Annotated in this window: 46 protein-coding genes and 5 pseudogenes (2 of these 51 only partly in view); 12 read left to right on the top strand and 39 right to left on the bottom strand. The window is 64.8% G+C overall.

Annotated elements, in window-relative coordinates:
* On the bottom strand, positions 1–650 hold the 5' portion of the coding sequence (locus NCR38_RS26190) for a zinc-dependent alcohol dehydrogenase family protein (protein WP_061116292.1). Its footprint begins 391 nt before the window's first position; the window shows 650 of its 1041 coding nt (coding positions 1–650); its start codon is at positions 648–650; its stop codon lies off the left edge, out of view.
* A gap of 162 nt (positions 651–812) precedes the next feature.
* On the opposite strand from NCR38_RS26190, the gene NCR38_RS26185 reads away from it, so the two are divergent.
* Positions 813–1007 carry a hypothetical protein gene (locus tag NCR38_RS26185; RefSeq protein ID WP_061116518.1) on the top strand — a complete coding sequence of 65 codons (195 nt, stop codon included), beginning with the start codon at positions 813–815 and terminating at the stop codon, positions 1005–1007.
* A gap of 26 nt (positions 1008–1033) precedes the next feature.
* Here NCR38_RS26185 and NCR38_RS26180 read toward each other — a convergent pair whose 3' ends face one another.
* The 7 genes from NCR38_RS26180 to catA form a co-directional block, all read right to left on the bottom strand.
* Positions 1034–2380 (bottom strand): MFS transporter, encoded by a 1347-nt coding sequence (locus tag NCR38_RS26180; protein WP_061116291.1) that lies wholly within the window; start codon positions 2378–2380, stop codon positions 1034–1036.
* A gap of 232 nt (positions 2381–2612) precedes the next feature.
* Positions 2613–3008 (bottom strand): RidA family protein, encoded by a 396-nt coding sequence (locus NCR38_RS26175; RefSeq protein WP_061116517.1) that lies wholly within the window; start codon positions 3006–3008, stop codon positions 2613–2615.
* Positions 3009–3028: 20 nt separating this feature from the next.
* Positions 3029–3805, bottom strand: a complete 777-nt coding sequence (benD, locus tag NCR38_RS26170) for a benzoate diol dehydrogenase BenD (protein ID WP_061116290.1) — start codon at positions 3803–3805, stop codon at positions 3029–3031.
* The gene (gene benC, locus NCR38_RS26165) at positions 3802–4830 is read right to left on the bottom strand and encodes a benzoate 1,2-dioxygenase electron transfer component BenC (RefSeq protein WP_061116289.1); all 1029 of its coding nucleotides are present in this window, start codon (positions 4828–4830) and stop codon (positions 3802–3804) included. The genes benD and benC overlap by 4 nt, the downstream gene beginning before the upstream one ends.
* A 35-nt stretch (positions 4831–4865) precedes the next feature.
* On the bottom strand, positions 4866–5354 hold the full coding sequence (gene benB / locus NCR38_RS26160) for a benzoate 1,2-dioxygenase small subunit (protein WP_061116288.1): 489 nt from the start codon (positions 5352–5354) through the stop codon (positions 4866–4868).
* Positions 5351–6709 (bottom strand): Rieske 2Fe-2S domain-containing protein, encoded by a 1359-nt coding sequence (locus tag NCR38_RS26155; RefSeq protein ID WP_061116287.1) that lies wholly within the window; start codon positions 6707–6709, stop codon positions 5351–5353. Before NCR38_RS26155 ends, benB begins: the two co-directional genes overlap by 4 nt.
* Positions 6710–6824: 115 nt before the next feature.
* Entirely contained in the window at positions 6825–7760 is a 936-nt protein-coding gene (gene catA, locus NCR38_RS26150) for a catechol 1,2-dioxygenase (RefSeq protein WP_061116286.1), read from the bottom strand.
* A 177-nt stretch (positions 7761–7937) separates the two neighbouring features.
* Here catA and NCR38_RS26145 point away from each other — a divergent pair, with 177 nt between their 5' ends.
* The 4 genes from NCR38_RS26145 to NCR38_RS26130 all read left to right on the top strand — a co-directional run bounded on the left by NCR38_RS26145 (position 7938) and on the right by NCR38_RS26130 (position 11629).
* Positions 7938–8861: a LysR family transcriptional regulator gene (locus NCR38_RS26145; RefSeq protein WP_061116285.1), complete on the top strand. Its 924-nt coding sequence runs from the start codon at positions 7938–7940 to the stop codon at positions 8859–8861.
* 105 nt (positions 8862–8966) lie between these two features.
* Positions 8967–10094: a muconate/chloromuconate family cycloisomerase gene (locus NCR38_RS26140; protein ID WP_250477800.1), complete on the top strand. Its 1128-nt coding sequence runs from the start codon at positions 8967–8969 to the stop codon at positions 10092–10094.
* Between the two features lie 33 nt (positions 10095–10127).
* Positions 10128–10406 (top strand): muconolactone Delta-isomerase, encoded by a 279-nt coding sequence (gene catC, locus NCR38_RS26135; RefSeq protein ID WP_061116283.1) that lies wholly within the window; start codon positions 10128–10130, stop codon positions 10404–10406.
* A 17-nt stretch (positions 10407–10423) separates the two neighbouring features.
* The gene (locus NCR38_RS26130) at positions 10424–11629 is read left to right on the top strand and encodes a benzoate/H(+) symporter BenE family transporter (RefSeq protein WP_061116282.1); all 1206 of its coding nucleotides are present in this window, start codon (positions 10424–10426) and stop codon (positions 11627–11629) included.
* Between the two features lie 166 nt (positions 11630–11795).
* Here NCR38_RS26130 and NCR38_RS26125 read toward each other — a convergent pair whose 3' ends face one another.
* Positions 11796–13169, bottom strand: a complete 1374-nt coding sequence (locus tag NCR38_RS26125) for an amino acid permease (RefSeq protein ID WP_061116281.1) — start codon at positions 13167–13169, stop codon at positions 11796–11798.
* A gap of 178 nt (positions 13170–13347) precedes the next feature.
* Between NCR38_RS26125 and NCR38_RS26120 the strand changes: the two genes are divergently transcribed.
* Positions 13348–13821: an Lrp/AsnC family transcriptional regulator gene (locus tag NCR38_RS26120; protein WP_061116280.1), complete on the top strand. Its 474-nt coding sequence runs from the start codon at positions 13348–13350 to the stop codon at positions 13819–13821.
* 39 nt (positions 13822–13860) lie between these two features.
* Here the strand turns inward: NCR38_RS26120 and NCR38_RS26115 are convergent.
* The 4 genes and pseudogenes from NCR38_RS26115 to NCR38_RS26100 all read right to left on the bottom strand — a co-directional run.
* Positions 13861–14691 (bottom strand): annotated as a pseudogene (locus tag NCR38_RS26115) (ATP-binding cassette domain-containing protein); the annotation flags it as partial.
* Positions 14655–15437 carry an aliphatic sulfonate ABC transporter permease SsuC gene (gene ssuC / locus NCR38_RS26110; protein ID WP_061116278.1) on the bottom strand — a complete coding sequence of 261 codons (783 nt, stop codon included), beginning with the start codon at positions 15435–15437 and terminating at the stop codon, positions 14655–14657. The pseudogene NCR38_RS26115 and the gene ssuC, both read right to left, overlap by 37 nt.
* Positions 15434–16582 (bottom strand): FMNH2-dependent alkanesulfonate monooxygenase, encoded by a 1149-nt coding sequence (ssuD, locus tag NCR38_RS26105; RefSeq protein ID WP_061116277.1) that lies wholly within the window; start codon positions 16580–16582, stop codon positions 15434–15436. Before ssuD ends, ssuC begins: the two co-directional genes overlap by 4 nt.
* 156 nt (positions 16583–16738) lie before the next feature.
* Positions 16739–17725 (bottom strand): sulfonate ABC transporter substrate-binding protein, encoded by a 987-nt coding sequence (locus tag NCR38_RS26100; protein ID WP_086960749.1) that lies wholly within the window; start codon positions 17723–17725, stop codon positions 16739–16741.
* 213 nt (positions 17726–17938) lie between these two features.
* Between NCR38_RS26100 and NCR38_RS26095 the strand changes: the two genes are divergently transcribed.
* Positions 17939–18766, top strand: a complete 828-nt coding sequence (locus tag NCR38_RS26095) for a MetQ/NlpA family lipoprotein (RefSeq protein ID WP_061116276.1) — start codon at positions 17939–17941, stop codon at positions 18764–18766.
* Between the two features lie 145 nt (positions 18767–18911).
* On the opposite strand, the gene NCR38_RS26090 is transcribed toward NCR38_RS26095, so the two are convergent.
* The 6 genes from NCR38_RS26090 to NCR38_RS26065 form a co-directional block, all read right to left on the bottom strand.
* Positions 18912–19106, bottom strand: coding sequence for a hypothetical protein (locus NCR38_RS26090; protein WP_035505105.1), 195 nt, complete (start codon positions 19104–19106; stop codon positions 18912–18914).
* Between the two features lie 345 nt (positions 19107–19451).
* Positions 19452–21005 carry a DHA2 family efflux MFS transporter permease subunit gene (locus NCR38_RS26085; protein WP_061116275.1) on the bottom strand — a complete coding sequence of 518 codons (1554 nt, stop codon included), beginning with the start codon at positions 21003–21005 and terminating at the stop codon, positions 19452–19454.
* 58 nt (positions 21006–21063) lie between these two features.
* Complete coding sequence (locus NCR38_RS26080; RefSeq protein ID WP_061116274.1) at positions 21064–22257, bottom strand: HlyD family efflux transporter periplasmic adaptor subunit; 1194 nt, start codon at positions 22255–22257, stop codon at positions 21064–21066.
* A gap of 28 nt (positions 22258–22285) precedes the next feature.
* The gene (locus NCR38_RS26075) at positions 22286–23755 is read right to left on the bottom strand and encodes an efflux transporter outer membrane subunit (protein WP_061116273.1); all 1470 of its coding nucleotides are present in this window, start codon (positions 23753–23755) and stop codon (positions 22286–22288) included.
* A gap of 57 nt (positions 23756–23812) precedes the next feature.
* Positions 23813–24250, bottom strand: coding sequence for a MarR family winged helix-turn-helix transcriptional regulator (locus NCR38_RS26070; protein WP_061116272.1), 438 nt, complete (start codon positions 24248–24250; stop codon positions 23813–23815).
* 98 nt (positions 24251–24348) lie between these two features.
* Positions 24349–25161, bottom strand: a complete 813-nt coding sequence (locus NCR38_RS26065; protein ID WP_250477799.1) for an alpha/beta hydrolase — start codon at positions 25159–25161, stop codon at positions 24349–24351.
* Between the two features lie 423 nt (positions 25162–25584).
* Here NCR38_RS26065 and NCR38_RS26060 point away from each other — a divergent pair, with 423 nt between their 5' ends.
* Entirely contained in the window at positions 25585–28722 is a 3138-nt protein-coding gene (locus NCR38_RS26060) for an acetoacetate--CoA ligase (RefSeq protein ID WP_250477798.1), read from the top strand.
* 59 nt (positions 28723–28781) lie between these two features.
* Here NCR38_RS26060 and murJ read toward each other — a convergent pair whose 3' ends face one another.
* Positions 28782–30152: a murein biosynthesis integral membrane protein MurJ gene (gene murJ, locus NCR38_RS26055; protein WP_250477797.1), complete on the bottom strand. Its 1371-nt coding sequence runs from the start codon at positions 30150–30152 to the stop codon at positions 28782–28784.
* 260 nt (positions 30153–30412) lie between these two features.
* Between murJ and NCR38_RS26050 the strand changes: the two genes are divergently transcribed.
* Positions 30413–31462, top strand: coding sequence for a glycoside hydrolase family 55 protein (locus NCR38_RS26050; RefSeq protein WP_250477796.1), 1050 nt, complete (start codon positions 30413–30415; stop codon positions 31460–31462).
* 217 nt (positions 31463–31679) lie between these two features.
* Here NCR38_RS26050 and NCR38_RS26045 read toward each other — a convergent pair whose 3' ends face one another.
* The 11 genes and pseudogenes from NCR38_RS26045 to NCR38_RS25995 all read right to left on the bottom strand — a co-directional run.
* Positions 31680–32198 carry an OmpA family protein gene (locus NCR38_RS26045; protein WP_061116267.1) on the bottom strand — a complete coding sequence of 173 codons (519 nt, stop codon included), beginning with the start codon at positions 32196–32198 and terminating at the stop codon, positions 31680–31682.
* A 44-nt stretch (positions 32199–32242) separates the two neighbouring features.
* A complete protein-coding gene (tssJ, locus tag NCR38_RS26040; RefSeq protein ID WP_061116266.1) occupies positions 32243–32998 on the bottom strand; it encodes a type VI secretion system lipoprotein TssJ in 756 nt (251 codons plus the stop codon).
* A gap of 21 nt (positions 32999–33019) precedes the next feature.
* Positions 33020–33736 (bottom strand): hypothetical protein, encoded by a 717-nt coding sequence (locus NCR38_RS26035; protein WP_250477795.1) that lies wholly within the window; start codon positions 33734–33736, stop codon positions 33020–33022.
* On the bottom strand, positions 33733–34254 hold the full coding sequence (gene tssJ, locus NCR38_RS26030; protein WP_311394679.1) for a type VI secretion system lipoprotein TssJ: 522 nt from the start codon (positions 34252–34254) through the stop codon (positions 33733–33735). The genes NCR38_RS26035 and tssJ (NCR38_RS26030) overlap by 4 nt, the downstream gene beginning before the upstream one ends.
* A gap of 31 nt (positions 34255–34285) precedes the next feature.
* A complete protein-coding gene (gene tssG / locus NCR38_RS26025) occupies positions 34286–35383 on the bottom strand; it encodes a type VI secretion system baseplate subunit TssG (RefSeq protein ID WP_250477794.1) in 1098 nt (365 codons plus the stop codon).
* Positions 35380–37227, bottom strand: coding sequence for a type VI secretion system baseplate subunit TssF (gene tssF / locus NCR38_RS26020; protein WP_250477793.1), 1848 nt, complete (start codon positions 37225–37227; stop codon positions 35380–35382). Before tssF ends, tssG begins: the two co-directional genes overlap by 4 nt.
* 7 nt (positions 37228–37234) lie before the next feature.
* Positions 37235–38815, bottom strand: a complete 1581-nt coding sequence (tssA, locus tag NCR38_RS26015; RefSeq protein WP_061116262.1) for a type VI secretion system protein TssA — start codon at positions 38813–38815, stop codon at positions 37235–37237.
* A pseudogene (locus tag NCR38_RS26010) lies at positions 38812–40815 on the bottom strand (ImcF-related family protein); the annotation flags it as partial. The pseudogene NCR38_RS26010 and the gene tssA, both read right to left, overlap by 4 nt.
* Positions 40808–42004, bottom strand: a pseudogene (locus tag NCR38_RS26005) (type VI secretion system Vgr family protein); the annotation flags it as partial. The pseudogenes NCR38_RS26005 and NCR38_RS26010, both read right to left, overlap by 8 nt.
* A 256-nt stretch (positions 42005–42260) precedes the next feature.
* The gene (locus NCR38_RS26000) at positions 42261–42455 is read right to left on the bottom strand and encodes a hypothetical protein (protein ID WP_250477792.1); all 195 of its coding nucleotides are present in this window, start codon (positions 42453–42455) and stop codon (positions 42261–42263) included.
* 115 nt (positions 42456–42570) lie between these two features.
* Positions 42571–42867 (bottom strand): annotated as a pseudogene (locus tag NCR38_RS25995) (phosphopyruvate hydratase); the annotation flags it as partial.
* A gap of 377 nt (positions 42868–43244) precedes the next feature.
* Here NCR38_RS25995 and NCR38_RS25990 point away from each other — a divergent pair.
* From NCR38_RS25990 to NCR38_RS25980, 3 genes are all read left to right on the top strand, one after another.
* A complete protein-coding gene (locus NCR38_RS25990) occupies positions 43245–44282 on the top strand; it encodes an SGNH/GDSL hydrolase family protein (RefSeq protein ID WP_250477791.1) in 1038 nt (345 codons plus the stop codon).
* A gap of 184 nt (positions 44283–44466) precedes the next feature.
* Positions 44467–45093: a dihydrofolate reductase family protein gene (locus tag NCR38_RS25985; RefSeq protein WP_061116255.1), complete on the top strand. Its 627-nt coding sequence runs from the start codon at positions 44467–44469 to the stop codon at positions 45091–45093.
* Positions 45094–45215: 122 nt separating this feature from the next.
* Complete coding sequence (locus NCR38_RS25980; protein ID WP_061116254.1) at positions 45216–45998, top strand: DUF4239 domain-containing protein; 783 nt, start codon at positions 45216–45218, stop codon at positions 45996–45998.
* 188 nt (positions 45999–46186) lie between these two features.
* On the opposite strand, the pseudogene bcsR reads toward NCR38_RS25980, so the two are convergent.
* From bcsR to bcsZ, 8 genes and pseudogenes are all read right to left on the bottom strand, one after another.
* Positions 46187–46369: pseudogene (bcsR, locus tag NCR38_RS25975) on the bottom strand (BcsR/BcsP family cellulose biosynthesis protein); the annotation flags it as partial.
* On the bottom strand, positions 46366–47931 hold the full coding sequence (bcsG, locus tag NCR38_RS25970; RefSeq protein WP_061116253.1) for a cellulose biosynthesis protein BcsG: 1566 nt from the start codon (positions 47929–47931) through the stop codon (positions 46366–46368). The gene bcsG and the pseudogene bcsR, both read right to left, overlap by 4 nt.
* A gap of 57 nt (positions 47932–47988) precedes the next feature.
* The gene (gene bcsA, locus NCR38_RS25965) at positions 47989–50679 is read right to left on the bottom strand and encodes a UDP-forming cellulose synthase catalytic subunit (RefSeq protein ID WP_250477789.1); all 2691 of its coding nucleotides are present in this window, start codon (positions 50677–50679) and stop codon (positions 47989–47991) included.
* Positions 50676–51440: a cellulose biosynthesis protein BcsQ gene (bcsQ, locus tag NCR38_RS25960; RefSeq protein ID WP_061116252.1), complete on the bottom strand. Its 765-nt coding sequence runs from the start codon at positions 51438–51440 to the stop codon at positions 50676–50678. Before bcsQ ends, bcsA begins: the two co-directional genes overlap by 4 nt.
* Positions 51437–51658 (bottom strand): hypothetical protein, encoded by a 222-nt coding sequence (locus NCR38_RS25955; protein ID WP_061116251.1) that lies wholly within the window; start codon positions 51656–51658, stop codon positions 51437–51439. The genes bcsQ and NCR38_RS25955 overlap by 4 nt, the downstream gene beginning before the upstream one ends.
* Before the next feature lie 13 nt (positions 51659–51671).
* Positions 51672–53606, bottom strand: coding sequence for a cellulose biosynthesis protein BcsE (bcsE, locus tag NCR38_RS25950; RefSeq protein WP_250477788.1), 1935 nt, complete (start codon positions 53604–53606; stop codon positions 51672–51674).
* Positions 53607–53680: 74 nt separating this feature from the next.
* The gene (locus NCR38_RS25945; protein WP_409219310.1) at positions 53681–57649 is read right to left on the bottom strand and encodes a cellulose synthase subunit BcsC-related outer membrane protein; all 3969 of its coding nucleotides are present in this window, start codon (positions 57647–57649) and stop codon (positions 53681–53683) included.
* On the bottom strand, positions 57649–57671 hold the final stretch of the coding sequence (bcsZ, locus tag NCR38_RS25940) for a cellulose synthase complex periplasmic endoglucanase BcsZ (RefSeq protein WP_409219309.1). Its footprint extends 1204 nt past the window's final position; only the last 23 of its 1227 coding nucleotides appear in the window; its start codon lies beyond the right edge, outside the window; its stop codon occupies positions 57649–57651. The genes NCR38_RS25945 and bcsZ overlap by 1 nt, the downstream gene beginning before the upstream one ends.

The following is a 57671-nucleotide window of genomic DNA, read 5'->3' as shown; positions in this document are numbered from 1 at the left end:
TCGATGCACGCGCTCGCACCGAACGTGCGCGAGACTTCGAGCCGATGCGCGTCGCGGTCGATCATGATGATCTGCGCAGGCGCGTAAAACTGCGCCGTGAGCAAGGCGGCCAGACCGATCGGTCCCGCGCCGACGATCGCGACCGTGCTGCCCGGCTGCACGCGGCCGTTGAGCACGCCGCATTCGAAGCCCGTCGGAAGAATGTCCGACAACATGACGAGCGCGTCTTCCTCGACGCCCGCCGGAATCGGATAGAGACTCGTATCGGCATGCGGGATGCGCACGAATTCCGCCTGCGTGCCGTCGATCTTGTTACCGAGGATCCAGCCGCCTGTCGCGCAATGCGAATACATGCCGCGCCGGCACGCTTCGCATTTGCCGCACGAAGAAATGCACGAGATCAGCACGTGATCGCCCGGCTTGAATGCCGATACCGCCGCGCCCACCTCCTCGACGATGCCCACGCCTTCGTGCCCGAGCACGCGCCCGGGCTCGCAGGTGGGCACGTCGCCCTTGAGGATGTGCAGATCGGTGCCGCAGATGGTCGTGCGCGTCACGCGGACGATCGCATCGGTGGCCGCGGCAAGCGTCGGCTGGGGCCGCTCGTCGAGGGATTTGTTTCCGGGACCGTGATAGACGAGTGCCTTCATCTGCGAGCTCCCTGGCATGGCGCGAAGTGGATGAACGTTTCCGACTTTATCGCGGTGCCCGCAGCGGGAATTTGACTTGGGTCAATCGGCAGCGCATTGGCGCCGATGACCGCGCGCGCCGTGTACGATAGACGCGTCGACTATCGAATTTCAGGAGGCGCCATGAAAGCGGTGTGCCCGCTGCACGGGCCGACGACCATCATCCGCACCAACGCGTATGGCTTTCCGGTCTACGCATGCTGCTGCGACGACTTGCCCTATGTCACGCCGCCGGACGCGTGCACGCGAGCGCCGACGCAACGCGGCGCGCCTTCCGAGCCACAGAAGCCCCGGCAGCCGACATCCCGAAAGGAATGAGTGCGGGGCGTGCTCGGGCGAGTGCGTCAAACCGGATCGGCCTGTGGCGCGACGGCCGGGCCAGCGTCGCGCCTGGAACGACGTGAATCGATCAGGCAGACCGCCAGCATCGCGATGACGCCGGGAATGGCAATGGCGACGAAGTTCTGCTGGAGCGGCAGCGCCCTGCTGACGAGAAAGCCGATCACAATGGGCGCGAGAATCGCGCCGCTGCGTCCGATGCCCGACGCCCAGCCGATGCCTGTCGATCGAATGGCCATCGGATAGAACTGTCCGGCAAACGCATAGGTGACGATCTGCGTGCCGATGGTCGAAGCGCCCGCCAGCCCGACCAGGACAAACAGCACGCCTGTCGGAACCTTCACGCCCAGCAAGCTGATGGAGATGGCCGCGAGCGCGTACATCGCGATGAGGACGTGCTTGATGTTGAAGCGGTCAGCGAGCCATCCGCCGCCAATCGCCCCGATCATCGCACCGAAGTTCAGGACGAGAACGAACGTGAGGGCCGAGCCGAGGCTGTGTCCGGCGCCCGCCATGAGTTTCGTCAGCCACGAACTCAGCGCGTAGACCATGAACAGGCACATGAAAAACGCGATCCACAACATGACCGTGCTCAGTCCGCGGCCCTCGGCAAAGAGCCTTGCGATCGTCGAACCGGGCGCGGCTTCGCGGTCGGAAAGCGAAAAGGTGTCGTCTTGCTGCGGCACGTAGGCGGGATTGACGCGCGCAAGAATGCTCTTCAGGCTTTCCGCGCGATTGTTTCGCACCAGGAACGCGAGCGATTCGGGCATGTACTTGAGAATCACCGGAGCAAGAAGCGCGGGCACGCCTGCGGCAATGAACACCGACTGCCAGCCGTAGCGCTCGATCATGCCCTTGCCGACGAGCGCCGCAAGCATGCCGCCGACGGAGTATCCGCTGAACATCAACGTCACCATGGTGCTGCGGATCTTGCGCGGAGAATACTCCGTCATCTGCGCCACGACGTTCGGCATGACACCGCCGATGCCGAGTCCCGCAAGGAAGCGCGCAACACCGAAGATCACGGGGTCCCGGGTCAGTCCCGCGGCGGCCGTGAAGACGCTGAACAGCACGAGACAAATGACGATTGCGGGCACCCGGCCGATCCGGTCGGCGATCGTTCCGAGGAACACCGCGCCGAGCATCATGCCGAGCAAGGCGGAGCTCACCATGAATCCGGCGCTCGTCGGCTGAATGCCCATGTCGCTCATGATCGATGGAAGCGCAATGCCGACGACCGCGAGATCGTATCCATCGAAAATGATGATGAGCGCGCACCAGAAAAGCAGTAGCAAATGAAATTTCGTGAACCGGGCATCGTCGCATAACTTCTGAACGTCGATAGGACGCATGGTTGTCTCCATTAATGTAGGACTTGCTTTGATTTCCGCGATTTTCTTTCTGGATTGATTCGACGGCTCGATGCACGCGCACGCGCGCTTCCCTTGCCGCACTGAAAGCGCAGCAAAAAGCCGGGGCTCACCGATGAATACCCGCGTTGACGTTCTTATCTGATACCAGCGTCCGTTCCCGGTCTGGTTTCCCGCTATGCGGCCGGGAATTGCGCGGCGTTCAGTTTCCTGACTAAGGCAATACCGCGACTGCCTTGATTTCGACGACATAACCCGCCGCGCCGCCCAGCATGTGCGCGCCGATGGCGGTCCACGCAGGCAGCGGATGCGTGTTCAGATAGCGGTCGCGCACCTGCATGAACAAAGGCAGATCGCGCATGTCCGTGTGGAAGGTGGTCACGTCGACGACATCGCTCAATGACGCCCCCGCCGCTTCCAGCACCCGCTTCAGATTCTCGAATGCCTGCACGATCTGCGCCTCGCGGCCTTCGACCAATTGCATGGCCGCATCACGACCGATCTGCCCGGACACGTAAATCGTGTTGCCGGCCTTGATCGCGGGCGCGTAGCGAATCTTTTCATAGACCGCTTCCATTCCCGCCGGAACGATAGCTTTGTGTTCACTCATGGCATGTGTCTCCTGCAGACTCAACCGTTATCGCCGCCGGCGACCGGCAATACCGCGCCGGTGATATAACTCGCTTCGTCCGAAGCGAGGAAGAGAATCGGTGCGACCTGTTCTTCGAGCGTGCCGTAGCGCTTGAAGAAGGTCGATTCGGTGACCTGCTTCACCGCTTCGCCCATCCAGATTTTTTCCTGCTCGCTATCGCCGCTCGCGTTGCGCGGGACGCGTCGCACAGGCGCTTCGGTGCCGCCCGGCGCGGCCGCGACCACGCGAATATTGCGCTCGCCGTATTCCATCGCCAATGCCTGCGTCATCGCGTTGACACCCCCCTTCGCGGCCGAATAGGGCACGCGTCGAATGCCGCGCGTGGCATTCGAAGACACGTTCACAATGGTTCCGCGACCACGCTCGAGCAGATACGGCAACACCGCGTGACAGGCGTAGAGCGTAGGCATGAGCGAGCGTCGGATTTCGGCGTCGATCTGCGCGGGCTCGAACTCGGCATATGGACGCATGCGGATCGCGCCGCCGACGCCGTTCACGAGAATATCGATGCCGCCGAATTTGCGCGCCGCGAAAGCCATCGCCGAGGCTGCGCCTTCATAGGTCTCGAGATCCGCGACGAAGCCTGCCGTCTCCGCGCCCGGCGCTTCGGCGGACACTTCGGATACGAAGTCCGCGCGATCGACGAACAGCACCTTCGCGCCCTCGGCGGCCGCACGCAGCGCCACGCCGCGTCCGATGCCCTGCGCCGCGCCGGTGACGATCATCACCTTGCCGGCAAATCGTTGTGTGCTCATGCGGTCACCGGCGCGGCGTTGGGAGTGAACTTCTCGTAGTGGAAGCTGTTGGGCTTCACCCCGTTGTCGTCGAAGTGCTTGCGCACTGCATCGACCATCGGAGGCGGACCGCACAGGTATACATCGACATCGCCGTCATTCAGCGATTCTGCGGGCATATGCTGCGTCACCCAGCCCTTGCGCGGATGATTCGAGTCCGCATCGGCGACGACGGTGCTGAACGTGAAGTTCGGCAGCTTCGCCGTGTACGCCTCGATCGCGTCGACCTGCACCAGATCGAGGTCGCGTGTCACGCCGTAGATCAGGTGAATCTTCTGCTGCGAGCCGGCGCGCGCGAGCACTTCGAGCATCGACAGGAACGGCGCGAGGCCCGTGCCGCCCGCGAGGAACAGAAGCGGCCGCTCGACGGCGCGCAGATAGAAGCTGCCGAGCGGTCCCGTCAACTCGACAGTGCTGCCCGCCCGCGCGGATTCGAGCCACGTACTCATCACGCCACCGGGTATCTTCTTGATGAGGAAGCTGATCTTCGTCTGCCCCGGCGCGGACGAGAACGAATACGAACGATGCTGACCACTGCCGGGCACGTCGATATTCACGTACTGGCCCGCCAGAAAAACAGGCGCGGGCGTGGCGGCATCGACGTCCAGTTCGAGCACGACGGCGGCATCGTTATGCGGCTCTATCTTCGTGACCGTCGCGGCGAACTTGCTTTGCGCGGTCTTGCATGCGGTGGACGAAGCCGGCACCGCAATCACGCAATCGCTCGACGGCACCATCTGGCAAGTGAGCACGAGACCGGTTTCCTTCTCGTCGTCGGAGAGCGCGTCTTCGATGTAGTCGTCGCCGAGATCGTAGCTGCCGCTTTCGGCGCGGCACTTGCAGGTGCCGCATACGCCGTCGGAGCAATCCATCGGCAGGTTGATCTTGGCGCGGAACGCGGCGTCGAGCACCTTCTCGCCCGCCTTGCATTCGACGAAACGCGTCACGCCGTCTTCGAAATTGAGTGCAATGTTGTAGCTGGACATGTTGCCTCCTACTTCGTGTCTCATCACCGGGGGCATCAGACGTGGTAGACGTCGAGCACCTGACGGATATAGTCGTTCTTAAGCACAATCTTCTTGTGCGCAATCAGCAGAATGTCGTCGGCCTTTCGCAGCGTCAGGAAAATCGTGCCGAAGAAATGGTCGGTGATCTTGTAGCGATGATTGAGCGTGTCGAAGTTGTAGCGCACGTCGACCTCGTTCTCGCGTTCGGCGAGCACTTCGACATTGGTGACGTTGTGGCTCGTGCGCGGCTCGGGCATGGATGCGCCGCTGCGCTCGGTCTTGATGCGAAACACGCGATCTTCGAGTCCGCCGCGATCCGGGTAATACATCAACGAGATCTGGCTCTCGTGATCGTCCGTGAGCTGATCGTCGTCGTCCCATGCGGGCATCCAGTACGTGACGTCTTCCGCATAGCAGCCCAGCCACTCGTCCCACTGACGGTCATCGAGCAGGCGCGCCTCGCGATACAGCGTCGCGCAGATTTTCTGGTAATCGAAGCTCATGCCAGTGCCTCCCCTTGTTCCTTCTTCAGGGCGTCACGCATCACGTTCACCCAGTATTCGTGCTGCACGACGAAAAGCCCTTCGTCCTCGCTGCGTTCGCCCGAAATGAGCGGCTTGATACCCATGTTCTTCGCGTTCTCGTCCGGACCGTGAACCCACAGCGGCGCACCACGCGAAAGGTCGTTCCACATGGCCGTGATGCCCGCATAACCCGACTGACATGCGCGGAACTCTTCGAGGTCGTCGCTCGTGCCCATGCCTGTCACGTTGAAGAAGTCTTCGTACTGGCGGACGCGCGTCGCGCGGTCCTCGGCGCTCTCGCCTTTCGGCGCGAAGCAGAAGATGCTGACTTCGGTCTTGTCGACACCGAGCGGCCGCACCACGCGAATCTGCGTGCTGAACTGATCCATCAGGAACACGTTCGGATAGAGGCACAGATTGCGCGTCTGATTGACGATGTAATCCGCCTGCACTTCGCCCACGCGCGCCTTGATCTCCTCGCGATGCTGGTAGACCGGCCGCACTTCCGGATTCATCGTCCGGGTCCACAAGAGGATGTGGCCATGATCGAAGCCATACACGCCCGCGACCGACTTGCTCCAGCTGTTGGCATCGACCGCTTTCGTGCCTTCGACCTTGCGGCGGCCCATCGTCGCGGCGTAGTTCCAGTGCACGGTGCTGACGTGATAGCCGTCGCAGCCGTTCTCCATCTGCATCTTCCAGTTGCCGTCGTAGATGTACGAGGAGTTGCCGCGCAGCACTTCGAGTCCGTTCGGCGCCTGATCGACGATCTGATCGATGATGACCTTCGTCTCGCCGAGGTAGTCTTCGAGCGGCATCGAATCCGCATTGAGGCTGCCGAACAGGAAACCGCGATAGCTCTGGAAACGCGGCACTTTTCGCAGATCATGCGAGCCGTGCGTGTTGAATTGAATCGGATACTCGGTGGTCTTTTCGTCCTTCACCTTCAGCAGCTTGCCGGTGTTGGAGAAGGTCCAGCCGTGGAACGGGCACGTGAAGCTGCCTTTGTTGCCATGCTTGCGACGGCACAGCATCGCGCCCTTGTGTGCGCAGGCGTTGATGACCGCGTGCAGTTCACCGGTCTTGTCGCGCGTGACGACCACGGGCTGGCGGCCGATCCACGTCGTGTAGTAATCGTTGTTGTTGGGGATCTGGCTTTCGTGCGCGAGATATACCCAGTTGCTCTCGAAGATGTGCTTCATCTCGAGTTCATAGAGATCGGCGTTCGTGAAGATATCGCGGCGGCAGCGGAATACGCCGCTTTCCTTGTCGTCCTGAACGGCCGTTTGCAGCAGTTCGTCGAGCTGACTGGCTTTGTCGGTGATGGCGGACATATGAGTTCTCCCTATGCGCGTTCCCGTGACGGAGCACATGCATCGGTGTCGAATGATTGGTGCAGAGATTCTGGCGGCGACAGAGTTGTCGCCGCTTCAGGCGCGCTTCGCGCTGTTACGCAGCGGCTGCGGCGCGCGGGCGATGGACGATCTGGTTGTCCTTGCCCTGCACAAGCGGCGTCAACTGAATGTCGAACACGATTTCCTTGTACGCGTCGGACTTGAGTCCCAGCGCCGTGCCGCCCGTCTTTTCGACGACATGCGGCACCAGTTCCTCGCGAGTCGCGTAAGCGAAGTCGTCCCAGATGAGCGGATCGCCTTCGATATTGATCTGCGTCGTCAGCTTGCGATGGTTCTCGCTGGTCGCGAAGAAGTGCACGTGTGCGGGACGATTGCCATGACGCGCAAGCGCGTTCAGCAGCTGCTGCGTCGCGCCGTGCGGCGGACAGCCGTAGCCCACGGGCATGAGCGTGCGGAATTCGTAGGTGCCATCGGCGCCCGTCCTGACCGCGCCGCGCAGGTTGAAGTCGCTCTGCGCACCGGTCGGGTCGAAGTGCGAATAGAAGCCCTTCGAGTTGGCGTGCCAGCATTCGACCACGGCATTCGCGACGGGCTTGCCGTTTGCGCCGGTGACGGTGCCGCGAATGATGAGCGGACCCGCGTCTGCATCGGGATCGAGGTCGATCTTCGACACGCCGTCGCGCACCGGCGCACCGGCGACATACAGCGGGCCTTCGATGGTGCGCGGCGTGCCGCCGTGGATATCGGCCTCGCGGTCCTCGGCATCCATGCGGATGTCCAGATACTTTTCCAGACCGAGGCCGGCGGCGAGCAGCGCAGCTTCGCCGTCCTGACCCAGCTTGTTGAAGTAAGTGACGCCAGCCCAGATTTCATCGGGCGTCATGTCGAGTTCGTCGATGGCCTTGAACAGGTCGCTCAACAGGCGATGCGTAATCTCTTTGGCGCGAGCGCTGCCGTCCTGACTCCCGAGATTGGCAGCGGCCTTCAACAGTTCCTGCACTTCCTTCGTATCGAACACTTCGATGCTCATGTCTGCTCCTGAATCTCGCAATTTTCTGGTGGGGTTAACCCTTGCTTCAGCACCGGTGTAGATATGCTCGGAAGGTATAGTCGGGTGTTGAAACAGAGCGTGAAGGCAGGATAATGGACCTAAAGAAGGCCAGTCCAACACTGATTTAGTATTGGGCCATATCCAGGAGGTATAGAGATGGAGCTGCGACATCTCCGCTATTTCGTAGCGGTGGCAGAAGAACGGAATTTCACGCGCGCCGCGCAGCGGCTGCATATCGCCCAGCCCCCTTTGAGCCGTCAGATACAGCAACTCGAAGAGACGCTAGGCGTGCAACTGTTCGAACGCAACTCGCGCCCGCTCAAGCTCACGGAGACGGGCAAGTTCTTCTATTCGCACGCGGTGCAGCTGCTCGCGCAGACCGCGGAGCTCGAATCGATGACGCGTCGCGTGGGCAATATCGAACGGAGTCTGTCGGTGGGTTTCGTGGGCTCGACCTTGTACGGGATGCTGCCGAAGATCATCCGGCGCTTTAGGGACGAGAACGCCACCGTCGAGCTCAGTCTTCACGAAATGTCGACGATGGACCAGATCCGCGCGCTCAAGGACGGCCGCATCGATGTGGGCTTCGGCCGCATTCGGCATGAGGATGCGAACATCCGCCGCGTGATTCTGCGCGAGGAGCAGATGATCGTCGCGCTGCCGGTCGGCCATCCGCTCTCGCTCGCGAAGCCCGTGCTGTCGCTGCGCGATCTCGTCAACGAGACGCTGATCATCTTCCCGAAGGCGCCGCGCCCCAGTTATGCGGATCAGGTGCTCTCCGCCTTCCAGGACCGCGCACTCGCGCCGCGCAAGATCTATGAAGTGCGCGAGTTGCAGATCGCGCTCGGGCTCGTCGCGGCGGGCGAAGGCATTTCCGTCGTGCCGAGCAGCGTCTACGGCCTGAAACGCGACGACGTGAGCTACAAGGAACTGGACGACCCGACGCTCGTGTCGCCCATCATCATGAGCATGCGCGCGCTCGACGAGTCGCGCGACATCAAGGAAATGCTCGAACTCATCTACCGGCTGTACGAGGAGGAGCGGATCGTCTATACGCCGCGCACAGATCGGGGGCGATGACGCGCGTCATACCTCGGGGGTATGGCACTAGACGTCAACGGTGTTGGACAGGCGGCAAACGGGCGCGCAATACTCCATCAACCCTTCCATTCCGACATTTCAGGTATGAACGCCCAAATAACTTCCGTCGAAGCGATCCTGGTTGACCTCCCGACCATTCGCGCGCATCAACTCGCAATGGCGACGATGCAGCACCAGACCCTCGTCATCGTCCGTCTGCGCACGAGCGACGGCATCGAGGGCCTTGGCGAAGCCACGACGATCGGCGGCCTGTCTTACGGCGATGAAAGTCCCGAAGGCATCAAGCTGACCATCGATACTTATCTCGCGCCGGCGCTCGTCGGACAGGATGCGACCAACATCAACGGCGCGATGCTCAGGCTGAACAAGGTCGCGCGCGGCAACCGCTTCGCGAAGTCCGCGATCGAAACCGCGCTGCTCGATGCGCAGGGCAAGCGCCTGAGCGTGCCGATAGCCGAACTGCTCGGCGGCGCGGTCCGCAAGACGCTGCCCGTGCTCTGGACGCTCGCGAGCGGCGATACCCAGCGCGATATCGAAGAAGCGCAAATGTTGCTGGCCGAACGTCGTCACAACACGTTCAAGCTGAAGATCGGCCGGCGCAGCGTTCGCGATGACGTCGCGCATGTAGCGAAGATCAAGGCCGCGCTCGGCGACCGCGCCAAGGTCACTGTCGATGTGAACCAGGCCTGGAGCGAAACCGATGCGGCGCTCGGCATCGAAGCGCTGGAAGCGGCCGGCATCGATCTCATCGAGCAGCCGACTCCGCGCGAGCAGCGCGGAGCGCTCGCGCGGCTCGCGGCGCGTTTCATCGTGCCGATCATGGCCGACGAAGCGGTGACGGGACCGGAAGACGCGCTCGAACTCGTGCGTCATGCATGCGCCGACGTGTTCGCGCTGAAGATCGCGAAGTCGGGCGGCATCTACGGGATGATGCGCACGGCCGCCATCGCCGATGCGGCGGGCGTGTCGCTTTACGGCGGCACGATGCTCGAAGGCAGCATCGGCTCGATTGCATCGGCGCATGGCTTCAGCGCGCTACCGCAACTCGCATGGGGCACCGAGCTGTTCGGGCCGCTGCTGTTGAAGGACGACATCGTCACGGCGCGCCCGCAATATCGCGACTTCGACCTGCACATGCCGGAAGGCCCGGGCCTCGGTCTGCAGATCGATGAAAAAAAGCTCGCGTTCTATCGCCGCGACAAACGCGCCTGAACGCTCACACTCAACACCTGATCCGAGGACGACATGCTTTATCTCGTAAGAATGGACGTACACCTGCCGCACGACATGCCCGCCGCGAAGGCCGATGAAATCAAGGCGCGCGAGAAGGAGTACTCTCAGGAACTGCAACGGCAAGGCAAATGGCAGCAGTTGCATCGCATCGTCGGCGAGTATGCGAACTACAGCGTCTTCGATGTCGATTCGCACGATGAACTGCACACCATCCTCTCGGGCCTGCCCTTGTTTGCGTATATGACGATGAAAGTGACCGCGCTCGCGCGTCATCCTTCGTCCATCCGCTGAATCGGCGAAAGGATTTCATGAAGCGCGACACGGAACCCGGTTTGATGTCGGCCGCGCCGAAGGGTAGCGGGTCCGTGGCGGCGGTGAGCGCCGGATTGCTTGCGGTCATCATCTCGTATGCGGGGCCGCTCGCGATCTTCTTTCAGGCCGCGCATACGGCGCATGTCGGCAACGATGTAATCGCGTCCTGGGTATGGTCCATTTCGATGGGCGCGGCCGTCTCGGGCATCGCATTGAGCTTGTGGCTGAAGCAGCCGATCATCACGGCCTGGTCCGCTCCCGGCACGGCTTTGCTCGTCACGCTGTTCCCCGGCATGCCGGTGAGCGAGGCGATCGGCGCGTATCTCGTCGCGGGGGCATGCATCTTCGTGCTCGGCGTGTCGAGGTGGTTCGACCAGATCGTCGAGCGCATACCGAAAGGCATCGCCTGCGCGATGATGGCGGGCATCCTGTTTCAGTTCGGCACCAGCCTGTTCAAGTCTGTTGCCGTCACGCCCTGGCTCGCGCTCGGCATGCTGGCGAGCTTCCTCGTTTTCCGCCGATGGGCGCCGCGCTATTGCCTGATTCTGGTTCTGGCATCCGGTGTCGCGCTGGCCGTGGCGCTCGGCCTGACGCATTTTTCGTCGGTCAGCTTCCATCTCACGCGCCCCGTATTCATGATGCCGACGTGGACCTGGCAGTCGGTCGTGAGTCTCGCGGTGCCGCTCGTCATCGTCAGTCTGACGGGTCAGTTCCTGCCCGGCTTCGCGATCTTGCGCGCCTCCGGTTATCACACGCCGACGCGGCCGGTCCTCATGACGACGAGCCTCGCGTCGATGCTGGTGGCGTTCTCGGGCGGCATCACGATCGTCATCGCGGCGATCACGGCGGCACTGTGCACCGGACCCGATGCGCATCGCGACCCGGCGCGCCGCTATGTCGCCGGGATCGCGAACGGACTCTTCTATCTCGTGGGCGGATGCATCGCCGGAACGGTCGTGATGCTGTTCGGCGCGCTGCCGAATGCGTTCGTTGCCGTGCTCGCGGGTCTTGCGTTGCTGGGTGCGATCGTGGCCAATGTCGTCGGGCTGGTGAAGGATGAGGCGCATCGCGAAGCGTCGTTCATTACGTTTCTCGCGACGGCTTCGAATATGAGTTTTCTGGGGCTGGGGTCGGCGTTCTGGGGCATTGTGTTGGGGACGCTCGCGCATTTGGTTCTCGGGAGCGCGAAAGAGAAGAGCTAGAGCCGTGTTAGGGATTGGCGGGTTCTTCGACGCGCTGCATGCGAAGTCTTCCTTCCCCGCATGCCGATTCACCTTACCCTGCCCGGCATGCGGCACGCGGCAGCCGGCGGCGAAAGGATCCGATCGCCGGGATAGGCTTCGATGTGTTCGAACATGACGGCCCCCTTCAAACGCGCGACAACGCCGCACTCGCGCGACGACGATTGCGAACGGCATACCCCACGCCCAGCACGACGAGCCAAACCGGAATCAGATACACCGAAATGCGCAAATCGGGAATCATGCACATCACCACGAGAATGCCGCCAAGGAACGCAAGACACAGATAGTTTGTAAGCGGATAGCCAAGGCTCTTGAACACCGTCGTCTCACCGGCACGCGCCTTCGCCCGGCGGAATTGCAGATGGATAAGACTGATCATCGCCCAGTTGATGATGAGCGCCGATACGACGAGGCCCATCAGCAACTCGAACGCCTTGCCGGGCATCAGGTAGTTGATGAGCACGCACGCGGCCGTCGCGATGGCGGAAACGCCGAGCGCGATCAGCGGAATGCCGCGCTTGTTCACCTTGAGCAGCGCGCGCGGCGCGTTGCCTTGCTGCGCGAGACCGTAGAGCATACGGCTGTTGCAGTACACGCCGCTGTTATAGACGGACAGCGCCGCCGTGAGCACCACCGCATTGAGCACATGCGCGACGAAGTTGCTGTTCATCGCATGAAAGATCAGCACGAACGGGCTGCCGCCCGTCACGACCTTCTGCCACGGATACAGCGAAAGCAACACGCCGAGCGCGCCCACGTAAAAAATCAGAATGCGGTAGATCAACTGATTGGTCGCGCGCGGAATGGTGTGCGTGGGGTCATCCGCTTCAGCCGCGGTGATGCCCACGAGCTCCAGCCCGCCGAACGAGAACATGATGACGGCCATCGCCATCACGAGACCGGAGACGCCGTTCGGGAAGAAGCCGCCATGACGCCACAGGTTCGTGACGCTCGCTTCCGGTCCCGCACTGCCCGAGACGAGCAGATAGCCGCCAAAGCCGATCATGCCGACGATCGCGACCACCTTCACGATCGCGAACCAGAACTCCAGCTCGCCATACGACTTCACGCTCGTGAGATTGATCGCGTTGATCAAGCAGAAACACACGAGCGCGGATACCCACGTCGGGATGCCCGGCCACCAGTACTGCACATAGATGCCGACGGCCGAAAGCTCGGCCATCGACACGAGAATGTAGAGCACCCAGTAATTCCAGCCCGACAGAAAGCCCGCGTATTGCCCGCAGTACTTGTCCGCGAAGTGGCTGAACGAACCCGCAACCGGCTCGTCGACGACCATCTCGCCGAGCTGACGCATGATGAAAAATGCGACGATGCCCGCGATCGCGTAGCCGAGCAACACCGACGGTCCCGCCGATTTGATCGTCTGCGCAATGCCGAGAAACAGCCCGGTCCCGATCGCGCCGCCCAGCGCGATCAGCTGAATGTGACGGTTCTTCAGGCCGCGCTTGAGCGTGCCTTTTCCCTCATGTGCCACGTGTCTCTCTCCTTGTGTGCTGCGGTGAATTCCGGACGCCTCCGACCTCGGACGTCCCCGCTCGATTTAGGGGAATCAGTGTAAATTTGTTACGCCACAATATGATTTCCTACGACGCGCAGACAAACCCTAGTTTCCGCATCCGGATTTCGTCATTGAGGATATAGGAGAAAGAAAATTGCAGACTATCGAGTTCGATCGTATCGACCTGCGTTTGCTCGGGATTCTGCAGTCTCGCGGCCGCATTTCCAATCTCGAGCTGGCGGAAGCGATCAATCTGTCGCCCGCGCAGACGCTGCGGCGTCATCGGAGGCTGGAGGAACTGAGCGTCATCAAGGGCTACGAGACGCGGCTCGATGCGCAGGTGCTCGGCTTCGGCGTGGTGGCCTTCATCCAGGTGACGATGGAGCGCGGCCACGTGCGCGATCTGGCGAAATTCAAGAGCGTCGTGGGCAAGCTCGCGGAGATACAGGAATGCTTCGCCGTGACCGGCGATATCGATTACATGCTGAAGGTGATCGCGCGGGACCTGAAGGGCCTGTCGGAGTTTCTGCTCGACACGCTGATGCGCATTCCCGGCGTGAGCGGTGTGAAGTCGAGCGTGTGTCTCGACGAATTGAAGTGCGTCAGCGCGGTGCCGCTGGATGCATAGTGCGGCCCGCGCTCGCGCAAAGCGCGCACCGCACGGTCAGCTACGTTGAAGCACGCGCGAAAGCACCTGCTCTTCCAGTTCGGCGAAGCCGGGCGCCGTGCGCGTGCGCGGCCTTTGCAACGACACCGCCGTATCGAGCGTGATGCGCCCTGCATCGATCAGCACGATGCGATCGCCGAGCGACACCGCCTCCTGCACATCGTGCGTCACGAGCAACGCGGTGAACTTGTGCTCGCGCCACAGGCGCTCGATCAGCCCCTGCATCTCGATGCGCGTCAACGCATCGAGCGCGCCGAGCGGCTCATCGAGCAGAAGCAGATCAGGCCGATGCACGAGCGCCCGCGCGAGCGCCACACGCTGACGCTGCCCGCCCGACAGTCGCGACGGCCAGTCCTTCTCTCGCTCGGCGAGACCCACTTCGGCGAGCGTCGCGCGGGCGTCATCGCGCTTGCTGCGCGGCAATCCGATCATCACGTTGTCGAGCACGCTCTTCCACGGCAAGAGGCGCGCATCCTGAAACATGATGCGCACTTGCAGTTCGCGCGCCGCCGCCGGTGCATGGCGCTGCACGACGCCGGCCGTCGCCCGATCGAGACCGGCGACGAGCCGCAGCAAGGTCGACTTGCCGCAGCCGCTGCGCCCGACGATCGACACAAAGCTGCCGCGCTCGATCGAGAAATCCAGTTGATCCAGCACGCGGCGCTCGCCGAAGCGCTTCTCCACGCCACGCAGCGAGACGGCGAGGTCGCGCCCCGCGAATGGCGCGCGTGCGTGCGGCGTTTGCGTGTCGACGCGCCTGAACGCAGGCGCCAGTGTGTCGATGTCGATGAGATTCATGATTGCGCCTTCGTTTGATAGGCCGGATGCCAGCGCAGCGTCGCGCGTTCGATCGCACGCGCGGCCATGTCGGCGACCTTGCCGAGCAGCGCATAGAGCAGAATGCCGACCACGACGATATCGGTTTGCAGGAACTCGCGGGCGTTCATCGTCATGTAGCCGATGCCCGATTGCGCGGAAATCGTCTCGGCGACGATCAGCATCACCCACATGAGGCCGAATGCGAAGCGCACGCCGACGAGAATCGACGGCAATGCGCCCGGCAGGATCACATGCCGATACAGCGCGAAGCCGGACAACCCGTAGCTCTTCGCCATCTCGATCAGATCGCGATCGACCGAGCGGATGCCGTGATACGTGTTGACGTAGACCGGAAAAAACACGCCCAGCGCGACCAGCACGAGCTTGGCTTCCTCGCCGATGCCGAACCACAGGATCAGGAGCGGAATCATCGCGAGCGCGGGGATGTTGCGGATCATCTGCACGGTCGAGTCGAGCGCGACCTCGGCGGGCTTGAAGAGACCGGTCGCCAGACCGAGCACGAAGCCGATGCCGCCGCCCATCGCGAAGCCCGCGAGCGCGCGGCCCGCGCTGACCTTGACATTGGCCCACAGGTCGCCCGATTCGATCAGAGACCACGCCGCCTTCACCACCGCGAGCGGCTCGGGCAGCACGCGCGATGACAGCCCGCCCGTGCGCGCGGCGCTTTCCCATGCGATCAGGATCAGCACCGGCACGAGCCACGGCAGCGCGCGGCGAGCGATGGAATTCAGCGTCATGATGCCGATACCTTCGGCAGCTCCGACGTGCCGATGACTTCACCGAACGGCCCCGAAAGCGGCCCGCTCGCCTGTTCGCGCTGCCGACCGGGCAGCAGCGGAAACACCAGTTCGGCGAAGCGATACGACTCTTCCAGATGCGGATAGCCCGACAGGATGAAGGTGTCGATGCCGAGTTCCGCGTATTGCTTCATGAGGCCGGCGACCTGCTCCGGATTGCCGACGAGCGCTGTGCCCGCGCCGCCGCGCACGAGCCCGACGCCCGCCCACAGATGCGGATACACCTCGAGCTTGTCGCGGTTGCCGCCGTGCAACGCGGCCATGCGGCGCTGGCCTTCCGAATCCATCTTCGCGAACTGCGCCTGCGCGCGGCGAACGGTTTCATCGTCGAGCTTGCTGATGAGCTTGTCAGCGTCCGCCCATGCTTCCTGCTCCGTCTCGCGCACGATCACATGCAGGCGAATGCCGAACTTGATCGTGCGGCCTTCGTCGGCGGCGCGGCGGCGAATGTCGGCCAGCTTCTTTTCGACGTCCTCGGGCGGCTCGCCCCATGTCAGATACGTGTCGATGTGCTTCGCCGCGATCTCATGCGCCGCCGCCGACGAACCGCCGAACCACAGCGGCGGGTGCTGCTTCTGCACCGGCGGATAGAGCACCTTGCCGCCTTGCGATTGCAGGTGCTTGCCGTCGAAATCGAAGCTGCCGTTGTCGTGCGACTGTTCGAGCAGGCCGCGCCAGATGGTGAGGAATTCGTCGGTGATTTCGTAGCGCGTGTCGTGATCGTGGAAGACGCCGTCGCCGGCGAGCTCGTTCGGATCGCCGCCCGTCACGACGTTGATGAGCAGACGCCCGTTCGAAAGCCGGTCGAATGTCGATGCCATGCGCGCCGACAATCCCGGCGAGCTCAGGCCCGGACGGATCGCGACGAGAAACTTGAGGCGCCTCGTCGCGGGAATGAGGCTCGACGCGACCACCCATGCGTCCTCGCAGGAACGGCCCGTGGGCAGGAGCACGCCTTCATAGCCGAGCGTATCGGCGGCTACCGCGATCTGGCGGAAGTAATCGTAATTCGCAGCGCGCGCGCCTTGCGACGTGCCGAGATAGCGACTGTCACCGTGAGTGGGAATGAACCAGAAAACATTCATCGCGGAATCTGCCTCGTCTGTTCGTCGTATGTTGAAAGAGTGCTTGCCGCGCGCGATGGCAGCGGCGCTCCGACGAGTCTAACGACGCACCGCGCGCAGCCGAACCAACGTTTCGCGTGAAGGATATGCGCGATCGTGCTAACGCCGGAACCGCGATCAGGCGACGTTCCAGCGCGCCTCGGTCACGTCGAGCTTCTTCGGGATCAGCTTGAGCCCGGTGAAGGTATCGGCGATCTGCTGCTGATAAGCGAGCGTGGCCGGCTCGATCGCCTGCACGCCGTATGACGTGCGCCTGAGCGCGGTTTCGATGATCTCCGTATCGAGCCCGACGAGCGGAGACAGTTGCGCGGCCACGGCCGGCACGTTGTCACGCGCCCAGCGATCGACCTGATCCAGTTCTTCGAGCACCGCATGCACGAGTTGCGGCTGCGCCGTGGCGATCTTGCGCGTCGCGAGGTAGTACTGCACGTTGCGCACGAGCCCACTCGCGTCGGTGAGCTGACGGGCGCTGGCCTGCTTCTCGGCGGCGGCGAGATACGGATCCCAGATCGCCCATGCGTCGATGCTGCCCTGCACGAACGCGGCGCGCGCATCGGCGGGGGCGAGATAGACCGGCTGGATGTCGGACCACGTCAGGTTCGATTTTCTGAGCGCCTCGACGAGCAGATAATGAACGTTCGATCCCTTGTTGAGCGCGACTTTCTTGCCGCGCAATTCCGCCACCGACTGGAGTTTCGAATCCTTCGGCACGACGATGGCCTCGGCGTGCGGCGCGGGCGGCTCGTGCCCGATATAGACGAAGTCGACGCCTGCCGCCTGCGCGAAGATCGGCGGCGTTTCACCCACCGTGCCGATATCCACCGCGCCCGCGTTGAGCCCTTCGAGCAGTTGCGGCCCGGCGGGAAATTCGAGCCATTGCACGTTGACGCCCTGCGCGGCGAGACGCTTGTCGAGCGAGCCGCGCGCCTTGAGCACCACGAAGTTGCCGTACTTCTGGTAGCCGATGCGTAAGGTCTTCGGCGCATCGGCGGCCTGCGCGATGCGCCCGGCGAGTCCGCCCGACAGCCCCGCACCGAGCGCGGCGAGCGTGAAAAGCGTGCGGCGACGCGCGGGAATGAAGGGCGTGTTCTTTCGGTCGGACATGCGTTGTTCCTCGTTCAAAAAAGCATCTTTATCGATGCCCACGCCGACGATGTTAACAACGCGCGCCTGTGCGGCTAAATGAGAAATCGTGCTATCGATAGTGCTCGCCGCGAACCTCCTTCGTCACGCATATCGATAGTGCCCGATATTATTTGTCGTGCACGCGCGGCGCCTCTAGCATCACGCTTCCCTCCATCAGCATGCGTGTGCATCATGAAGATCAAGCATTCATTTAAAGCCACTCTGTTCTCGATCCTGCTCGCGTGCGGCGTCGTGAGCGCGCAACCGTCGCTCGCGGCGAATCAGACCGTGCGCGTCGGCATCATGTCCGGCGAAGACGAGGATGTGTGGCGCGCCGTGGCCGCCAATGCCGCAAAGCACGGCATCACGGTGAAGGTCACGACCTTCGCCGACTACACGCAGCCGAACGAAGCGCTCGCGCAGCACGACCTCGACGCCAACTCGTTCCAGCACAAGCCTTATCTCGATGCGCAGATCCAGGCCCGTCATTACGACATAGTGCCCGTGGGCTACACCTATGTGCAGCCGATCGGCCTGTATTCGCGCAAATGGAAATCAGTCGATGCGCTGCCGCAGAACGCGGCCATCGGCGTGCCGAACGACCCGAGCAACGAAGGGCGCGCGCTCCTGCTGTTGCAGGCCAACGGCGTGATCAAGCTGCGGGACAATGTCGGCCTGCTGCCGACCGCGCGCGATATCGCGAGCAACCCGAAGCACGTGCAGATCAAGGAACTGGATGCGGGCATCGTCGGCCGCGCGATCGGTGATCTCGACGCGGCCGTCGTCAACACCGACTGGGCGATCAAGGCCGGCATCAAGATTCCGCAGGAACGCATCGCGCAGGAAAAGGTGCCGAACAATCCGTATCGCAACTTCATCGCGGTGAATGCGAAGGATGCGCAGGCGCCGTGGGTCAAGGCCCTGGTCGAGAGCTATCAGCAGGCCAATGTCGCCTCGTCGATTCTGAGCGTGTATCACGGTGCGACGCTGCCCGCGTGGGAGGGCGCACCGCAGCGTTGACTCGCTCCCATGGATGCCGCCGCGACGCACGAGCGACGCTCACGGCGGCGTGGGACAGGGAGTGACGCCGGCTGCTTGCCGGCCCGCAGCGCATTCGCGCGGGGGAGCGTCGATCAGGCCTATGACGCGGGCCCCACGCGACACTTCAATGAAGACGCCGCACCGCACGCAGCAGCAGATCGCCGTCTTCGGTAATGCGAGGCAGCCGTGCGCCGCTCACGAGCTGCTCCATCGCGATGAGCTGACGTTCGAGAAGCGTGTCCAGTTCGTGGCGGTCGCCGATCTGGTCGGCGGCATCCTTGACTAGCATGAGCGTTGCGAATTCGTGTGCGCTGAGCATACCTGTCTCCCGATTGTTCGAATAACTAATGTAGGTTTGCGTCGGCTGAAGGCGGGGCGCGCATGATTTCAGCGCGCGCTTCAGGACGTGTAACCCGGGGGTACCTCGGGCCGCGATGGCAGCGGGATTTGATAGTAGGACGGGCGTCTCATCCCCGGCAATTCGGGTCGTCCCGGATATTGAGAGTTGATAGCGGAGAAAATCACGCGACATTTACAGGCGCACGCCGCGTTCGACGCATCGGGCTTTCGCAGTCCACCGTATCGGCGCGTGTCCCCTCGATGATCGAAGCGAGGCTGCTCGCCGAACAGTCTTTCGCGGCGAGCACTGATCCCGCGCCACTGCTCAGTGCCCGCCAGCGCCTGCCGCGCCCGCCCCCGTGCCCTTGGCCGGCTTGGTCAGCCAGATGAGCGGCACGATCGCGATGAAGATCACCGCGGACAGCCAGAAGATGTCGTTGAGGCCGAGCATCGCGGCCTGCGCCGTCAACGAACGCTCGAAGAACGCCAGCGCCTGCGAAGGACTGCCGCCGAGCGTGCTCTGCACCGAAGCGATCGCATCGACGAACAAGGGGTTATGCACGCTCGCCTGCTCGACGAGTTGCGAGTGATGCAGGATGGTCCGGTCATTCCAGCCCGTGCTCGCGAGCGATGTGCCGACCGCGCCCGCGAACACGCGCACGAAGTTCGACAAGCCCGCCGCCGCCGGTATCTTCGCGGGCGGCAGGCCGGACAGGATGATGGCCGTCAGCGGCACGAAGAAGAGCGCGGTCGGAATGCCCTGCAGCAGTGTCGGGACGACGAGCGTGAAGGTGTCCACGCCGGTCGTGTAGTGCGAGCGCATGAAGAACACTGCGGCGAAACCGAGAAACGCGAGCGTGGCGAGCACCCGGGCGTCTGAGCGCGGCATCAGCTTGCCCATCACCGGCGCGAGGATCACGGCGAAGATGCCGAGCGGCGCGGTGACGAGGCCGGCATCGACGGAACGGTAGTTGAGATATTCCTGCATCCATTGCGGCAGCAGCACGAGGTTCGAAAAGAACACCGCATACGCGACGGAAATCGCGACGGTCCCGCCCAGGAAGTTGCGCCCCGCGAACAGCTTGATATCGACCACGGGGTTTCGCTCCGTCAGCTCCCAGATCAGAAAGAACACGAAGCTGATGAGCGCGAAAACGCCCAGCGCAACGATCACCGGCGAATTGAACCAGTCGAGGTCTTTGCCCTTGTCGAGCATGATCTGCAGCGACGCGACCCACGCGATCAGCGAGATCAGCCCGACCTTGTCGATCGGCACGCGCTTCACCGGCGTTTCGCGCTCGCGATAGATCGCCCATGTCACGCCCGCCGCGAACAGCCCGACCGGAATGTTGATGTAGAAGATCCACGACCACGAATAGCTGTCGGTGATCCAGCCCCCGAGCGCCGGGCCTGCGATCGGGCCCACGGTCGCGGTCATCGCCCAGAGTGCGAGCGCGGTCGAGCTTTTCTCCTTCGGATAGGAGCCGAGCAGAATGGCCTGCGACAACGGAATCAGCGGGCCGGCCACCGCGCCTTGCAGAACGCGCGCCGCGAGCAGTACGGGCAGATTCGGCGCCATGCCGCACAACCAGGACGACACGACGAACAGCAGGATCGCCCAGACGAACAACTTGATCTGGCCGACGCGCTGCGTGAGCCAGCCCGTCAGCGGAATCGAAATGGCGTTGGCGGCGGCGAACAGCGTGATGACCCACGTGCCCTCGTCGACCGAGACGCCGAGATTGCCCGCGATCGTCGGAATCGCGACATTGGCGATCGACGAGTCGAGCACGTTCATGAAGGTCGCGAGCGCGACGGCAAGTGTCGCGAGGACGAGCTTGCCGCCTTGCAGCGGCGCGGGTTGCGTGGTCGGGTTCATGGCATTACCTGATTCGTTAATGACTGACCTGTCAGATATTTCGACGAAAAAATGCGCGTCAATGAGCCGTCACGTTCCCGGCGATGATCCGTTCGATTTCCGCGTTCGCCTCGGCGCCGTAGTGGCTGAAGACATCGGTCCGATACGAAGTCGTCGATGCCGCGCCGAGCTGCGTGCCGGACTGATCGCGCGTCTCCACTTCCGTCTGCATCGACAAGCCGATGCGCAGCGGATGCGCGTCCAGTTCGCGCTGATCGAGCCGGATGCGCACCGGCAGACGCTGCACTACTTTGATCCAGTTGCCGGTCGCATTCTGCGCGGGCAGCACCGCGAAGGCCGCGCCCGTGCCCGCCGAAAAACCTTCGACATGGCCGTGGTACTTCACCTTCGAGCCGTACGCATCGGCGGTCAGCGTGACCGGCTGGCCGATACGCATATGCGCGAGCTGCACCTCCTTGAAGTTGGCATCGACCCAGACGCCGTCGAGCGGGACGATTGCCATGAGCGGCGTGCCGGGCGCGACGCGCTGGCCGACCTGCACCGAGCGGCGCGCGACGTACCCCGTCACCGGCGCGGGCAGCGTGTTGCGCGCGTTGTCGAGCCACGCGTCGCGCACCTTCGCCGCGGCGGCCTGCACGTTCGGATGGCGTTCGATCGACGTGCGGTCGGTCAGCGCGTGATTCGCCTCGGATTGCTGACGCACGGCGTCGAGCGCGGCCTGCGCGGCGCTCACGGCATCGCGCGCATGAGCGATGTCTTCGACGGAGACCGCGCCGGTGTCGGCGACCGCCATGCGGCGCTTCAGGTCCGCCTGCGCGCGCGTCAGATCGGACTGGCGCTGCGCGACCGTCGCCGCGTAATACGCGTTGTTGACGTACAGGCTGCTCACTTGCCGTACCGTTTGCGCGAGATTCGCTTCGGCATTGGCGAGCGCGGCTTTCGCGTCGGCGGCGTCGAGCGTGACGACGGGCGCGCCCTGATGGACGATCTGCGTGTCGTCGGCGTTCACGGCAATCACCGTGCCGCTCAGTTGAGGCGTCAGTTGCACGAGATTGCCGCTGACATACGCATCGTCGGTCGATTCGAAGAAGCGGCCCGTCGTGTAGTAATAGCCGCCCCAGCCCGCGCCGCCGATCACGATGGCCGCCGCGAGCAGCGAGAGCAGCAGCTTGCGCTTGCTGCGGGGGCGAGTCGTCGTGTCGGATGGCGATTGATTCGCGTCCGTGCGTTCGGTGGTGGTGATGTCGCTCATGTCGGTGCTCCGGTTCCCTGTTTGTCGATCAGCGCGCGGCGAGCGCATCGGCTGATGTATCCGTATAGCCGCCGCCCAGTGCGGCCGCGAGCGCGATCTGCTGATCGCGCCGGTCCATCTTCAGATTCGCGACCGCGCGGTCGGCCGCGAGTGCGTTGGTCTGCGCGTTCAGCACCGTCAACTGATTCGCGAGGCCCGCGCGATATTGCGTGAGCGCCAGTTGTTGCGCGCCGTGCGCGGCGTCTTGGGCGACGTTTGCATCGACGAGTTGCGCATCCGTCGAGCGGATCTGCGAGAGGTTCGTGGCGACCTCGCTCAGTGCGGTGACGAGCGTCTGGTCATAGGTCGCGACGGCATAGTCGAATTCGGCGTAGCGATCCTTGAGTTGTGCTCGCAGCGCGCCGCCGTCGAAGATCGGCAGATGGATCGCCGGGCCCGCCGACATCGTCCGGCTCGCTGCCGTCAGCAGCCGGCCGAAACCGAAGGCGTCGAGTCCGAGCGATGCGCTCAGATTGATGTCGGGATAGAACTCCGCCTTCGCCTCCTTGATGTCGTGCGTCATTGCGCCGACACGCCAGCGCGCCGCGACGATATCCGGCCGGCGGCTCACGAGGTCGGCGGGCAGATTGCCGGGCAGACGCACTTCATCGCCGATGCCGAGCTGCGGACGCGCGAGCGACAAGCCACGGTCCGGACCCTTGCCTAGCAGCGCCGCGATCTGATAGCGCGTCACGACGATGCGGCCATCGAGCGCGGACAGCGCCGAACGGCTCGATGCGAGGTCGGCCTCCGCGGTCTTGCGTTCGACTTCGGTATCGAGCCCGTTGGCGATGCGGCCCGCGGTGATACGCATGATCTTTTCGCGCTCGTCGACTTCGTTCTGCGCGATGTCGTGCAACGCATAGAGCCGCGCGAGCTGGTTGTACGTGCGCGCGATGGACGTGTCGAGCGCGAGCCGCACCGCCTCCGAATCGGCCCGGCTCGCCTGCTCTTGCGACACGGCGGATTTGAGCGCCGCGCGGTTCTTGCCCCACAGATCGAGATCGTAGGAAGCGGACAGGAGCCCCTTGTTCTCCGACTGCCACGAACCGGCGTACGGCGGCGGCACGAGCGCGTTCTCGGAATAGCGTTGGCGCGTGTAGGAGTAGGACGCATCGACGCGCGGCAGCGTGCCCGCCTTCGCGGTTTCGCTATACGCCGACGCCGCCGCGATGCGGGCGCGCGCCTGTTCGAGCGTCGGACTGCCGGCGAGTGCTTCGTCGAGCAGCGCGCGCAGTTGCGCATCGCCGAACTGATCGGCCCAGTCGGACGCCGGCCAGCGGCCCTCGCCGGCGGGCAGGCTCTGCTGCGTCGCGTAGTCTTGCGGCTGCGCCAATGCCTTGTCGCTATGGATGCCGGAATAGTTCGCGCACGCCGCGAGCACAGCGGCGAACATCAGCGTGACGCCGGTTCTCGCGACCCGCAAACCGAACGTACGGCGATTTAGTTGCTTTTTCATTTTCTGACTCGTCAGATAAATGGAGGAAAAAATGCGCGGACGCCTTGTGCCGCGCGCTCAGTCTTCGAGAAACTTGTTCAGCAGCCGGCGGAATTCCTGAAACTCGCTTTTGGTGAACTTCCTGAGACGCCTGTTCACCACGACCGGCGCGATATGCGGCAATTCCTCCGCGATTTTCTCGCCGGCCCGCGTCAGCGTGAGATTCACGACGCGGCGATCTTCCAGACTGCGCGTGCGTTGCAGCAGGCCTCTGTCTTCGAGCTTGTCGAGCATGCGCGTCATGAGGCCCGTGTCGATGCCGAGCAGTTTCGACAGTTCGAACGGCGTCTGCGTCTCGCCGCCGCGCATGGACATGAGAATGCCCATTTGCTGCGCGGTGATGCCGAGATCTTTCAGGGCGGCGTCGAGTTCCGCGGCCAGAAGGTTGCGCGCCTTGTTGACGGCGAAACCGACGCTCTGGGTGAGGGTGAAGTTTTCGGGCGTGTAATGGTCCATGCCTGTTCTCCGGTGCGGCGAACCGCCATGGCACGTAACTTTACTGCAAAGTCAGATTTTGTCAAAGTCTATTTCTGTGCTCGGAGACCGCCATGTGCTCAGTGTGCGTCGATGAACGCGGTGACATCGGCGAGAACGGGCGAGTCCTTGCGCCGCTTCGCCGAGAATGACTTGATGATCGTATCGTGGCCGTATCCCGCATATTTTTTCAGGACGACGGCGTCGTGATGCGCGCGCAACGCGTCGGCGAAACGATCGCTGTTGCGCGGATCGACATCGGTATCCGCCGTGCCCGCGGCGAGCAGCATCGGCGGTTTGTCGCCCGAAAGGAACGCGATGGGCAGCGCGCTCTGGCGCAATGCCGCCGGAAAGATCTCGTCCATGTGAGGGTCGCTCGTCGGGATGGCGGCGTATGGGCCTGCGAGTCCGATCATTCCCGAAAGCGACGTGTTCGCCATGCCCTGCGCGGCCAGATAGCGCGGATCGGTTGCGAGCATCGCGGCCATGTGCGCGCCCGAGGAATGACCCATCAGGAAGATGCGCCGGGGATCGCCGCCGAATTCGGCCGCGTGATCGCGCGCCCAGCGCACGGCCGCGGCGGCTTCATCGAGAAAGCCCGGAAAAACGACGTCCGGATAAATGCGGTAATCCGGCGCTACCGTCACGATGCCATGCTCGGCGAGCGCCTCCCCAATGTCGCGCGAATCCGAACGATGCCCGCTTTGCCAGCCGCCGCCGTAGAAATACACGACCACGGGAAGGTTCGCGCGCGCGCGCGATTCGGGTGCATAGACGTCGAGCCGCTCGCGTTGCGCCTTGCCATAGGCGATGCCATCCGCCCGCTCGCCATCGCGCTCGAACGCGCGACTCGCGACCACGCCACCCACGCATGCTGCCAGTGCCAGGGTCATGAATTTTCTTCGTGCCGGGAAATACATGTTGCCGTCGAACCTCTTCTTTCAGACAGTCATTAGACGATGTGAAACATGCAAGCGTCCGTGCGCAAGACATCGTTCAGAGCGCACTGCCGATCGACCGCTCGAAAGGTTATTGCAAGCATATAGTTCGTTCTCCAATCTGTTGCACAACAGCCGCGTCAATCCTACCGATTTCCGACAGACGCCTTCAGCCAGCCCACGTCTTTTGTTCCTCTGCGCACATTACGGCGCGATTCGGCTCGATACGCTTCATCGTCGATGACACGCGTCCGCCCGGAATCGGACCTCGACGAATCAGAGCGCCCAGAGGCGCCGCGCATAACTCGAAGAGTCAAGAAAAAACAGAAGGCAAGCCGAAGGGACCCGGTATTGCCATAACCGCTGAGGGAGCATTTCATGGATCGTTCGGAATCGCCCAACGAGGCGAGAACACGTCTGCCGATTTTCGACCACGACCCCGTTCGCACCGCACAGTCACAGATGACCGCGTTCACCGCGGCGCTGCAGGCACACACGGGTCAGCCTTTCACGCGCTACAGCGAATTGCACGACTTCTCGGTCAGGAACTTTCGCGTTTTCTGGAAGTGCTTCATGCAATGGACGCATGGACTGCAGTGGTCGGGCGAAGCGGAGCCCGTGTGCGTCGGCGATCTATGCGAGCACGCAAGCTTTTTTCCAAACGTCAAGCTGAACTATGCCGAGAACCTGCTCGGGTTTTCCATCGCACCCGCCGATGCGCCCGCGCTCACCGCCTGCCATGCCGACGGACGCCGCGTGCATCTCACGCGCGGCGAGTTGCGCGCGCGCGTGGCTCGCCTCGCCGACGCGCTTACCCAACTGGGCTTGCGCGAAGGCGACCGCGTCGCGGGCGTGATGCGCAATGACGCCGATGCGATCGTCACCGCGCTTGCCGTGACCGCGATCGGCGCGACGCTGTCGACCGCCGCGACCGAAATGGGCATCGAAACGCTGCTCGACCGCTTCACGCAACTCGAACCGCGCTTCCTGTTCGCGCATACCGCCGCACAGTCTTTCGACACCGGCACGCCGCTCGCGCACAAGCTGTCGATCCTCGCCGACGCGCTGCCAACGCTTGCGGGCGTCGTCTGCCTCGACGGCGATCCGTCGGCCGTGCGCGCCGCGCCGCCCGTCAAATCGCTCGAGGCGCTGCTCGCCGCCGGCGATCCGCGCCGCGTCGAATGGAAGCGCTTCGGCTTCAATCATCCGCTCTTCGTCATGTTCTCCTCGGGCACGACCGGCAAGCCCAAGTGCATCGTGCATGGCACGGGCGGCAGTCTGATCGAGCATCTGAAGGAGCACCGGCTGCACTGCGATCTGAAGCCGGGCGATCGCATGTTCTTCCACACCAGTTGCGCGTGGATGATGTGGAACTGGCAGTTGTCGGCCCTCGCATCGGGCGTCGAAATCGTGACCTACGACGGGCCGATCGCATCGGTCGATACGTTGTGGCGGCTCGTCGCCGAAGAACGCGTCGACGTGTTCGGCACGAGCCCCGCGTACCTGAAGATGTGCGAGGACGCCGGACTCGTGCCATCGCGCGAATTCGACCTGAGCGCCCTGCGCGCGATGATGTCGACCGGCGCGATCCTCTTCGACGCCCAGTTCGAATGGGTGCGCGACAACGTGAAGCCGCTGCGGCTTCAATCCATTTCAGGCGGCACCGATATCCTCGGCTGCTTCGTGCTCGGCAATCCGAACCTGCCCGTGTACGCGGGCGAAGCGCAGTGCAAGAGCCTCGCATTCGACGTTCAGGCGTGGCGCGACGGAGCGCGCACGCAAGGAACCGGGGAACTGGTGTGCGCGAATCCGTTCCCGTCGCGCCCGCTCGGGTTCCTGAACGACCCGGACGGCGAGCGGTTCCACAAGGCGTATTTCAGCGCGAATCCCGGCGTATGGACACACGGCGACCAGATCGAGCTTCCGCCGGAAGGCACCGCGCGTATGCATGGGCGCAGCGATGGCGTGCTCGTCGTGCGCGGCATCAATGTCGGACCGGGCGAGATCTACGGCGTGCTGAACGATATTCCGGAGATACGCGAGGGCATCGTCGTTCAACAACGCATGCGCGATGCCGCCAACGCCGATGGACCGGGCAATCCCGTCGGCGAGCGTCTCGTGCTGCTCGTCACGCTGAAGCCGGGCGCGCGGCTCAGCGGGCCGCTGATCGCGCGGATTCGCCGCGATCTCGTGCGCCGCACGTCCGCGGCGCACGTGCCGGATGTGATCGCGGCCGTCGACGACCTGCCGGTCACGCATAGCGGCAAGCTCACTGAAGCGGCGGTGCGCAACGCGGTCAACGGACTCGACGTGACCAACGCCGCCGCGCTGCGCAATCCCGCCTCGCTCGATGCAATCCGCGCGCACCCCGCCTTGCAACCCCGCCCGGCCGAATCGCCGCAGTCCTACGCCACGCGCGAAGAACTGGAACGGCTGCTGCAGACGAAATGGGAGCAGTTGTTCGCCTTCGCACCGATCGGCCGCGACGACAATTTCTTCGAGCTCGGCGGGCATTCGCTGCTGGCGGCGCGGCTGCTCGCGGAACTGCAGCCGATCATCGGACGCCCGATTCCGCTTGCGACCATGCTGCGTGCGCCGACCATCGCGAAACTCGCCGACGTGATCGATAACGGCGCGCTGCCACAGACATCGGAAGTGCTCGTGCCGATGCGCGAAGGCGACGGCGCGCCGCTCTTCTTCGTGCACAGCGTGACGGGCTCGGTGCTCGAATGCACCCAGCTCATCGGGAGTCTGCGCAAGCAGCGTCCGGTGTACGGTCTGCAGGCGCTCGGACTCGACGGTGAAACGCCGCCGCAACGCCGCGTCGAGGACATGGCGAAAACGTACGTCGAGGAGATTCGCAAGGTACAGCCGAGCGGGCCTTATGCGCTCGCCGGCTTCTCCTTCGGCGGATTGGTCGCGCTCGAAATCGCGCAGCAGTTGTTCGGCGCGGGCGAGCAGACGGAGTTCGTGTGCCTGCTCGACACCTACGTCCAGGAGCGCTGGCTGCCGTGGTTCTCGTTGCTCGAATTCCGGCGCGATTATGCGAGCCGGCTGTGGAAGACGCTCTCGGGCATGCCGCCGAAAGCGCGCGTGACTTTCGCGGCGGGCAAGTTTCGCGCCGCCGTGAACAAGGTATCGATGCGGCTCGGCCGCGTGCCGCAGGCGCAGGCGCAGGCCGCGCCGCTCGCCGATCCGATGCCGCCGGTGTTGCGGCGCATGCGCGATACGTGTCGCACCGCGATGAACAACTATCGGCCGAAGCCGTATGCGGGCGGACGGATCGTCTATGTGCGCGCCGCCTTGCGCGACGAGGACCGGGGCGACCCGCTGCCGCTGTATCGCAAGATTGCACGCGGCGGGCTGACGGTCGCGGAAGTGCCGGGTAATCACGCGGGCGTCATCGAGGAACCGGGCGTCTATGCCGCCGCGGCCGTGCTGGACAGGGACTACAGCGTCGAGGACGAGTCGGAAGTGCAGCGCCGCGGTCACGGCGTCATGGTGCGGGGCGCGTGAGAAGCAGTGGCCGGATCGTCAGCCGCTCGCAGACATGAGCGGCTGACGACCAGCGGCCGTTATGACCTTTGCTCGCCGGTTCCGACGTAAGGCGGCGCGAAGCGGGTCCAGAAGAGATAGCAGGCCAGCACGCTGGCTGCGCCCACGCCGGTACCGAGCGGCACGCCCAGCGGACCGTAAAAGCGAATCAGCACCGCATTGGCGGCCAGCTTGGTCGCGAAGCCAAGCACGGAGATGACGGTGATGGCCTTGTAGCGCGCTTCGCTTGCGAACAACTGGATCAGCACGCACATCCCGAAAGAGAACGGTATCTGCGAAAGCCCGAAGCGAAAGAGGCTCGTGACCGCAATCGTGTCCTCGCTCGTGAATGCGCCCTTCTGGAAGAACAGCTTGATCGCATACGGCGCGAGGAGATAGGCGAGCGCGGCGCCGATCGATCCCACCGCCAGCATCACGAACGACCATTTGATGGCCGTGCTGCGCGCCCGCGCATGATCGCCTCGATGCAGGATTTCCGAAAGAATCGGCAACGTTGCCCGGCTGATGGCGATCGCCCCCATGCTCACGAGCAGCGAGAGCAGGCGGTTAGCGTAGCCGAGCGTCGCGATGGCGCCATCGCCCATATGCGCCATGAAATACTGATCGACGGGAAGCCAAAGGTTCGCGACCACCGAGCCGATCAGCAGCATGCCCATCGAGCGTGTCATGCCCGGCCATTCCTTCGCGCGCAGCGACAGACGCGGACGCGCGGGCACGGCATCGGCGCGTTTCGCGAGAATCCGCAGCCACGCCGCCTGAATCACGATGCCGATCGTCGTCCCCACGATGAGCGGCATGACCGACGTGTTGTCGCGCGCGCTCAGCACGAAGACGAGCAGTGCAATGGCCGGCACGCATTCCAGCAGCGTGTTGATGTGCTTCTCCGATGCCTGGAGCCGCGCCGCCGAGATACAGATCGTGAAGGCCAGCACGCCGACCGGCGTCATGCCGACGACCATTTGACGGCACATCTCGCGCGTCGACTCGGCGAGGCTTCCCGAGAAGAAGCCCACCATGTGAGGCCAGAAAAAGTACAGCAGCAGCGAAAACACGATGCCGATGGCAAGCCCCGCTCCTTCGAGTTCGCCGAGAAGCTGGTTCTGCCGGGCCTTGTCGTTTCTGAGCGCGACGAGCGCGGGAACGAGCAGCACGCTCAACTGGTTCGTGATCGTCGCGGGGAGCCAGGTGACGAGCGTGAGCGCGAGCTGATAGGCGTCGACGGTGCCGCTGATCCCGTACCGATACGCGATCGCCATTTCCTTCGATGCGCCGATGAACTTCCCGGCGAGCACGAATATCAGCAGGACGAAGGCGCTCCTTGCTATGCGCTTGTGGTCCTGATGAACGCCAAGCAGACGCTCTCTTAGCGATTGCACTGTTGCGGTCAGCACACTTCCTCCGGCAATTTGGATCTCGATCCGCGCAGGACCGGCTGGCCGCCTGCGCACCGAGGGAGCGTGCATCAAACGCAACGGTCGGACTGTTCGCCATGCCACCGGCGCGCGATGATGCAGTTTTGCGCGGGCATTTTCGCGCCTCGCCTGGTGTGCTACCGGGCAGAAGTCCGCGATCATAGGTGCGAGAGTTGCGGCTGCGAGACGCCTTACCGAAGCCTCGTCATCGTGAAAATCAAAGCGTGCATGGGATGTAAATGAAGAAATCGATCGTGGTTGGCGTGATAGTGATTGTCGTTTCCTTGCTCGTGATCGATACGCCAGGCGTGACGAGGCATTTTCAGACGGTCTACGCTGCCTGGGACGATGGCCGCATCCTCGATCGCCTTACATTGAGCAACGTCATGCGCTGGTGGCGCGAGTTCAGAGACGGGCGCGACAGCGGCGGCTATCGCGCGAGCCTCACCCGTTCGCCCGTCCCGGCGACGGCGAGTTGCCCGGAGACGTCCTTCACGCCGCCCAAACTGGTCGACCCGCGCAGCCCGAAGGCGTTCGGCGCGACCGGCGACGGCAAAACCGACGACACCAGGGCGTTCCAGGCCGCGGTCGATGCCGGCGACGTGCTCGTGCCCGCCGGAACGTATCTGCTCAATCACACGGTCGTCATCACGGCCAGTCACCGGCATATCCAGTGCGAGCCCGGCGCGACGCTCAAAAAGACGGTCCGCGAGGACAGCAACATGTTCAACTTCGAGGGTCCGTCGACGGGGAACAGTCTCGTCGGCTGCAACTTCGTGGGTGCCAATCCGACCCGCATCCGTGACTGGGAAAAACCCGGACACTACGATATTCCTGTGCAGACCAACGGCGCGGTGGACAACTTCACGCTCGCGGGCAACAGCTTCCGCGACTTCTTCGGCCAGTCGATGTTTCAGACCGAAGGGCAAGGCGGCGGAACCGGCACCGTGCTGGTGTTCAACTCGTTCGCCAACTGCCCGCTTTACGGCATTGCGCTGGTGGGGTCGGTCAAAGGACGCGTTGCCTACAATCTGGCCGATAACTGCCGCATGGGTCCCGAGAACAACGACGCCACGCAGGACTCCGGCGGCAACGTCCTCGAATGCAACCGCATGATCAACGGCGGCAATATCACCGGCGGGTCCAATGGCGAGGGCGGCGTGGACTATAGCGGGAACGTCGTGCGGCATAACATCCTCGACGGCGGCTATATGCAGGTCAGCCCGCCGGAGCGCGGAAAGCCCGCCAGGTATATCGATAACACCTGCAACGACTGCGGCACTGAATGAGCGCGTTGCGCGGCCGCCCTCATGCGCTCATTCCCGACGTCCAGAATCCTTCTCGACCGATGCGCGAACACGCCGCACCGCGTTTCCCGGAGAAGGATCATGAAATAGATCGGTTATGTCGCTGTCGCTACGGTGTTCGGTATCGGACTGGTGAGCAGCGCTCAGGCGCATGTGTTCGTCGGCATGAACGTTCAGCATGCGCCGACCGCAGCCTTCGTCAATTCCGCGTCGCCGCCTTGCCCATGATCGCGTCGAGCGACTCGCCGATCACCACGATTTCCGTGCGGCGGTTCTTCGCCTGCCCCTCCGGGGTGTCGTTGCTCGCCGCCGGCCGGTCATACGCGAAACCCTTCGTGGCGATGCGCGAGGACGCGATGCCCCGCTCCTCCAGTGCGCTCGCGACGGTCTGCGCACGCTCTTCGGAGAGCGCCCGGTTGTACTCGTGCGTGCCGGTATTGTCGGTGTGCCCTTCGACGATCACGGACTTCTTGCTGCGCTCGAGCAGCACGACCGCGCGCTGGATGGCGGTTCCCGAATCGCTGCGCAGCGTCGATTTATCGAAGTCGAACAGCACGCGGTCGGGCAGACGCACTTGCACGCCCTCGGTCGTTTGCGTCACTTCGATGCCCACCTGCTGATTGAGGGCGATTTCCTTGTCGCGATCCGGTCCGGTGGCGCAGCCTGCCAAGAGGGATATCGAAAGCGCGCACGCGGTGAGAGAGAGGAACTGCTTCATCTTGCTTCCTGATGTGGTGGTAAAGGTTGAGATTCAGACACGGCTCAGTTCGAGAGCAGTCCGCCGGCGCTGCGGGCCACGGCGCTCGCGCCCGCTTTCGCACTCTTGACCGAATCGGCCGCGGACTCGAGGCTTGGCGACGCAGCCTTGGCCGCCGCCGAAGCCTCCGAAACACCGGATGCCGCCGACGCTGCCACAGCGGGGACGGACTGCTGCGGCGTATCGCGTGTCACAGGCCTGGGTTTCGCGCCCTCATAGGCGAGCCGGTTTCCTTGTACATGAATCTTCACCGGATCTGTGTCTTTCCATTGCCGCTTCGGAATCAGCAGCTTCCATACGCCGTCGCTGCCCGGCGCACGGAAGAACGCCACCACACCGACGTACCCGGCGTCCTTGTCCATCGGCTCGCTGATGCTCGCGCTCGCGCCGGGACGGATCACAACGTCTTTCGTCGCGACGAGATCCGTCTTGAGCAACTCGAGGTCGTTGTTCTGCAACTGCACGTATTCGAGCTGCGCGAAGGTCTTCGAGTCCTTCAACTGGTAGAGCCGCACGACGGTCGAGAGCGGCCGACCGCTCGTGGTTTCGTTCAATGCGGCGCGCGCGTCGAGATCGACGTTCATCGTTTTGACTTGCGTCGTGAAGAGCCATTGCGCGGCGTCGACGGTGCTGTCCTTCGTGGCCTGCCATGCGCCGCAGGCGGACAGCCCAAGGGTCGCGATGGCGACCGCCGTGACAAGCCGCCCGCGCGCGCACGTGATGAAACTTCGACTGCCTGAAGCGTTGAATCTGTTTTGCATCGTTTCGTGATCCTGCTTTCGCTACGTTGTTTTTTGACTGGATTCGCACTGAGCGCATCGAGGACGATGACGCTTGCCGAACAGGAATTGCGCCCCTGCGCGCATCTGTCGATGACCGTTCGCACATTCGAATTCGTAGTGCGTGTAGTAGCCGGACCATGCCTGAGCGAGACAGCGCCATCCGAGCCTGGATGCGTATTCACGCAATCTTGCCAATGCGGGATGGAGTGATGGGTCAGCAGCAGCCGCTCTTGCTCGAGATTGCAGCGCCGCGTCGCGGACGTGATTCGCGCGGAGCTTCTGGCGTTCAAGCGCGGCGCACTCCGGACACCAGGCGCCGTGTCTGATACTTTCCGGCCGGCCCTCCCACACGTGACCCAGGCGGCATTTCCAGGTCAATATGCCTTTGGCCGTCTGCGTCTCCACCGAGAGGCAACGTCCCCCCCGCGACGCGGCGATTGCGTGCATCACGCCGAGCGGCGTCTGCCTTTCGAGCCTCACGCAGGTCTTGCACCAATTGCCCTGAAATGTCTTGACGGCCGTCTGCTCCCATTCATGCCCTTCGGCGCAGCGGAATTTGTAGTAGCTCTGCGGTCCAGAGTAAGCGGTATCGAGACATTCGCCGTTGCGTTCACGAGCGACGCTTTGAAGATGTTGCAAACCGTCTTGAAGAAGCGCTCGCCGCGCGCGCCGCCTCTCCAGATTCAGGTTGCCTTCCGAAGACGAGACATCGGTCATTTCTTGCCGGCTTTCGTGTGGTCATCGGAGATGTCGAGCGTTCCGCCCGACACGGTCAGCTTCAGCGGCGCATCGTCGGGCAGCTTCTTTTTGGGGACGACGAGCTTCCACGTTCCTGTCCTGGCGGCGGTCTGGTAGAACGCGGCGATCGCGACGAATTTCGTGTCCCGTTCCATCGGCTGTGACGTGCTTGCCGATCCGCCGGGATTGATCACTGCCGCCATGCTCGCCTGCACATCTTGTGCGAGCACGGCGTTGTCGCTGTTGAGGAGGTCGTTGTACGAGGCGTCATCGAAACGTTTGCGGTCCTTCAATTGATAGACGCGCACCGCGACCGATCTCGCATGGCCCGCGTCATCCTGATTCGGGTCCGCGCATGCGGTCAGATCGACGTCGACGGTCTTGCCGCGGTTGTGAAACACCGTGTCGTAGGCGGCCACCGTCGAGTCGGAAGCGGCTTGCCACGCGCCGCATCCCGACAGTGAGAGCGTCACGAGCACTGAGGCCGCGAGGGCCATTGTTTGTCGATTCAACATGGTTGCTGGTCTTTCAGGCGGCGCGATGTTGCAGATACGGATTGTGCTGCGGCGACGGAAACGCCTCGCACACGCCCAGTTCCACTGTGATGACGCGCTCTTGCTGCGCGGGCAGCACGACCGTCCAGCCGAGACGCGGCGCGACTTCGGTCCGCTGCTTGCCCACCGCCGGTTCCGGCGCGAAGCGCGACGACATCTGCATACGCAGATGAACGTCCGCCTTGGTGCCGATATAGAGCTTGAGCAGCGCCATGACATCGCGATGCAGCCATGCGCCGGGCAACAAGTCCCGCGCCTGCTGCGCGTCTTGCGGGGCGAGCGTTACGCGCACCGCGCGGCTGCGATAAGGCAGACGCTTGCCGAGGACGTAGGCACCGCCGAGACCGCCTCGCTTGTCGCTTTCGTTCGAGCGTTTCGCCGTCAACGGCTGCGCCTTGCCCGCGCGCCTGGCCACCGGCCAGAATTCATCGACACGCACATCGATGCCCGGCGCGCCCAACGCCACCACGCCCGCCAGTCCCTCCGGTGTACGCGTGCGCTGGATCATCAACCCGAGCAGCGCCAGCGCGCGCGCATCGGGCAAGCCCGATCTTGCGGGCTTGTTACCCCATCCGAGGCCCGCCAGACACAGCAGATTGCGCGAATGCGCATCCGCGCCGCCGTGGCGGAACGTCTCGGGATAGCGATACTTCTTCCACGCGCGGTACAGCAGCGTGACGATGCGGTGATTGAACTGATCGAGAAACGCTTCGACCGCTTCGTGTCCTTCCTCGCGCTGGACGATATCGTCGAGGTAGTGCGTGGGCATCACCGCGTCCACGCCGTATAGACCCATGAAGGTCGTGCGCACGGTCGGCGGCAAGGGGGCGCTGTAGTCGTCGTCGCTGTCGTCGAACTCGACGCCTGCGATCTCGCCCGCCGGGAAACCCATCCGTGGGCGTGGCCGGAATCGCACTGGCTCGTGTTCGGGCGTGTCACGCTGGCCGAAGCCCGGCTGATCCGGCGCGCGTGCTTCGAGCAGCCTGCACAACTGCATGAAGTTCATGCGCGGGGCGCGCGCAAGGAGCGCCGCGACCAGGGGCTCGACGTCGGGAATAACGCGCGGCTTCATAGCGGCACCCGATGCGTCTTGCTGCGCGGCCAAACGATGCGCGCCTGCGTCGGCAGGCTCACGATCGCGAGCTTCGTGAACAGATTGACCTCGGCGTACAGCTCGAAGAAGCGATGCAGCAGTTCGCCGAAGAGCATCACGTCGCCTTCGCCCGAGAACGCTTGCGAGTCGAGCGTTACTTCGATCAGCACGCCGCGCTCCACCGCCCCGCCCGTGACCTCTTCGAGCAACTCTTCCGACACGTGCAGGATGCCCTCCAGACGCCGTCGATTGAGCTCGTCATTGGTCCAGTCGTAAAGCGCGAGGGCGCCGCGCAGCACTTCCGCGTTCATCATCGACAGGAAGTTCGGCGCCAGATGCGAGAGCACGCGCCACTGGAAGCGGTCGCCCGTGGGCGGATACAGCGGCAGCGTCGGCGCGATGAGGTTCCTCACGCCTGCCACGTTCGGCGTGCTTTCCGCGAGCTCGTCGAGGCGCGCTTCGCGCATACCCTTGCGCGGCAACATGCCGTTCGTGCCGGTTACTCTCAATGACACGCTTTCCTCGGGCAAGTCGTCCATGGCTTCCCATGCGTTGCCGCCGAGGATCAGCCACGTCTCGTGCAGTCCATCCATGCCCGGGCGCACGCGTGTATGGAAATACCGTTCGGGCGATTCGTGCCGCAACATGCCGCCGCGATGCCGGAAGGTTGCGAACGGCACGTACTCGTATCGCTCGGAGGTGAGGTGATCGAACGCTTCGACCGCATCGACCGAATAGGTTTCGACGTGCTCGCCCTGATGCCCTGCCGGCACCACGCGATACTCGGTCTCGTGATAATCGATCACGACCGGCTCAGCATCCAGTTCGAACAGATTGATGACCGGCGTGCAAAAGAGCCTGACGTTGTCCTTGCTGAAGCGCTGATCGGAAGGATACGTCTGGTCGAGCACGATCTCCAGTTCGAAGTGCGTCGAATTCTCGGGAAGCGCGTCGAGGTCGAGCCCGCACAGATCGACGAACAGGAACTTCTCGCGGAACGTGAAATATTCGAGCAGCAGTTGATAGCCGGAGAACGCGGCATCGGACTTGGGCCACAGGCGTTCGCCGGGCGCGAAACCCGCCGGTTCGATCGTCACGCCAGCCAGCGGCAGCGCTTCACCATCGCGCACTTCGGGGATGCGCCATTCGATCGCGTGCACCTGACGCGTGAGCGCGAGATGCATGGCAAACGCCGTCGGCAGATCCGCGCTCAGGTGCAGGCGCAGGCGCGAGAGATCCGTTTCCTTGCGATTGGCCGAATGGTCCAGCTCGAAGGCCAGGCGAATCACCGAGCGGCCATCGTGGCGCACCGACGGTCCTGCGCGCAACAGCCGCAACGGATGCAGATCGACCGGCTGCGTCGTGCGATACAGACACTGCACGGTCTTCGCGGACGAGCCGTCGCTCGAATCCTTGCCGACAGGAATCGGCGCGGAGCGCACCGCGACGCCCGCCGGCACGTGCTCGGTGCGTTGATGTTTCTCGCCGAGCGGACTCAACTCCACGATCGAAAGCGATGGAATCATCCGCAGGTAGTGCGGCCACAAAAGGCTCACGAGGCCTTCGGTGAGTTCGGGCAATTCGTCGTCGAGCTTTTGCTGAAGCCGCCCGGTCAGAAATGCAAACCCTTCATAGAGGCGCTCGACATACGGATCGCGGTCGCCGACGCGATCGAGATTGAGCATGCGTGCACGGTCCGGATGCGCGCGCGCGAATTCGCGGCCCGCTTCTCGCAGGTAGCGCATCTCGGCTTCGTAGTAGCGCAGGACCGGGTCGGGTTGAGCCGCGTCGTTGTGGACGTCGATCGATGTGTCTTTATTCATTGGGTTGTTACGACAAGGTCAGGGCGCGCGCCGGGTCGAGCACGGTCAGTTCGTTACGCAATTCGTTGACACGATTTGCCAGCGCAGTTTTGTCGGCGTCCTTGCGCGTGGCTTGCGCCTTGAGCGCACGCATCAGTTGCTGCTTCACCTCGAAGATCAGCGCCGGCTCCCAACGGGTGAGCGGCAACGCGTTGGCAGCAATGTCGAGTTCCGTCAGGAGGGCGAGCGCCGTATCGACGCGCCCGGCGTTGTCCGCGACGCGCGCCATCACGAGCCGCTGCAAATAACGATGGCGCTCCGTTTTCATGCCGGGCAGCGCCTCGAGCCACGCGAAAGCGGCTTCGATGCCCTCGCGCGTCGAGAGATCTCGCGCCTGCGCCTCTATCTCGGGCCAGTCGCTCGTCGCGCCGTCCTGATCGGCGGACACGGGCAACGTCGCCACGCTCTCGCCCGCTTCCAGATCGCGCACGACTGCGTGCCGCGCGATCCATTCGAGGGTGGTGTCGTCGGCGAAGGGCGTGCCGTCGTTGAAGGCGAGCCGCTCGATGCCGGGCAAGCGCTCGAGAAAGAGGGCGAAGTCGGCGCGCAGCAGATCGCGCCATGCGGCGTAAGGTGCGCCCACGTTATCCAGCGCCACGTGCTGGAAATATTGAAGGTCGAACCACAGGTGATTGACGCCTTCCATGAATGCGCCTTCGACGCGTTCGAGCAGTTCGTTCCACTGCTTCTGCAGCACGAGCCGCTTGAATTGCTGGCGGATCTCGCTGCGCGGCGGCACGAGCCGCGTGCGTGCGCTGGCGTCCGCGGGCGGCACTTCATGCAGCGTGTCCCAGCGGATGCCGCGCACGAGCCGCGCCGATGGCAGATAGCCGTTCTCCTGATCGCGCAGCCAGGCGGCCATCGTGCGCGCCTGATCCAGCAGATCACGCGTGGAGGCGATCGGGCCCGATGCCGGCAGCGTCGAGCTGACCGGAATGGGAGCGGTCGCGCTCGGCTCGGCGCTCTGGACCGCATCGTCCTTACGCTCGAAACGCGCGACGAGCGTCTGCAGATTCGGGCGCGCAGCGTCGTTCCACGCGTTCGTGCGCCCGACGATCACATCGAGCGCGGCGATCGCGCGCGCCAGATCGGCGGGTGCGAATGCGCCGCGTGCATCGAGCAGATCGAGGATGCGCGTCGTCGCGAGCATGTCGAGCGCGCCTTTCTTCGCTTCGGCGCGCGCGGGGTGAAGCGCTTCGCCGAAACGATCGATCAGCGCGGCGGCGAGCTCCAGCCCGTCGGCGAAACCGGCCGTGCCGTCCTGGCGCAGGCGCGCGAACGCGTAGAAACCCGCGACGCGCAGATCCTTGCCGACATCCATGGTCAGTTGCTCGCAGGAGCGGATGATCAGGACGTCGTCGATATCGGACAGCTTGCCCGCTTCATCCTTCAGCTCGAAAAAGGCGTCTTCGTAGCCAGGGTCGCGGCCGACAGCGACATCGCCTGCCAATGGCGTGAGCCATCCGCTCCATGCTTCGAGTCGCGCACGGTTCATTTGCTCTGCATCGCGCGACGGGAGCAACGTCTTCAACAATCCAGCCAACATCATTTCGTCTCCGGCAAGGGCACGCCGACCTTTTGCGCGGCGGCGAGCGCGCCCGGCGGCAGAGGCGGAGGTGTCGGCCCTGTTGGTTTGTCTGCAGCGGTCTTCGTCACGAAGATCCGCGTGGGCAGGGTGAAGTGACGCAACTGCAGCACATTCAGCGGCCCTGCGTCCGCCTCTGCACGCAGTTGCACCGAAAGCGGCGGGCTCAGCCCCTGATCGGGCATCCATGACAGCACGTAACGCGCGTTGTCCTGCTGCGTCACCCTCGCGCGTTCGAACAAGCGAATCAGCGCGAAGCGGCCCTGCGCGTACATCGTCGAGCGCAGGCCGCCCTCCTCCGTTTGCCATTGCAACTGAGCGTTGTTGTCCAGCGCCTGCCCCGGCCACTCGAAGGGCACCCACTGCTCCATCTGGTTGAAGTAGTGCAGCTGTTGTCCGGATGCCACGAGCTTCATGTCCGTGATGCCCGGCGTGGGCACGCCGCGCAGTTCGAAGCGTAGGCGGGCGTCGCCCGTAGGAAACAGCACGGTTGAGACACGCGTGAGCGTGTTGAGCGCCGTGAGGAACGCTGGATCGAGTGTCAGCGCTCCCTGGTTCGCGCCCTGTGCGGGCACCCAGTGATCGCCCTGGAGTTCGATCACTCCCGCTAGTTGCGTCGAGACGAACTTTGCAATCACGCCGTTGTCGATGCGCATGAAGCGCGCCATGTCCGGCAACGAGGCGTCGTTGTCCGAGTTCGCGAATGGATAGCGCCCGCCGAAGGCACGATTCCAGTCCGCCAGAATCGACGTGCGCCAGATGTCGTTCAGACTTGACGAAGCGGGCTGCACGACGACTTGCCATGTCTGATCGAGCGGCGCTTCGAAGAGCTTGCCAAAGCCGGACCATTGCTCGCCGAGGCTGGCCGCCAGACGGCTCGCGTAGTCGCGGCTGTCGGCGATGTCCGACGTCTTGCCTTGCAGCACCGCCTGGGCGGCGGCGCGCGACATCGCGTCGGGGTCGGCGCTCTGCATCATCTGCTGCGTCTTCAGGCGCATCGCCGTCACACGTTCCAGATAGCGAGGGAGGCTCAGTTCACCCAAGGCGGCGGTCTGTACGGACGTCTTGCCGTTCGCGGGCACGGGCGCGGTGAGATCGGCGCCGGTCAATCGCAGGATCGGACCGAACGCCGCAGCAAGGGGCGCGAGTTGCGGCTGCGCCTGCTTGGACGGATCCTTTTCGTCTTTGCCAACCCATGACTGGGCCTTCGAGATCAGATTGTCCGACAGCGATTGCGTCGAGGCACCCGCGCTCGCCTGATAGACGACTGCGTTCATGAGCGCGACGAGCGGCGAACGCTGAGGATCGCCCAGCAGCGTCAACTGATCCACCGTGCCCGACAGCGATGACGTGCTTTGCCAGCGGATGCTGTTCAGGAACTGCGCCCAGGCACGGGCGTAGTCATCGAAGTAGCGTTGGCGTAGTTCGGCTTTGAGCGTAGAGGGCGCTGTGTTGTCGATCTTCGCATCGGACAACACCCAGTCGCCTGTGACGGTGCGATGTTCGCTCGCTTCGTCGATTGCTTTCGGGATGCGCTCGTCCCATGCGGCGCGGGTGAATACGCCGGCGACGGTGGCCGTCGTGTTGAAGAGGCCGCGGCTCGGGTGATCGCCCAGGAGCGTCGCCAGCGTGATCGGTGGGTACTTCGGTTTCGCTTCCTCAATGATCTGCTGGTAGATCGCATCGGTCGAGTTCTGCAAGCCCCGCACCCCGACGATCGTCTGACGGGCGGACGCCACAAGTCCGACGTCTGGCGTTATTGCAGTTGTCGCGTCGCGCTTCAGGTGGCTCGCATAGAACGCAATCACATGCTGGCGCACGTCTTCCCAGGTGCCGGGCGTGATCGACGCATTCTGAGGACGCGCCGGTGCGTTGGTCGCCAGCAGTTGCGTGCTCAGGAACGCGGCATCGGCGTGCTCGGGATGCGCGAGCATCAAGTACGTCTTCAGCGTGTCGTAGGCAGCTGTATTGGTATTTTCCGGGAGAATCGACTCGTGCCGGAAGAATGCCTTCGATCTTCGGTTGCTTGACCGAGTCGATGCTCGTGCGCCACCGACGATCCGCCGGAATCGCACGGAACGCCGTCCAGTACGACGTGCCACGTCCACCACCACAGCGGATCGACGTGACGAACAACCCGTGCGGCGCATCCTTGGGATTCACGTCAAGCCCCATCACCTCGCCTACTTCGAGCGAGAAGGGATTGCCCCGGCCCCGGTAGCTGATCTGCGTGGCCAGATGCTCTTCATGACGCCGGCGCGCGATTTCGCGACCTTCTTCCAGCGTCTCGTAATGCTCGCCCCAGTGGTTATCCACACCATCCGTGGTCTTGTCGCCGGGCGCAGCGTTCTGCTCGACCAATAGCGACACATCCGACTGACGATGGTTATAGTCGTTCAGTTGAATTGCTTCAGGCACGCGCTGCGTGATGGTCCGTAGAGACCGAATGGACTCCGCACCTGCGCTTTCCAAGCCCGAATGAGAGCGCAACGGCACGACACGTTGTTTGCGGGCGTACGCATCCAGATCATCGCCAAAGATGATGACCGTGCGATCGTGCTTCTGCTCAAAGCGGAACCAGATCCCCGATTCAGCGCAGAGCCGTTGAATAAAAGCGAATGTGGTTTCGTGAAACTGAGTAACGTATTCGAATCGCTTGTATTTGCCGCGCAGGCTCTTGAAATCGAAATCGACGCCCAAGCGATAGCCGTAGTGGCGCAACGTGTCAGTGATGATCTCCACCACCGATTGTTTCTGAAACAGCCTGCTCTTCCTCGCTCTCGCCAAATCTGCGATCTTGGGCACGAGCGTGGCACGATACCGCGTCTCGTCGGCCGATGAACCGAGGTTCTCGAAGCGCTGGATAATGCCGTGAGTCGCGTACTTCAACGGCATCTTGCTGAAATCTTTCCAGCGCAACCCGAACATCTGCTCCAGATAACCTTGCGCTGGATCGACAGGTTCGATGGTGAACGTCGCGGGTCTGCCTACAACCTCATCCATCGGAATGTCGGCAGCGGGGCTCGTGAATTCGATTCGATATTCATACAGCGCGCTGATGTCTGCGCGGCCATTGAATCGAAGGACCGAAATCGGCCCCGGTTGCGGCTTGAGGGTCAAGCTGTATGCCTGACCCGGTACGACCATCGACATGCGAAAGAAGCTCCCTGAAGTGGCGCCGTTTAGCGCCGGGAATTATTACCCAAAAATGCTCTTTCAGGATGCTTCGAAATCTCGCGGTCCGAATGTTTTGCGAAGGATTACATACGATTAAAAACTCGTGGATATTACGGGATCTTCAATTTTCAGAATAGTCCGAATCCTTTCCGGTGAGCGAGGCGCCCCTGGAGTTCTGCGCCATGCGCCTCGGCAATGGAAGGCGCTTCCCGCCCGCGCAACGCGCAACCCTTCAGCCTCGAAACAACACCGACGCACAAGCAAACCTCGCCGGCGCATCCCTACCATCCTCGATACGAATGCCGTCGTTCCACGTCGCCATGCGCTCGACCCGCGAGAACGCTCCGACATTCAACTGCCCCGCGTTCCAGCCGGTCGCGAGGTGGACTATCGTGACGTCCTCGGTCTCCCCCGATCTCGCTGACACAATCGACGCATAGCCGTTTCTTCGCGCGGCCTCTAGCGCGGCGAGCGTTTACGTTCGTGGCGGCTTCATCGACGAGCGCGGCGCGCGTAACGAGAAAGTCGTCGCCCACGATCTGCACCTTGCTTCCCGCCGCGCGCGTGAACGCGATCATGCCCGCTTCATCGTCTTCCGACAGCGGGTCTTCCATCGAGACGATCGGGTATCGCTCGATCCACTTCAACAATTTTTCGATCATCGCGTCGGTGTCGAACCGGACGTCGTCCAGCCCGAGCGTGTACTGCCCGCCTTTGCCGAACTCCGATGCGGCAATATCCAGAGCGATGCCCACGTCCGCGCCCGGAACGAACCCCGCCGCTTCGATCGACGCGACCAGCACGTCCAGCAACACCGGCCCGGCCGATCCCAGCAGCATGTTCTTCGGGCTGACATCGCCATGAGTGAGCGCTTCGCGCGTGCGCGCCGTCTCATGGGCCAGGCGAAGTCGGCGCAGCAGGTGCGCCAGCGCGCGGGGGTCGTCAGCAAGATCGATACAGGGATCCGCTTTGCCGTCCTCGCGGCCGGAATCCGAACGAGCCGTCGGCCAATGGTAGCCGAATCGCTCGCCCGTTCAGCGAGCCATCAACGCTCGAAGCGCCCTCACAGCACGCGCATCGGTTCCGTCGGCGCGGCGTGGCACCCGTGGCGCATCTTTCTTGCTTAACGATGGTCGAGGCCGCCACTCACGCGCGCCCGCGGCGAACCGCCACCGAGGGGCAAACCCGCCCCGGCCAAGGGCGGCACGGAGGAGCGATGCGTCATATCCGAATCACACCCGGCATTCGTCACGCAATTTCTGCCGCGCTGATTGCACTGCTTACCGCATGCGGCGGTGGAAGCGACTCGGGCGGAAGCGACTCGGGCGGAAGCACTTCGTCGGCACCTGCGGGCGGCGTCAAGCTGCAGGTCGTGGCGTTCGGCGACAGCCTGTCGGATGTCGGCACGTATGCGCCCGTCGCGAGCGCGGTCGGCGGCGGCCGTTTCACGACGAATCCGGGCCAGGTCTGGACGCAGGACGTCGCGCAGTATTACGGCGACACGCTCACTGCCGCGTTCACGATCGACCTCGGGCACGAATTGAAGCCGCAAAGCGGATTGGGGTACGCGCAAGGCGGATCGACGGTCGCAACACCTGCCGACCAGAATCAATTCCTCACCGACGTGATCGGCGATGTCGAAATGCCGGTCAATCAGCAAATCTCGAGCTATCTGTCCGCTCACGGCAGTTTCAATTCCGGCCAGCTCGTGCTCGTCTGGGCCGGCGCGAACGACGTCCTGCGCGCGGGCAGTCCGCCCGCCGCAAACGCGACGGTGCAGACCGCGGCGACCACGCTCGCGCAACTCGTCGCGAAGATCGTGCAGAGCGGAGCCGCGCATGTCGTGGTGGTCAACGTGCCGAATATCGGCGTTTCGCCCGATGGCATCAAGTCGTCGGATGGCGGTGGCAACCTCACGCAACTGTCGCAGCTTTTCAATGCGACGCTGAACGCCGCCCTGCAATCCAACGGTCTGCAAGGCAAGGTCATCGTGATCGACTCGTACGCATGGACCACGCAGACCATCGGGAACTATCAGGCCAATGGATTCACCGTGTCCAACACCGGGCAGGCCTGCGACGCATCGAGAACTCCGCACGACACGTCGCTGCTCTGCTCACCGGCGACCTACGTCTCGTCGAATGCGGACCAGACCTACATGTTCGCCGACAATCTTCACCCGACGACGCGCATGCATCTGCTCTTTGCGCAATACGTCGAGCAGCAGCTCGCGGCGAGCGGGCTCGGGCACTGACTCGCGCGTGAGCGTGTTTCGCCGCGCGTCGAAAGCGAAAACCCGGCGCGGCGAATCTCGATGAAGAGCGCTCGCGATTCGATATCTCGCGGCTGCGCGTCGTCGACCCGATAGCCTGTCGATTTCCGGCGCTTCGTTCGTCGTCTATAAAAACGGATCGCGTCCGCGAACATGGAGAACGTTCATGCGCAAGCTCATCGTTTCCGCTTTCATCAGCCTGGATGGCGTGACTCAGGCCCCCGGCGGCCCGACAGAAGATCCGAGCGGCGAGTTCCGTCTCGGCGGCTGGATCGTGCCCTACGCCGACGAAGCCATCGGCGAGCACGTGCAGAGCCTGCTCGCGCAGCCGTTCGACCTGCTGCTCGGACGTTGCACGTACGACATCTTCGCGTCGTACTGGCCGCACGTCCCGGCCGATTCGAAGAGCCGCACCATTGCCGAGGTGCTCAACCGTGTCGCGAAGCACGTCGCCACGCATCGGCCCGACGATCTCGACTGGGAGAACAGTCGCGCGCTGCAAGGCGATCTCGCCGACGCGGTCCGCGCGCTCAAACGACAGGACGGCCCCGACCTGCTGACCTTCGGTAGCGGCGACATGGTGCGTCAACTGCTCGCGGCCGGCCTCGTGGACCACCTTTGTCTTCTGATCTATCCCGTCATGCTGGGACGCGGCAAGCGCATGTTCGGCGACGACGCCCACGTGTCCGCGTTCACGCTGGCGCATTCGACGCAGACGCCCGGCGGTGTGCTCATCACCCGCTATGTCCGCGACGGCGAGGTGCGCACGGGCACGTTCGAAGACGCCGAGTGACGCACGGGCCGTCGGCCGCGCGGGCGTCGAGCCGGCCCCGCTTGTGATTAAATGTGCTTTCTGTTTGGCCGGGACGCCGTGAGGTCTGCGTCCATTCGTCGTGTGTCCGCGGAGCGCGCCCGATGACGAGCACCTGGTTGCATAGCCTTCCCTTATGGCAAATGACCGTCGTCGTTTTCGGCGCGGTCGGCATCGTGGGAGCGGGCATCCACTTCGTGGGCCGCCGGCTCGCCGCGAGTGGGCACCGGCGGTCGTTCACCGCGCTTTCGCCCGGCCTGCTTTCTCCGATCGGCGTCATCTTCGGCCTGCTCATCGCCTTTACCGCCGCGCAAGTCTGGAACGATACGGCGCAGGCCAACGCCGCCGTCGACACGGAAGCCGGCGCGCTTCGCTCCGTGGTCGTCCTGTCCGCCGTTTTCCCGGAAGACGCGCAGATGCGACTGCGATCGCTGATCCGCGAATACATCGAGTACACGGCCACGATCGAATGGACGTCGATGGCGCAAGGCGCCGCCACGCTGAAGATCAGCCCGCCCACACTGAACAAGGCGCTGCAGTTCACGCTCTCGCTGCCGGCGAACACGCCCGGACAGCAGACCGCGCAGCGCCAGGTGGCGGTGTCGCTCGAACAGGCGCTCGAAGCTCGTCGCCAGCGCATTCTGGTGAGCCGCTCCGAAGTCAGCGGCGTCAAGTGGCTATGCCTGAGTTTTCTCGCCGCCTGCCTCGTGTTCGCGATCGCCCTGATTCATTGCGAAAACCGCCTGACGTCCGCCCTCGCGATCGGCCTGTTCTGCGCGAGCCTCGCCACGACCGTGTTGCTGATCCTGTCGCACGACCGCCCGTTCTTGGGCGCGATAGCCGTGTCGCCCGATCCGCTTTGGCAGGTCATCCCCGAGGATCGGTGACGGCCGCCGATGGCATGAATAAAGACTCTCCGAATTCGCAGGCCGGTTCCATGCGTCGGACAGTGTTCGACTCATCCCTGCCGGGTCGCTCGTTCCCGTCAAGGGCAGGCTTCGGAAGCGTAAGGGACGGGTGTTCGCGCCGTACCTTCTTCGCGCGGGGCAAGCGCTTTCTGCGCCGCGGACGGCGGCGCGAGCCCCATGAGCCGCGCAAGCACGGGCCAGCGCTCGAGCGCGCCGTGATATTCATTCTGCGCCTGCGCATCGAAATAGCGCCCGGCATCGAACCCGCTCACTTTCCTGGCGAGCGCCGCGACGTCATGCACGCCGCGCGCCTGCGCCTGAGCGTCGAGCGTGCCGGTCTCCGCGCTCATTTCTGCTCCACCCATACGCCGTCCGGCGTCTTCACGACATAGCCCGCCGCCGTTTTCATCACGACGGTCCCTTCGTTCTCGCCGATCATCTGCGTCTGCGGCAGACTGGCCGCGTATTGCGACAGCGTCACGCCGGGCTTGAACGGGCTGTTCGACACGAGGTTCGACAGCAGTTGCGCCACCGCGAGGAAGCTCGTCGGCTGATCGATGACCGTCGTCGGTCCGTGATCGCCGTTAAAGCCCACGAGACGCACGCCGACCGGCCCGTGCACGACGCTCGGCGTCGGAATCTCGCGCAGGCCCGCGACCTGGTTATTGTCGCCACGCAGCGCCGCGCCATGCTCCGGCACGAAGACGATCACCGCGCGCCGGCCCGATTGGCTGACGAGATCCGCGAAACGGTCGAAGTCGCTCATCAGCTTGTTCACGCGAATCGGATAGGAATCCAGGCTCGACAGCTTGCTGTCGGGCAGGCGGTTACCGTCGTGCAGGCTGATCGTGTTGTAGTACAGCGCGACCGGCCCCGGCACCTGCGCGCGCTGCGCATACCAGTGGGCGAGCGTCCCGTAATCGTCCATGATCGGAGAGCCGTCGAACGCGTGCATCGCGACCGGCACCGACGTATTCGAGATGAACGGCACGTTGGGCACGCCGAGGTTGTCCTTCACGACCTGCGTGAAGTTGTCGAAGTGGCCGTCGTGATTGAACGCGACCTGCGGCGTGAAGCCCGCTTGCGCGAGATCCGCCATCAGATGGCATTGCGCGGGCGTGTCCTTGTACAGGTCCGCGTGCGCTTGCTGGCCGCACGACGCGCGCAGCACGCGGATTGCCGCCGGGCCGCTGTAGCTCGCCGCCGTGCTGAAGTCGGTGAACAGATAGTCGAAGTGCGACAGCATCGGATGATTGCGCGTCTTCGCGACATCGAGGTCATCCCACGAGAGCGAGCAGATGTGCAGCACGATCACGTCGAATTGCGACTGGGGATCGGCGGCGAGATGGCCGAACGCCACCTGGCGCGGCGCCTCCGTCTTGCGGAACGCGGCGAGCGTCGCCTCGTAGTCGGCCGGGCCCGCGGGCTGACCGTTCGCCTGTGCGGCCGCGACGGCCGCCGCGCCTTGCGGATTCGCCTGCATGCGCGCGAGCACGGCGTTCGCCCCTTGCCACATGGGCAGCACGACGAGCGCGATCATCACGAAGGTCGCGACGCGCAGCCAGCGGTTGACGATCAGGTACGCGACGAAGACGCACAGCCCGACGCCGAGCACCATCGGCGGCAGAAAGCGCGGCAGCAGTTCCATCCAGTAACCGAAGCTGAAGGTGCCGAGGTTCCCGAACTCCTCGATCACGCGCGCGAACGGCGGCACGTTTGCCTCGCGGTACATGAGCGGCAGGCCGATGGCGAGGCCCGCGACGAGCCGCAACGCGCGCATCGCACGCGAGCGCACCGGCGAGCTTGCCGCGAGCGCGACCGCAAAGCCGATGTTCGCAAACCACAGCGGCTTCAGGTGGCCCGTCGAAAACAATGCCAGCTTGATGATGAAATACAGGTTCCAGAACGTCATCGTCGAATTTTCTATGCGTTTGTTCGCAGCTGTTCTTCGGCACGAACGGCCGAATCTTTATGGCGCGCGTTCCGGCGCGAGTCTTGCCGCGAGCGCGCGACGCGCGCCTTCGAACAGCCGAACGTAGCCTTCGACTCCCATCAGCAGCACTTCCTTGAGCCCCTTGAGCGGTGCGTCCTCGTCGGTGCGCTCGTCCCAGTCGAGCCACGCGTCGGCGCGCCCGAACGTACATTGCACGAGGCGCCGTTCGTCCTCGAGGCTCAGCGCGTCGAAGCGCACGCCGAGATGCGAGCCTGCGCTGCGCGTCACGCGCACCGGAAAGTGGAACTGCCGCTCACCCCGGCTCACGACCACGCCGAGCGTGTCGCCCGGCTGCAGCGGCAGGTCCGCATCGACGACGAGGCCGAGACCGCCGGTCGAGTAGTCGCTCGTGCTGCACGCGAGCGTGCTGCCGTCCGGGAACACCAGCGTCGCCGGCATGCGCATGGCGATGCGGTGCGTGACGCGCACCTGCTTCGCCTCCCGCGCGACGCTCACCGCCGCGCCGAGCATCGCCAGGTTGTAGATGGTCCAGAACACGTTCATCAGGATCGTGGGGCCTTCGTCGCCCGCGCCCGACACGAGGCGTAGCAGACCGAACGCCATCGCGAGCGCGTTCACGCCGAGCAGCACGAGATAGGGCTTGCTCATCGCCCAGTCGATGTAGGTCTCGTCGATGCGCCCGCCCTTGTCGGTCACGTTGAACTTGCCGTGCTTCGGGCTGAAGAACGCGATCGTGGTGGGCAGCGCGATGTACCACGCGAGCACGGACTCGTACACCTCCGCCCAGAACGAATGACGGAACTTCCCCTGCATGCGCGAGTTCGCAATATTCGCGATGACGATATACGGCAGCACGAAGCTCGCGATGGTCGTCGCGGCCGCGTTGATGAAGTACATCCCGAAGAAGAGGTACCACATCGGCATCGTCAGGAAGACGAGACGCGGGATGCCATAGAAAAAGTGCAGCATCGCGTTGCCGTAGCAAAGGCGCTGGAAGAAGCCGAGCCCGCGGCCGAGAAACGGATTGTCGATGCGGAAGATCTGCGCCATGCCGCGCGCCCAGCGCGTGCGCTGCTTGATGTGGCTCGCGAGGCTCTCGGTGGCGAGGCCCGCGGCCTGCACGGTGGGCAGATACGCGGTGGTGTAGCCGCGCCGGTGCAGCTTGAGGGCCGTATGCGCGTCCTCGGTCACGGTCTCCACGGCGATGCCGCCCACCTCTTCCAGCGGCGCGCGCTTGATGACCGCGCAGGAGCCGCAGAAGAAAGTCGCGTTCCACAGGTCGTTGCCGGCCTGCACGAGCCCGTAGAACAGGTTGCCTTCGTTCGGCACGCGGCGGAACGTGCTCAGGTTGCGCTCGAACGGGTCGGGCGAGAAGAAGTGATGCGGCGTCTGCACGAGCGCGCATTTCGGATCGGCGAAGAAGGTGCCCATCGTCGCCTGCAGGAAGGAGCGCGTCGGCACGTGATCGCAGTCGAAGATCGCGATGTACTCGCCCTGGGTCTTCGCGAGCGCGCGGTTGATGTTGCCCGCCTTGGCATGCTGGTTGTCGTCGCGCGTCACGTAGCCGATGCCCGCCTCGCGCGCGAGCGCCTCGAACTCGGGGCGATGGCCGTCGTCGAGCAGGTAGATGCGCAGCTTGTCCGCGGGCCAGTCGATGCCCTGCGCGGCGAACAGCGTCGGCTTCACGACGGAAAGCGGCTCGTTGTAGGTCGGAATGTAGACATCGACGCTCGGCCAGTCGGCGGGGTCGTCGGGCAGGGGCGAGACGGCACGCGCCAGCGGCCACGCGGTCTGGACGAAGCCGAACAGCATGACCATCCACGTATAGGCTTCCGCGCCGAACAGCGCATAGCCGACGATGGCCTCTCCCGGCGTGCGGAAGTCGAGCGTCTGCGTGGTGCGCCACCAGACGTAGCGCACCATCACGAGCAGCGCGAGCGAGGCGAGAATCAGCACCGGCATGCGGCCCGGCAGGCGGCGGATCATCAGCGCGATTCCGGTCAGCACGGCGAAGAACACGAACTGGCCGCCTGCGGCGAGCGGCGATGTGCCGACCACGGTCCAGAGCAGCGCGCCCGCCGCGACCACCGCCGGCAGCACGACACGTGCGCGGCCGACGCGCTTCGCGCCGCCTTCGAGTTCGTCGCCCCAGCGCGCCCAAGGCAGCGCGTCGAGCAGCGCGCCGGCGCGCCGGCTGATCCACACCAACGCATAGACCCCCGGCGACAGAATGCGCTCGATGCGGTCCAGCGCGGCGCGCACGCGCTCGACCATCGACAGCGTGCGGGCGCGCGCGCGCGGCGGCCGCACGAGCGCGCGCAGCAGCCATTCGCGTGGACGGCGCACGTCGATGACGCCCCACTGCGCCGCCCAGCGCAACACGAACGCACGCAGCAGCACGCGAGGAAGGTCGCGCCGGCCCGCGCGCGGCGGCTTGAAGAAGAGGCGCACGCACCAGTCGAGCGGCGAGCGTTCGTCGGGCAGGCCGAGGCCGCGCGCGATCCAGCCGACGATGCCGCACCGGGCGACCCGCCGCAGCAGCTCGCGGGCGATGTCGCGCCGGCCCGCGCGAGGAGGCTTGAAGAACAGCCGCAGGCACCAGTGGAGCAGCGAACGCTCGCCGGCAAGACCGAGACCGCGCGCCATCCAGCCGATGATGCGCTCGCGCAGGCCCGCGCTTTCCTGACGCCGGTCCCCGCGCGTCATGACGGCTCGCTTGCGGTCAGCGCGGGCAGCCAGGCATCGACGTGCTGCGCGAGTCCGTGCAGATCGTGCGATGCCTGCGAATGCGGCGCTTCGTCGAAAAGCCAGCCGCCGCGTGCAAAAGATTCAGGCATCGCCGCGTCCAGATGGATGCGCTGCGCGACGGGCGCGCCGGCCGCGACGCGCAGCATCGCGAGGACGTCACGCTGCATTTCGCGCGCCGGATTCAGCCGGTTGACGACGAGCTGCACATCGGCGCACGACTCGCGCAGCGCGGCAAGGTGCGCAACGAGCGTTGCGCACGCGGCCGGCTCGGGCGCACAGATGCACAGCACGAGATCGGCGGCGCGCGCGGCGTGATCGGCATGCGGCGACGGATAGCGCGGCGTGTCGATCAATACGATGCCCGTGTCCGCGAGCCCGATCTCGCCGGTCGCGCGCGCGAGCCATTGCGGGTCCGCGGCGAGACGCGCGGCGCTCGCGGCGGCTTCGTCGAGCGTGAGCTGTCCATGCGGCACGAAGAGCACGCCTTCGTCGTTGCGCCAGGTGCGCTCATGCCAGGCGTGCGAGGCGTCCGTCAGCGCCCGTGAGATGCCTTCTCCCGCGAGCGAGTCGAGGCCGAGCCAGGCCCCGAGCATGTTCTGCGGATCGAAGTCGAGCGCGACCACTTCGCGTCCGAGGCGCGCGAGCAGCACGGCGAGCGAGGCCGTGAGCATGGTGCGGCCCGCGCCGCCGGTCGTCGAAATCAAGGCGATGGTTTTCATGAGCGGGCCTCGGCGCTATCGGCGACGGGCGGCGCATCCGCGTCCGGCACGAGCCGCGCGTCGAGCGCGACGGCTTCGATTCGGCAGGGCACCGCGTCGCGCGGATCGAAACGGCGCACGGCGGCCATGCCGTGGCGCACGCTGCCGCGCTGCCATACGATCCATGCCGGCACGCCGGCCAGCGCGCCGAGCAGAACGGAAATCAGCAGAATGTCCATGATGGGGTCCGGTTCAGTTCTTCGACGCGGCGAGCGGCATGCGCGCGGGGACCGCGCGGCGTGTGGCCGGTGCACGCGCGTCGCCCTGCGTGGCTTTCGATGCCTCGGTCTGGAGCGCCTCTTCGAGTGCACGCAGTGCCTCGCGCGCGCGACGTACCGTTTCCGGCTCGTCCTCGCTTCGCGTCTGCGTTTGCGACGCGGGCACGGCGTGCGCGTCCGGCGCGACGGCCGCGGCCGTCCGGAAGAGATCGCTGTAATCGGCGGCGGGCACACGCCGGCTGGACGCTTCGAGCGCCTTCAGTTCGGCCGCGATGCCTTCGTTCGACAGGTACGCGATGTCGGTCGCGATGCGCGTCACGGGGCCGCCGAAGATGCGCGCGAGCGCGGCGTTGGCGTCGGCGAGACGGCACGCGAACAGGAACACGTACAGATGCGCGGCATCGGCGGTAAACACATCGCCCGCACGGCGCGGCTTGCACTGGGCAAGCGCGTCGACATGTGCGAGCGTGGCCGGCAGCGTCAGTCTGACGAGCACGTGCGGCAACCGCAGCACTGCGCCACGAGCGACAGCGCCTTCCACGTGCGCGCAGAACGCGCTGACGTTCAGATAACCGGTCGCCGTGCCGGCAAGCGACGCGGCAAGCGCCGTGCGGTAGTCGGAAACCAGCGGACGCGTATAGAGCTGTCCTTGCAGCGACTGGAGCAGCGATTCGATGCGCGAGAACGGCACGTCGCGCGCGACCACGAGGTTCGCGCCGAGGCTCAGCATCAACAACTCGTACTGATGCCGAAGCACTTCGCCGCGCTCGACCACCGCGATCTTCAGCGCCCGGCCGCACGTGTGCCTGAGCGTATGCACGGCCGCACACAGCGCCTCGAGTTGCGCGCCGTCCCGATGCGCCAGCACGACCGTCGCAGCGCGCGCGCCCGCGCAGGCAGCGAGCACGGCGTCGTGGCCGTCGAGCACGTCCCACTCGCGCGGGACCCAGGGCTCCTCGCCGACCACATCGCGGCTCACGACCACGCGCTGCTCGTCGCGCGCGATGAGCGTCGCATGACTCGCCTCGCCCTGCTGCTCGGGCGACGCGACGCTCAGGCGGCCGTCTTCGGTGAAGCGCAGCGCATGCATGTCGCCGGTCACGAGCGCCCGGCCGGTGCGCCAGAAGTCGACTTGCCAGAGCAGCTCGCCGTGCGTGCGCCGCACGCGAGCCGCGCCCGCGCACGCGCCGTTGAGGGCGCTGCGTCCGGTCGAACCGGCGGCATCGTCCGGGTCCTGATGTTCGCCGGTGTCGGTATCGGCATCGCTCGCGCCGGCGTGCGGGCCGAGCAGCAGCACCATCGTGATGCCGCGCGCCGCGCACCAGTTCGCCAGCAGCCGTCCTTCGCGCGCCAGCGCATCGGAGTCGCGCCAGGTGAACCAGCGCTCGGCGCCTTCGACCAGATAGAGCGCATTCGAGCGCAGGCCGAAGCGTTTGAGCGCGCGCAGCGCGCCGAACAGGCGCGCGAGCGCAAGCGGCGGCGCACCTTCGCCGTCGCGTCCGGGCGTTTCGCCGGATGTGTCATCCGGCATCGCGAGCACGTTCAGGCGGCGTGGCCATCCCGGCGCGGGCTCGCCGGAGAAGCCGAGTTCGCGCAACCGGGCGGCGGCCTGCGCGCGTTCGCGCGCGAGCACGACCGTCACGTGGCGCGTGTGCGCTGCGCGCGCGCTGGCCCAGACGAGCGCATCGCATTCCGGCGAGCGCGGCGCGACATGCACCGTATAAAGCGCACCCGGCGCGAGCGTCGCGAGATCGTCGGGCAGTCCATCGACGGCAAGGCGGCACGGTGCGGGCTGGCCACCCCCGAGGCGCGCGCGGACGAGCCGGAACAGCGCGGCGAAGATGCCGGTTCCGGTTCGTGAAGGCGAGGCGCTCGATGCGCCATCGGGTCGGTTGGAGTCGTTGCTCACTTAGGTCCGTTCCTGCAATCCCTGACGCGCCGCGCGCGCCCCGGGCGTTATCCGAAGCATGTTTCGCCGCCCGTCTAGTAACTCGAATAGAGACGCACCGGCGTCGGGCTGATCCGGAAATCGTCCTTGCGCGCGGAGAACGCGATGCGCGCGTAGATCATTCCCGAGCTCGGCGCGTAGTCGTGCGAATGGTCGATGTTCAGACGCGCGCCGACCACGAAATACGGATTCACGCGGTACTGCACGACGGCGGCAAAGCCGTAGGAGAAACTCACGCCGTTCGTCGAGCTGCCGCCGAACACGTTGTTCGACTGGCTCGCAGCAAGCCCCGCGACCGATGGCAGGCCGATCGGAAAATACGGCGAGTCCTTCTCGTACGCGTTCGATATGCCGACCGTCGCGGTGACATCCCACGTGAAATCGTTGCGCCGCCCGATCCATTCGACCGGCACGCCAAGCGACAGATAGCGCTGCGGGCTGTAATAGCCGCCCTGCCCGTAGGTGTAGTAGCGCAGGTTGTCCGTGTAATGCCAGACGTTGCCGACGAGACCGGTCAGCACGCGCATCGTCGCCTGTCTGAATATCGGCACATTGAAGCCGGTCCTGAGGATGAACTCCTGATTGCTCGCGACGTTGCGCCCGGTCAGCTCGCCCACGCCGATATCCGCGAAGGTGCTCACCGCGCCGATGTCGGCGCCTGCGTGCATGTCGATGCCGTCGCGGCGCACGCCGCCCCAGGTCGTATGCGTGATCGGATCGGTCAGGCCCGCGTACGACAGCTCGCTGCTCGTCACGGGGCGGCGCGATGCCGAAAAAGACAGGCTCGCCGGACCGGCGTCGAACTTGTAGCGCACCCCGCCGACGAGGTAATGCACCGGAAAGCCGATCGGCGTCGAGCCGGCATCGATGCGCCAGGCATCCGAGGTATAGCCCACGCCGCCGCCAAGACCGTTGGCGTGCTGATGCAGGTCGCCTTCGGTGACCGGCGAGGCGTTGAGGAAGGTCTGCAGCGCCTGGGGATTGCCGTAGTAGGCGGCGGTCGTGCCGAATGTCTGCGCCGTGTAGGACAGGCCCGTCGTGGTGAGCTGCTCCGGATGGAGGAGCGCGTCCGCCTCGAGCGTGCCCGCGTCGAGATGGACCGCATCGACGTGCGCGAAGAAGTGCCCGTCGTAGCGATACGGAATCTGCACGTACACCGGAACCTGCTGTGCGTGATACGCGGAGACGCCCGCATCGCCGGACTTGTACGCGGGAATCCACGCCGTCTCGACTTCCGGATTGCGGCGCTGATCGAGATCGTCGAGCGCGGCCTGGCCCGGCGTCGGGCGGATCGAACCGGCCGGCGTGCTGAAGCCCGCGCCCGATCCGATGCCCGCCGCGCGCTCCTGCGCGAGCGAGAGCCGATACAGCGACGCGGCGCTGTCGTACTCGCCGAGATCCTCGGCGACGCGGCCCGCCTGCACGGTGACATCCGGGCGCGCCGGATACGCGACGCGCAGCGCCTCCGTGATTCCGCTCGCCTCCCGCGGGCGGCGCAGCGCGGAAAGTCTGCGCGCGGCCGAGAGGCGCGTGTCGATATCATCGGGCGGCGCGGCGTCCACCACGCGGCGCACGATCGCGAGCGCCTCGTCGTGCGCGCCATCGTCGCCGAGCACGCGGGCATACGCGAGCTGCGTCTCGGGATCGTCGGGCATGCGTGCGAGCAGCGGCTCAAGCGCGGCGCGCGCCTCGCGATTGCGGCCCTGCGCGCGGGCGAGGTCCGCGACTTCGAACGCGTAGCGCTTGTCGCGGCGGCCGGCGTCGCTCACGGTCTCGAGCACCGAACGGGCGCGGCCATAGTCGGCGGTTGCGATCGCATCGTCGGTCTGACGCAGCGCGAGGCGCAGCGCCTGATCTTCGAGACGCTCCGACTGGCGCGGCGTGAGCCCGCCGTCGCGCCGCAGCGTCGCGTGCAGCGCGGCGAGCGCATCGTCCTCGCGCGTGCTGCCGAGCAGATCGCCATAGCGCAGCCGCACGTCGGCGTCGGTGTCTTCCGGATGCGCGGCCATCCAGTCCGCGAGCAGCGCGAGGCCGCGTTGCGTCTCGCCCTGGTCGATGTAAAGGGAGCCGATCGACGCGAGCATGTTCGGATCGTCCTGCGCGAAACCCTGCGCGCGCCCGAGCGATACGCGCGCGGCCTGCGCGTCGCCGCGGGCGAGCGCCGCGCGTGCATCGGCCAGCGCCTGTTGCGCATCGAGATTGCGGGCGAAGGCGCGCATCGCGTCGCTGCGCTCGGACTCCGGCACGGCAGCCAGCGCGGCCTGTGCGCCCGCGAGATCGTCGAGCGAATTGCGGTACAGCGCGCTCGCATAGCGCATCTGGGCGCCGGGCGCGCGTGCGAGGCCGTCGTCCATCACGGCGCGGCCGAGTTGCGGCAGGCCGAGGTTCTGATAAAGGCGCGCGAGCGCAAAGCGCGTCCAGGGCTGATCCGGATCGGCGCGCAGCGACGCTTCGTACTTTTGCGCGGCCGGACCGTTCTGGCCCTGCGCGGCGAGCTGCTGCGCGTCGCTCGCGGCAAGCTCGGCGCGCATCTGCGCGAGGCTGTCGCGATCGCCGGCGGCGGTGAAGCGGCTTTGCAGCGCGTCGATGAGCGCCTCGACCTGATCGCCGCGTCCGGTGCGTTCGAGCAGCGTGCGCGTGCTGCGCAGCGCCGACAGGCTCGGCTCGCGGTCCGCGAGCTGTGCGCGCAGGATCGGTTCGGCGGCGCGCCAGTCGCCCTGCGCGAGCAGCGCGTCGGCGAGCAGCAATTTCGCGTCGGCGCTGGCCGGCTCGACCGAGAGCGCCTCGCGCGCGAAGCGTTCGGCGTCCTGCGGTCTGCCCGCCCCGGCCGCTTCGCGGCCTTTCGCGAGCGTGCCCCAGAACTGCGCCGTGCGTGCGAGGTTCTGCCACTTGGCGCGATTGTCGGGCGCGAGCGCGGCGGCACGCTCGAAGAGCGCGCGCGCCTCGTCGCGATTGCCCTCGCGCATGCGCACCAGACCGAGGCCGCCAATGGCGTCGGCGTCGGCCGGACGTGCGGCGGCGGCGCGCGCGAGCAGCGGCGCGGCCGCGGCGAGATCGCCGCGTGACAGCGCAGCGAGCCCGCGTTCGCGCGCGATGTAGTCGGGATCGCGTTCGAGCCGGCGTTGGGCCTCGATGCGCGCATCGAGCTGATCGGCGCGGTCCCGGAATTCGGCGTCGTCGGGTACGAGCACGAGGTACGCGCGCAACGCAGGCAGATACGCGGGGTCCGCGCCTGCCTTCTCCAGCACGTGACGCCAGACGTCGAGCGCGGCGGCACGGTCGGTGTCGGTGCGCGTCGCGAGATTCCATGCGATGCGGTTCGCCTCGGCGCGTGTCGCCTCGTCCGTGCCGAGCAGGCGCGCGAGCGTCTGCGCAGCGTCCGTGTCCGCGGGATCGGCCGCGACACGGCGATGCAGCGCGTCGAGCGCTTCCCGGCGGTGCGCGGGCGTCGCCGCGATGATCTGCCAGTACTCCGCGCCGAGCGCGCCCGACGGCGCGCCGTGCGGAAAGAGCAGGCCCAGGCGGCGCGCGGCCTCTTCCGTCTGGCCACTGCGCGACAGCAGGCGGATGGTCGCCATCTCCTGACGTCCGTTCACGGCGACGCGATATTCGTCGGCGGCCTGGTGCGTGATCGCAGCGTCTGGGGCGATTGCCTGCATGCGCGCGAGCGCCGTCTGGGCCGCCTGAGTCTTGCCGAGGCGCAATTGCGCGCGCACGCGCTCGGCAAGCAGGCGCGGATCGTCGGGCGCGATCAGCAGCGCCTTGTCGATCGCCTGCAGCGCGAGATCGTCGCGATGCTTGTTGCCCCAGACGCGCGCCGTGGCGTAGAGACGCGCCGCCATCGCGGGCATCGGCGCGAGCGTGGGCGCGGGTGCGGGTGCGGGCGTCGTGGCTGGCGGCTGCATGGCGTGCGCCGGCATCGCGAGCATCTGCGTCGCACAGACGACGCTCGCCGACGCGAGCGCCGCGCTGATCGCGGTCCGGTTCAGCCTGGGTCCGTGCATCATCTGGCGGCTCCGCATTCGG

The organism is Caballeronia sp. INML1 (assembly GCF_023631085.1).
Lineage (GTDB): Bacteria > Pseudomonadota > Gammaproteobacteria > Burkholderiales > Burkholderiaceae > Caballeronia > Caballeronia turbans.
The sequence above is the reverse complement of the archived record's forward strand: the minus strand, read 5'-3'. Positions and strand labels throughout refer to the sequence as shown.

Coding starts and splice junctions, on each gene's coding strand:
- benB (WP_061116288.1), bottom strand. CDS start 5,354: ATGAGCTTCGATTACCAGAAAATCTGCGCGACGCTGTATCGCGAGGCG.
- tssA (WP_061116262.1), bottom strand. CDS start 38,815: ATGATGTTGGCTGGATTGTTGAAGACGTTGCTCCCGTCGCGCGATGCA.
- NCR38_RS26140 (WP_250477800.1), top strand. CDS start 8,967: ATGAACGCCCAAATAACTTCCGTCGAAGCGATCCTGGTTGACCTCCCG.
- NCR38_RS26080 (WP_061116274.1), bottom strand. CDS start 22,257: ATGAGCGACATCACCACCACCGAACGCACGGACGCGAATCAATCGCCA.
- tssG (WP_250477794.1), bottom strand. CDS start 35,383: ATGAAGCCGCGCGTTATTCCCGACGTCGAGCCCCTGGTCGCGGCGCTC.
- bcsA (WP_250477789.1), bottom strand. CDS start 50,679: ATGACGCGCGGGGACCGGCGTCAGGAAAGCGCGGGCCTGCGCGAGCGC.
- NCR38_RS26095 (WP_061116276.1), top strand. CDS start 17,939: ATGAAGATCAAGCATTCATTTAAAGCCACTCTGTTCTCGATCCTGCTC.
- NCR38_RS26085 (WP_061116275.1), bottom strand. CDS start 21,005: ATGAACCCGACCACGCAACCCGCGCCGCTGCAAGGCGGCAAGCTCGTC.
- NCR38_RS26180 (WP_061116291.1), bottom strand. CDS start 2,380: ATGCGTCCTATCGACGTTCAGAAGTTATGCGACGATGCCCGGTTCACG.
- benD (WP_061116290.1), bottom strand. CDS start 3,805: ATGAGCACACAACGATTTGCCGGCAAGGTGATGATCGTCACCGGCGCG.
- ssuC (WP_061116278.1), bottom strand. CDS start 15,437: ATGACGCTGAATTCCATCGCTCGCCGCGCGCTGCCGTGGCTCGTGCCG.
- NCR38_RS26090 (WP_035505105.1), bottom strand. CDS start 19,106: ATGCTCAGCGCACACGAATTCGCAACGCTCATGCTAGTCAAGGATGCC.
- bcsG (WP_061116253.1), bottom strand. CDS start 47,931: ATGACGTTCTGGAACCTGTATTTCATCATCAAGCTGGCATTGTTTTCG.
- NCR38_RS25980 (WP_061116254.1), top strand. CDS start 45,216: ATGACGAGCACCTGGTTGCATAGCCTTCCCTTATGGCAAATGACCGTC.
- NCR38_RS26060 (WP_250477798.1), top strand. CDS start 25,585: ATGGATCGTTCGGAATCGCCCAACGAGGCGAGAACACGTCTGCCGATT.
- NCR38_RS26065 (WP_250477799.1), bottom strand. CDS start 25,161: ATGACCCTGGCACTGGCAGCATGCGTGGGTGGCGTGGTCGCGAGTCGC.
- NCR38_RS26075 (WP_061116273.1), bottom strand. CDS start 23,755: ATGAAAAAGCAACTAAATCGCCGTACGTTCGGTTTGCGGGTCGCGAGA.
- NCR38_RS26100 (WP_086960749.1), bottom strand. CDS start 17,725: ATGTCCGACCGAAAGAACACGCCCTTCATTCCCGCGCGTCGCCGCACG.
- NCR38_RS25945 (WP_409219310.1), bottom strand. CDS start 57,649: ATGCACGGACCCAGGCTGAACCGGACCGCGATCAGCGCGGCGCTCGCG.
- NCR38_RS26155 (WP_061116287.1), bottom strand. CDS start 6,709: ATGTCCGCCATCACCGACAAAGCCAGTCAGCTCGACGAACTGCTGCAA.
- bcsQ (WP_061116252.1), bottom strand. CDS start 51,440: ATGAAAACCATCGCCTTGATTTCGACGACCGGCGGCGCGGGCCGCACC.
- catA (WP_061116286.1), bottom strand. CDS start 7,760: ATGAGCATCGAAGTGTTCGATACGAAGGAAGTGCAGGAACTGTTGAAG.
- NCR38_RS26035 (WP_250477795.1), bottom strand. CDS start 33,736: ATGACCGATGTCTCGTCTTCGGAAGGCAACCTGAATCTGGAGAGGCGG.
- tssJ (WP_311394679.1), bottom strand. CDS start 34,254: ATGGCCCTCGCGGCCTCAGTGCTCGTGACGCTCTCACTGTCGGGATGC.
- catC (WP_061116283.1), top strand. CDS start 10,128: ATGCTTTATCTCGTAAGAATGGACGTACACCTGCCGCACGACATGCCC.
- NCR38_RS25990 (WP_250477791.1), top strand. CDS start 43,245: ATGCGTCATATCCGAATCACACCCGGCATTCGTCACGCAATTTCTGCC.
- NCR38_RS26070 (WP_061116272.1), bottom strand. CDS start 24,250: ATGGACCATTACACGCCCGAAAACTTCACCCTCACCCAGAGCGTCGGT.
- NCR38_RS26145 (WP_061116285.1), top strand. CDS start 7,938: ATGGAGCTGCGACATCTCCGCTATTTCGTAGCGGTGGCAGAAGAACGG.
- benC (WP_061116289.1), bottom strand. CDS start 4,830: ATGTCCAGCTACAACATTGCACTCAATTTCGAAGACGGCGTGACGCGT.
- NCR38_RS26045 (WP_061116267.1), bottom strand. CDS start 32,198: ATGAAGCAGTTCCTCTCTCTCACCGCGTGCGCGCTTTCGATATCCCTC.
- NCR38_RS26050 (WP_250477796.1), top strand. CDS start 30,413: ATGAAGAAATCGATCGTGGTTGGCGTGATAGTGATTGTCGTTTCCTTG.
- tssJ (WP_061116266.1), bottom strand. CDS start 32,998: ATGCAAAACAGATTCAACGCTTCAGGCAGTCGAAGTTTCATCACGTGC.
- NCR38_RS26175 (WP_061116517.1), bottom strand. CDS start 3,008: ATGAGTGAACACAAAGCTATCGTTCCGGCGGGAATGGAAGCGGTCTAT.
- NCR38_RS25955 (WP_061116251.1), bottom strand. CDS start 51,658: ATGGACATTCTGCTGATTTCCGTTCTGCTCGGCGCGCTGGCCGGCGTG.
- NCR38_RS26185 (WP_061116518.1), top strand. CDS start 813: ATGAAAGCGGTGTGCCCGCTGCACGGGCCGACGACCATCATCCGCACC.
- tssF (WP_250477793.1), bottom strand. CDS start 37,227: ATGAATAAAGACACATCGATCGACGTCCACAACGACGCGGCTCAACCC.
- ssuD (WP_061116277.1), bottom strand. CDS start 16,582: ATGAATGTTTTCTGGTTCATTCCCACTCACGGTGACAGTCGCTATCTC.
- NCR38_RS25985 (WP_061116255.1), top strand. CDS start 44,467: ATGCGCAAGCTCATCGTTTCCGCTTTCATCAGCCTGGATGGCGTGACT.
- NCR38_RS26130 (WP_061116282.1), top strand. CDS start 10,424: ATGAAGCGCGACACGGAACCCGGTTTGATGTCGGCCGCGCCGAAGGGT.